Annotated in this window: 48 protein-coding genes, 1 tRNA gene and 1 pseudogene (1 of these 50 only partly in view); 25 read left to right on the top strand and 25 right to left on the bottom strand. The window is 46.2% G+C overall.

The window, feature by feature from the left end; translation table 11 throughout:
- The first annotated feature begins 124 nt into the window (after nucleotides 1-124).
- The gene (locus ACHZA2_RS09075) at nucleotides 125-4201 is read left to right on the top strand and encodes a PAS domain S-box protein (protein ID WP_319579444.1); all 4077 of its coding nucleotides are present in this window, start codon (nucleotides 125-127) and stop codon (nucleotides 4199-4201) included.
- Between the two features lie 10 nt (nucleotides 4202-4211).
- Here ACHZA2_RS09075 and ACHZA2_RS09070 read toward each other — a convergent pair whose 3' ends face one another.
- The 4 genes from ACHZA2_RS09070 to ACHZA2_RS09055 form a co-directional block, all read right to left on the bottom strand.
- The gene (locus tag ACHZA2_RS09070) at nucleotides 4212-6317 is read right to left on the bottom strand and encodes a sodium:proton antiporter (RefSeq protein WP_319579443.1); all 2106 of its coding nucleotides are present in this window, start codon (nucleotides 6315-6317) and stop codon (nucleotides 4212-4214) included.
- Between the two features lie 144 nt (nucleotides 6318-6461).
- Entirely contained in the window at nucleotides 6462-7130 is a 669-nt protein-coding gene (locus tag ACHZA2_RS09065; RefSeq protein WP_319579442.1) for an ABC transporter ATP-binding protein, read from the bottom strand.
- Nucleotides 7127-8326, bottom strand: coding sequence for an ABC transporter permease (locus tag ACHZA2_RS09060; protein WP_319579441.1), 1200 nt, complete (start codon nucleotides 8324-8326; stop codon nucleotides 7127-7129). The genes ACHZA2_RS09065 and ACHZA2_RS09060 overlap by 4 nt, the downstream gene beginning before the upstream one ends.
- Nucleotides 8323-9600 carry an LPXTG cell wall anchor domain-containing protein gene (locus ACHZA2_RS09055; protein ID WP_319579440.1) on the bottom strand — a complete coding sequence of 426 codons (1278 nt, stop codon included), beginning with the start codon at nucleotides 9598-9600 and terminating at the stop codon, nucleotides 8323-8325. The genes ACHZA2_RS09060 and ACHZA2_RS09055 overlap by 4 nt, the downstream gene beginning before the upstream one ends.
- Before the next feature lie 84 nt (nucleotides 9601-9684).
- Here ACHZA2_RS09055 and ACHZA2_RS09050 point away from each other — a divergent pair, with 84 nt between their 5' ends.
- Entirely contained in the window at nucleotides 9685-10284 is a 600-nt protein-coding gene (locus ACHZA2_RS09050; RefSeq protein ID WP_319579439.1) for a TetR/AcrR family transcriptional regulator, read from the top strand.
- Between the two features lie 101 nt (nucleotides 10285-10385).
- On the opposite strand, the gene ACHZA2_RS09045 is transcribed toward ACHZA2_RS09050, so the two are convergent.
- On the bottom strand, nucleotides 10386-11771 hold the full coding sequence (locus ACHZA2_RS09045) for an NAD(P)H-dependent oxidoreductase (RefSeq protein ID WP_319579438.1): 1386 nt from the start codon (nucleotides 11769-11771) through the stop codon (nucleotides 10386-10388).
- A gap of 1 nt (nucleotide 11772) precedes the next feature.
- Nucleotides 11773-12012: an AbrB/MazE/SpoVT family DNA-binding domain-containing protein gene (locus ACHZA2_RS09040; protein ID WP_319579437.1), complete on the bottom strand. Its 240-nt coding sequence runs from the start codon at nucleotides 12010-12012 to the stop codon at nucleotides 11773-11775.
- Nucleotides 12013-12140: 128 nt separating this feature from the next.
- Between ACHZA2_RS09040 and ACHZA2_RS09035 the strand changes: the two genes are divergently transcribed.
- Nucleotides 12141-13661, top strand: coding sequence for a hypothetical protein (locus ACHZA2_RS09035; protein WP_319579436.1), 1521 nt, complete (start codon nucleotides 12141-12143; stop codon nucleotides 13659-13661).
- 405 nt (nucleotides 13662-14066) lie between these two features.
- Nucleotides 14067-15245, top strand: a complete 1179-nt coding sequence (locus tag ACHZA2_RS09030) for a PAS domain-containing protein (protein WP_319579435.1) — start codon at nucleotides 14067-14069, stop codon at nucleotides 15243-15245.
- 68 nt (nucleotides 15246-15313) lie between these two features.
- Here ACHZA2_RS09030 and ACHZA2_RS09025 read toward each other — a convergent pair whose 3' ends face one another.
- Nucleotides 15314-16441, bottom strand: coding sequence for a hypothetical protein (locus ACHZA2_RS09025; RefSeq protein ID WP_319579434.1), 1128 nt, complete (start codon nucleotides 16439-16441; stop codon nucleotides 15314-15316).
- A gap of 139 nt (nucleotides 16442-16580) precedes the next feature.
- On the opposite strand from ACHZA2_RS09025, the gene ACHZA2_RS09020 reads away from it, so the two are divergent.
- The 3 genes from ACHZA2_RS09020 to ACHZA2_RS09010 all read left to right on the top strand — a co-directional run bounded on the left by ACHZA2_RS09020 (nucleotide 16581) and on the right by ACHZA2_RS09010 (nucleotide 21255).
- Entirely contained in the window at nucleotides 16581-20093 is a 3513-nt protein-coding gene (locus ACHZA2_RS09020; RefSeq protein ID WP_319579433.1) for a PAS domain-containing protein, read from the top strand.
- Nucleotides 20094-20097: 4 nt separating this feature from the next.
- Complete coding sequence (locus ACHZA2_RS09015) at nucleotides 20098-20613, top strand: chemotaxis protein CheW (RefSeq protein WP_319539113.1); 516 nt, start codon at nucleotides 20098-20100, stop codon at nucleotides 20611-20613.
- Between the two features lie 258 nt (nucleotides 20614-20871).
- Nucleotides 20872-21255, top strand: coding sequence for a tetratricopeptide repeat protein (locus tag ACHZA2_RS09010; protein WP_324292169.1), 384 nt, complete (start codon nucleotides 20872-20874; stop codon nucleotides 21253-21255).
- 140 nt (nucleotides 21256-21395) lie between these two features.
- On the opposite strand, the gene ACHZA2_RS09005 is transcribed toward ACHZA2_RS09010, so the two are convergent.
- From ACHZA2_RS09005 to ACHZA2_RS08995, 3 genes are all read right to left on the bottom strand, one after another.
- Nucleotides 21396-21653 (bottom strand): ATP-binding protein, encoded by a 258-nt coding sequence (locus tag ACHZA2_RS09005; RefSeq protein WP_319579432.1) that lies wholly within the window; start codon nucleotides 21651-21653, stop codon nucleotides 21396-21398.
- Between the two features lie 55 nt (nucleotides 21654-21708).
- Complete coding sequence (locus ACHZA2_RS09000) at nucleotides 21709-23508, bottom strand: C69 family dipeptidase (RefSeq protein ID WP_319579431.1); 1800 nt, start codon at nucleotides 23506-23508, stop codon at nucleotides 21709-21711.
- Nucleotides 23509-23754: 246 nt separating this feature from the next.
- Nucleotides 23755-24579, bottom strand: coding sequence for a helix-turn-helix domain-containing protein (locus tag ACHZA2_RS08995; RefSeq protein ID WP_319579430.1), 825 nt, complete (start codon nucleotides 24577-24579; stop codon nucleotides 23755-23757).
- Between the two features lie 89 nt (nucleotides 24580-24668).
- Here ACHZA2_RS08995 and ACHZA2_RS08990 point away from each other — a divergent pair, with 89 nt between their 5' ends.
- The 4 genes from ACHZA2_RS08990 (at nucleotide 24669) to ACHZA2_RS08975 (ending at nucleotide 28629) form a co-directional block, all read left to right on the top strand.
- Nucleotides 24669-25862, top strand: coding sequence for a hypothetical protein (locus ACHZA2_RS08990; protein ID WP_319579429.1), 1194 nt, complete (start codon nucleotides 24669-24671; stop codon nucleotides 25860-25862).
- Between the two features lie 14 nt (nucleotides 25863-25876).
- Nucleotides 25877-26566 carry an efflux RND transporter periplasmic adaptor subunit gene (locus tag ACHZA2_RS08985; RefSeq protein WP_319579428.1) on the top strand — a complete coding sequence of 230 codons (690 nt, stop codon included), beginning with the start codon at nucleotides 25877-25879 and terminating at the stop codon, nucleotides 26564-26566.
- An 8-nt stretch (nucleotides 26567-26574) separates the two neighbouring features.
- Nucleotides 26575-28059 carry an MFS transporter gene (locus ACHZA2_RS08980; protein WP_319579427.1) on the top strand — a complete coding sequence of 495 codons (1485 nt, stop codon included), beginning with the start codon at nucleotides 26575-26577 and terminating at the stop codon, nucleotides 28057-28059.
- A gap of 66 nt (nucleotides 28060-28125) precedes the next feature.
- Nucleotides 28126-28629, top strand: a complete 504-nt coding sequence (locus ACHZA2_RS08975) for a shikimate kinase (protein ID WP_319579426.1) — start codon at nucleotides 28126-28128, stop codon at nucleotides 28627-28629.
- 14 nt (nucleotides 28630-28643) lie between these two features.
- On the opposite strand, the gene ACHZA2_RS08970 is transcribed toward ACHZA2_RS08975, so the two are convergent.
- Nucleotides 28644-29492, bottom strand: coding sequence for an alpha/beta hydrolase (locus tag ACHZA2_RS08970; protein ID WP_319579425.1), 849 nt, complete (start codon nucleotides 29490-29492; stop codon nucleotides 28644-28646).
- A 147-nt stretch (nucleotides 29493-29639) separates the two neighbouring features.
- On the opposite strand from ACHZA2_RS08970, the gene ACHZA2_RS08965 reads away from it, so the two are divergent.
- Nucleotides 29640-30041, top strand: a complete 402-nt coding sequence (locus ACHZA2_RS08965) for a secondary thiamine-phosphate synthase enzyme YjbQ (RefSeq protein ID WP_319579424.1) — start codon at nucleotides 29640-29642, stop codon at nucleotides 30039-30041.
- 419 nt (nucleotides 30042-30460) lie between these two features.
- Nucleotides 30461-31942: a hypothetical protein gene (locus ACHZA2_RS08960; protein WP_319579423.1), complete on the top strand. Its 1482-nt coding sequence runs from the start codon at nucleotides 30461-30463 to the stop codon at nucleotides 31940-31942.
- A 322-nt stretch (nucleotides 31943-32264) separates the two neighbouring features.
- Here ACHZA2_RS08960 and ACHZA2_RS08955 read toward each other — a convergent pair whose 3' ends face one another.
- Nucleotides 32265-32501 carry a hypothetical protein gene (locus ACHZA2_RS08955; RefSeq protein WP_319579422.1) on the bottom strand — a complete coding sequence of 79 codons (237 nt, stop codon included), beginning with the start codon at nucleotides 32499-32501 and terminating at the stop codon, nucleotides 32265-32267.
- 327 nt (nucleotides 32502-32828) lie between these two features.
- On the opposite strand from ACHZA2_RS08955, the gene ACHZA2_RS08950 reads away from it, so the two are divergent.
- Nucleotides 32829-35177: a S8 family peptidase gene (locus tag ACHZA2_RS08950; protein WP_319579421.1), complete on the top strand. Its 2349-nt coding sequence runs from the start codon at nucleotides 32829-32831 to the stop codon at nucleotides 35175-35177.
- 459 nt (nucleotides 35178-35636) lie between these two features.
- Here the strand turns inward: ACHZA2_RS08950 and ACHZA2_RS08945 are convergent, their stop codons facing one another.
- Nucleotides 35637-36656, bottom strand: coding sequence for a hypothetical protein (locus ACHZA2_RS08945; RefSeq protein ID WP_319579420.1), 1020 nt, complete (start codon nucleotides 36654-36656; stop codon nucleotides 35637-35639).
- A gap of 426 nt (nucleotides 36657-37082) precedes the next feature.
- On the opposite strand from ACHZA2_RS08945, the pseudogene ACHZA2_RS08940 reads away from it, so the two are divergent.
- Together ACHZA2_RS08940 and ACHZA2_RS08935 are read left to right on the top strand one after the other, a co-directional pair.
- A pseudogene (locus ACHZA2_RS08940) lies at nucleotides 37083-37421 on the top strand (S8 family serine peptidase).
- A 373-nt stretch (nucleotides 37422-37794) separates the two neighbouring features.
- Entirely contained in the window at nucleotides 37795-38622 is an 828-nt protein-coding gene (locus ACHZA2_RS08935; RefSeq protein WP_319579419.1) for an acetoacetate decarboxylase, read from the top strand.
- Nucleotides 38623-38664: 42 nt separating this feature from the next.
- Here the strand turns inward: ACHZA2_RS08935 and ACHZA2_RS08930 are convergent, their stop codons facing one another.
- Entirely contained in the window at nucleotides 38665-40179 is a 1515-nt protein-coding gene (locus ACHZA2_RS08930) for a transglutaminase domain-containing protein (protein WP_319579418.1), read from the bottom strand.
- A gap of 170 nt (nucleotides 40180-40349) precedes the next feature.
- Entirely contained in the window at nucleotides 40350-41930 is a 1581-nt protein-coding gene (gene dacB, locus ACHZA2_RS08925; protein WP_319579417.1) for a D-alanyl-D-alanine carboxypeptidase/D-alanyl-D-alanine-endopeptidase, read from the bottom strand.
- Between the two features lie 345 nt (nucleotides 41931-42275).
- Here dacB and ACHZA2_RS08920 point away from each other — a divergent pair, with 345 nt between their 5' ends.
- The 4 genes from ACHZA2_RS08920 to ACHZA2_RS08905 all read left to right on the top strand — a co-directional run bounded on the left by ACHZA2_RS08920 (nucleotide 42276) and on the right by ACHZA2_RS08905 (nucleotide 46059).
- Nucleotides 42276-43421: a M23 family metallopeptidase gene (locus ACHZA2_RS08920; protein WP_319579416.1), complete on the top strand. Its 1146-nt coding sequence runs from the start codon at nucleotides 42276-42278 to the stop codon at nucleotides 43419-43421.
- A gap of 214 nt (nucleotides 43422-43635) precedes the next feature.
- Complete coding sequence (locus ACHZA2_RS08915; protein WP_394698535.1) at nucleotides 43636-45237, top strand: serine hydrolase; 1602 nt, start codon at nucleotides 43636-43638, stop codon at nucleotides 45235-45237.
- A gap of 178 nt (nucleotides 45238-45415) precedes the next feature.
- Nucleotides 45416-45721, top strand: a complete 306-nt coding sequence (locus ACHZA2_RS08910; protein ID WP_319579414.1) for a nucleotidyltransferase family protein — start codon at nucleotides 45416-45418, stop codon at nucleotides 45719-45721.
- A complete protein-coding gene (locus ACHZA2_RS08905; protein ID WP_319539131.1) occupies nucleotides 45718-46059 on the top strand; it encodes a DUF86 domain-containing protein in 342 nt (113 codons plus the stop codon). The genes ACHZA2_RS08910 and ACHZA2_RS08905 overlap by 4 nt, the downstream gene beginning before the upstream one ends.
- Nucleotides 46060-46415: 356 nt before the next feature.
- On the opposite strand, the gene ACHZA2_RS08900 is transcribed toward ACHZA2_RS08905, so the two are convergent.
- The 3 genes from ACHZA2_RS08900 to ACHZA2_RS08890 all read right to left on the bottom strand — a co-directional run bounded on the left by ACHZA2_RS08900 (nucleotide 46416) and on the right by ACHZA2_RS08890 (nucleotide 48894).
- Nucleotides 46416-47090 carry an alpha/beta hydrolase gene (locus tag ACHZA2_RS08900; protein WP_319579413.1) on the bottom strand — a complete coding sequence of 225 codons (675 nt, stop codon included), beginning with the start codon at nucleotides 47088-47090 and terminating at the stop codon, nucleotides 46416-46418.
- Between the two features lie 344 nt (nucleotides 47091-47434).
- A complete protein-coding gene (locus tag ACHZA2_RS08895) occupies nucleotides 47435-48115 on the bottom strand; it encodes a pyruvate kinase alpha/beta domain-containing protein (protein ID WP_319579412.1) in 681 nt (226 codons plus the stop codon).
- A 161-nt stretch (nucleotides 48116-48276) separates the two neighbouring features.
- A complete protein-coding gene (locus tag ACHZA2_RS08890; protein ID WP_319579411.1) occupies nucleotides 48277-48894 on the bottom strand; it encodes a LysE family transporter in 618 nt (205 codons plus the stop codon).
- Between the two features lie 155 nt (nucleotides 48895-49049).
- Here ACHZA2_RS08890 and ACHZA2_RS08885 point away from each other — a divergent pair, with 155 nt between their 5' ends.
- Nucleotides 49050-49244 carry a type II toxin-antitoxin system HicB family antitoxin gene (locus ACHZA2_RS08885; protein WP_319579410.1) on the top strand — a complete coding sequence of 65 codons (195 nt, stop codon included), beginning with the start codon at nucleotides 49050-49052 and terminating at the stop codon, nucleotides 49242-49244.
- Here ACHZA2_RS08885 and ACHZA2_RS08880 read toward each other — a convergent pair.
- Nucleotides 49168-49977: a GNAT family N-acetyltransferase gene (locus ACHZA2_RS08880; protein ID WP_319579409.1), complete on the bottom strand. Its 810-nt coding sequence runs from the start codon at nucleotides 49975-49977 to the stop codon at nucleotides 49168-49170. The genes ACHZA2_RS08885 and ACHZA2_RS08880 overlap by 77 nt on opposite strands.
- A gap of 166 nt (nucleotides 49978-50143) precedes the next feature.
- Between ACHZA2_RS08880 and ACHZA2_RS08875 the strand changes: the two genes are divergently transcribed.
- A complete protein-coding gene (locus ACHZA2_RS08875; protein ID WP_319579408.1) occupies nucleotides 50144-51739 on the top strand; it encodes a hypothetical protein in 1596 nt (531 codons plus the stop codon).
- A 153-nt stretch (nucleotides 51740-51892) separates the two neighbouring features.
- Here the strand turns inward: ACHZA2_RS08875 and ACHZA2_RS08870 are convergent, their stop codons facing one another.
- Nucleotides 51893-52147, bottom strand: a complete 255-nt coding sequence (locus ACHZA2_RS08870; RefSeq protein ID WP_394698534.1) for a hypothetical protein — start codon at nucleotides 52145-52147, stop codon at nucleotides 51893-51895.
- A 490-nt stretch (nucleotides 52148-52637) separates the two neighbouring features.
- On the opposite strand from ACHZA2_RS08870, the gene ACHZA2_RS08865 reads away from it, so the two are divergent.
- The gene (locus ACHZA2_RS08865; RefSeq protein WP_319579406.1) at nucleotides 52638-52907 is read left to right on the top strand and encodes a type II toxin-antitoxin system HicB family antitoxin; all 270 of its coding nucleotides are present in this window, start codon (nucleotides 52638-52640) and stop codon (nucleotides 52905-52907) included.
- Nucleotides 52904-53140 (top strand): type II toxin-antitoxin system HicA family toxin, encoded by a 237-nt coding sequence (locus tag ACHZA2_RS08860; RefSeq protein WP_319579405.1) that lies wholly within the window; start codon nucleotides 52904-52906, stop codon nucleotides 53138-53140. The genes ACHZA2_RS08865 and ACHZA2_RS08860 overlap by 4 nt, the downstream gene beginning before the upstream one ends.
- A gap of 167 nt (nucleotides 53141-53307) precedes the next feature.
- On the opposite strand, the gene ACHZA2_RS08855 is transcribed toward ACHZA2_RS08860, so the two are convergent.
- Both ACHZA2_RS08855 and ACHZA2_RS08850 read right to left on the bottom strand, forming a co-directional pair.
- Nucleotides 53308-54447: a Fic family protein gene (locus tag ACHZA2_RS08855; RefSeq protein ID WP_319579404.1), complete on the bottom strand. Its 1140-nt coding sequence runs from the start codon at nucleotides 54445-54447 to the stop codon at nucleotides 53308-53310.
- Between the two features lie 583 nt (nucleotides 54448-55030).
- Nucleotides 55031-55357 carry a hypothetical protein gene (locus ACHZA2_RS08850; RefSeq protein WP_319579403.1) on the bottom strand — a complete coding sequence of 109 codons (327 nt, stop codon included), beginning with the start codon at nucleotides 55355-55357 and terminating at the stop codon, nucleotides 55031-55033.
- A gap of 531 nt (nucleotides 55358-55888) precedes the next feature.
- Here ACHZA2_RS08850 and ACHZA2_RS08845 point away from each other — a divergent pair.
- Complete coding sequence (locus ACHZA2_RS08845) at nucleotides 55889-56023, top strand: hypothetical protein (RefSeq protein ID WP_319579402.1); 135 nt, start codon at nucleotides 55889-55891, stop codon at nucleotides 56021-56023.
- A gap of 31 nt (nucleotides 56024-56054) precedes the next feature.
- Here the strand turns inward: ACHZA2_RS08845 and ACHZA2_RS08840 are convergent.
- The 3 genes from ACHZA2_RS08840 to ACHZA2_RS08830 all read right to left on the bottom strand — a co-directional run.
- A tRNA-Leu gene (locus ACHZA2_RS08840) sits at nucleotides 56055-56137 on the bottom strand.
- Between the two features lie 93 nt (nucleotides 56138-56230).
- The gene (locus ACHZA2_RS08835) at nucleotides 56231-57076 is read right to left on the bottom strand and encodes a hypothetical protein (protein ID WP_319579401.1); all 846 of its coding nucleotides are present in this window, start codon (nucleotides 57074-57076) and stop codon (nucleotides 56231-56233) included.
- Nucleotides 57077-57122: 46 nt separating this feature from the next.
- Nucleotides 57123-57671, bottom strand: partial view of a cysteine desulfurase gene (locus ACHZA2_RS08830; RefSeq protein ID WP_319579400.1) — the end only. 681 nt of this gene lie beyond the right edge of the window; 549 of the gene's 1230 nt are visible here — the last part of the coding sequence; its start codon lies beyond the right edge, outside the window; it ends in the stop codon at nucleotides 57123-57125.

The raw sequence follows: 57671 nt of genomic DNA, 5'->3' as shown, positions 1-57671 counted from the left end.
ACAACCCCTGATTCTTTGTACCGGTCAGCATTAATGAAGCCATATCGTACATATTCTCATGATTTATTCAAAATCGAGGATAGAATACACTTAATTAGATCAGATCCTCAATATCAGCATAGAGATGCAGGGATATCTGAAGCGTATTGAGGCTGCCATCCAGTCAGGCCCGATGAAAATTTCAATCGTATACCTGACCATCGGCCTGCTCTGGATATTTTTTTCAGACAGACTTGCCTTCATCATTGCCGGGCCTGATCATGATCGCTTTCTCTTTCTCTCCACGTTTAAAGGCATTGGATATGTATTCGTTACAGCTTTTCTGCTTTATGTTTTGATACGGCATTTTTTTCTCCGGTTTTCTGAAGAACAACGTAAAGCCAAAGAAACTCTCAGGATCAGTGAATCGCTGTTCAGGGGAATATTCAATACCATGCCATCAGGGGCAATAATCTATTCAGCCCAAAATGACGGCTCACGGGGGAGTGACTATATCGTCACTGATATCAATCCGACAGCCCTCTCAATGGAAGGGATATCAAGAGAAATAATAATTGGACATCCCATTACATCCATAAGGCCGGAGATCGATGATTTTGGATTAATCCCCATATTTCAAAAGGTCTGGACAACTGGTGAGACAATATATTATCCTACAACGGTTTACCCGGGCAGCACCACGGTACACTGGTTTGAAAATTATGTCTTCAGACTGCCTGATCACCAAATCATCGCAATATACAATGATGTAACAGAAAAAATGCGTACAGCTGAAGCCCTTTCAGCAAGTGAAGAACGGCTCCGTCTCTCACTGGAGGCCGCAAACGATGGTATCTGGGACTGGAATGTAAAAACAGGGATTGTTAGTTGTAATTCTCAATGGTATACCCAGCTTGGATATGTCCCCGGAGAGATGCCCGCTACCTACGATACCTGGAGAAACCTGATTCACCCCGAGGATCAGCAAGAGGCCGAGCAAACCATCCTGAAACAAATCAGTCAGGAAGACGGAACTTTTTCCGTCGAACTCAGAATGAAGACCAGACAGGGCGGATGGGTATGGATTCTGACAAGAGGCAAAGCAGTTGCATGGGACGAGGATAAGAACCCAATCCGGGTAGTCGGAACCCATACAGATATCTCAAAGATAAAAAATGCTGAATTGAACCTGATAGCAAGCGAAGGGAGACTGCATACACTCATTCAGACCATCCCTGACCTTGTGTGGCTCAAGGATATCAATGGAGTGTATCTTGCCTGTAATCCGATGTTTGAACGGTTTATTGGGAAGAAAGCTGCAGAAATCACCGGAAAGAGTGATTACGACTTTTTTGAGAGAGAAATCGCTGACTTCTTCAGGAGTAATGACCAAAAGGCTGTCGATGCAGAAGGACCATCAGTCAATGAAGAATGGATAACCTTTGCGGATGATGGTCATCGTGCATTTCTTGAGACGATAAAAACCCCAATGTATGATTCTGATAGGAGGCTTGTCGGCGTCCTTGGAATCGGTCGTGACATTACAGAACGAAACACTATACATTCTCAGAATCTCATTCAAAAAAGGAGGCTGGAACAGGCTGAAGCCATTGGTCATCTGGGTAGTTGGGAGTTTGATATCAGGACCGGAACAATCTGGGGATCTGATGAAGGATTCCGAATATATGGTTTAGAACCTCCCGAGGGAAACCTTCTGCCAATAAACGAAATTGAAGCATGCATTCCTGAACGTGACAGGGTCCATCAGGCTCTCATTGACCTGATCACAGATGATATTCCGTATAACCTTGAGTTCGATATAAATCCCGCTGACGGTTCACCCCAGAGGACTATCATTTCCATTGCTGAACTGACAAAAGATGAATCCGGGAACCTTGTCCGGGTAACAGGGGTAATCCAGGATATAACACTAAGGAAATTGATCGAGAAGGAACGTGAGATCCTTCTGGATAACCTTGCACAAACCAATGAGGAGTTGAATGCTGCTTATGAACAACTGAAAGGATCAGAAGAGGAACTGAAATATCAGTTTAATACTTTAGCATTAACTGAAGAGCATCTCAGAGAGACTACCCAGTATCTGGAAAATCTGATAGCATTTGCCAATGTTCCCATCATTGTATGGGACCCGGATTTTTTGATAACCAGGATAAACCATTCTTGTGAGGACCTTATAGGCAGAAAGGCCGAAGCTCTCATAGGAAAACCAATCGAGATTCTGTTCCCCCCTGATAAGGTAGAACATTCAATGCGACTCCTCAAAACTACCACGGCAGGAGTGCGGTGGGATATTGTTGAGATGGATGTTCAACACCTTGATGGATCAATCAGGTCTGTAATCTGGAATTCATCAACGATATATGATGCCACCGGATCCCATCCCGCAGCAACCATTGTGCAGGGGCAGGATATCACTCTAAAAAAGAGACTTGAATATGAAAATAAACTATCATTTGCAGAGATCCAAAAAAACCTGGCCCAGCTTGCAATTCTTAACGACCAGATCAGAAACCCGTTGTCGATTATCCTATCTTGTATAGAGGGTTTAGAAGAACACGATTATATTAAGGTTCTTTATGACCAGATAATCAGGATCGATGATATAGTTACACATCTTGATCAGCGGTGGATAGAATCTGAAAAGATCCTGACAATTCTACAGAAAAAATACAATATCATCGCATCTCCATCTGCCATCCAGGCAATTCAGACGTATGCCAGAGAGCCTGACGATAAAAACCGAAAAATCAGAGATCTGTTACCGGAATCAGCAGGACTCCTGATAAAGGAGATGGAGGCTGAACTCTATACTATTCTCGATAGTATTGATGCATTTATCTTTGTGGCTGATTACGAAACGTATGACCTTTTATACACGAACAAACTCGGACGGAACCTTTTTGGAACCAGTAGCGGGAAAAAATGTTATGAGGTTATTGAGAAGGATCAAACCGGTCCCTGCCCGTTCTGTAGAAACCATCTTCTCATGGATGAATCCGGTCCGACCGGTATCCAAAGGGAGGAAAAAAGAAACACTCATAATGGCAGGTGGTATGATTCCCGCAACCAGGTAATCCGGGGGGGCGACGGAAGACTTGTGCATCTTCAGATTGCAACAGATATCACCGAAAGAAAACAGACTGAAAATGAACTGAGGGAGAATGAATACACCTTCCGGTTCCTTTTTGAGAAGTCATCAGATCCCATTCTGCTGATGCAGGAAGACCGGTTTATTGAATGTAATCAGGCTTCGCTGGACCTTTTGCAACTAGAGGATAAGGAGCAGCTCATTGGTTCAAACCCGGTTGATTTCTCTCCGGAGGTCCAGCCCGATGGACGGTTGTCATCGGAGACAGTTGCCGAATATATCAGAAGTGCCCATGAAAATGGCAGCTGCCGGTTTGAGTGGATGTGCCTGAGATCAGATGGTTCACCTGTTCTTCTGGAAGTATCTCTTCTTTCGATTTTTTTTAAAGGCGAACGGATGCTACATAATACCTGGCGGGATATTACCCGAAGGAAAGAAGCAGAGGAGGCTATCCTCCGAGCTAAAAGCGAGTTAAAACGAAAACTTGATGCAATTCTTTCACCCGGGGGAGATATCGGAACCCTGAATCTGGCGGATATTATAAATATACCTGAAATACAGCACCTGATGGATGATTTTTATTCCCTGACAAAAATCGGGGTAGGCATTATTGATATCCAGGGAGTTGTCCTGGTAGCAACCGGCTGGCAGCACATATGTACAGATTTTCACCGGGCCAATCCACAAACCTGTAAAAACTGCCTTGAAAGTGATATACTCCTATCGGAAGGTGTGCCTGCCGGTACCTTCAGAAAGTACAGATGTGAGAACAATATGTGGGATATCGCCACCCCGATTATGGTCGGCGGAGTCCACCTGGGAAATCTCTTCTTAGGGCAGTTTCTCTTTGATGATGAAGCAATAGATTATGATATATTCAAAGCCCAGGCCCGGCTTTATGGATTTGATGAAAAAGACTACATATCTGCTCTTGAACAGGTTCCACGATGGAGTAAAGAGACTGTCGATACTGCCATGGATTTTTACATCAGGTTAATGAATCTCATCTCTGAAGTCAGCTGGAACAATATCAGGCTTGCACGGATGATTGCAGAACGGGATTTGCGGCTCATTTCGGGAAAAGAAGGATATGCTGGAGATAGAACTGAATAAACCAGGGGAATTACCTGCATGACCTGACCAGTTGAATCCTGGCATTATTCTTCTCATCAATCAACCGGTCGATATATCTGGTAAGAATCTTTTCATCACCGGCTCCGTCTTGAAGATGTTTGTGAAGTTCAGCGATCATCCCGGCCCCGGCTGTCCTCTCAGCAATGAATGCACTAATATCCTTGAGACAGGGGGACGCTCTGACCAGATCAGACTGCAGATATGCTCTGGCATCGTTCTCGATTCTTTTGTATACCGAAAGCGTATCTGCGATATCATCAGTTTTCAGACAGACGACTCCTGCCAGTTCACGCAGATAGCGGGTTGTTGCTGATGCTGCAACAGCCAGTGCAATAGCAATGAAGATCCGGTTCATCTCGCTCCTTCTGGTAAGAAACCGTGAAATCCTGCTCTCCGGAGCGATGCGGTTCATCAACCATGTCACCCATTTCCTGAACCTGGCACCCGGTCCTGCCTCACTCTTTCCCGGGTGATAATCTCCTGACTGGATCAGATCCTCCCTGGAAGCTGCATGAAACTGGAGTGCTGCATACACAGCAGGCAGAATTAACCCTTCATCATAGAGTTGTCTGTACTGTTTCTGCTCAAACCGGAGGGCTTCCAGCCAGAAGAGTTTGAGGATCTCCCTGCGGTCAGGATGTTTCCTGATCTCACTCCAGAAATCGCGGATCTTCTCGGCCTTGGAGGCTGACATTGCCCTGTACTCTTTCACAAACATCCTGGCGGTCTCATGATCGATGATATTGCTCATGGGCGAGTTCTGCAGGTTCAGTTCTCCGGACCTGCAGGTAACAAGATCGGTATAGATCTGGTGAAACTGTTTTACCAGCCTGGTCTGACCAAGACCAAGGCGATGGATGAGGGGACCGATAGTCAGGCCCTGGAAGAGGATGGTAAACAGGACAACTGCCACAGAGAACTCCACAATCACATCACGATACGGGAACGAGTACGGAAGGGAGAGTGAGAGGGCGATTGCTACCGCTCCACGCAGACCTCCCCAGAAACTGACAACCTGGTACGAGAGCGGAACTTTACGGGGAGTGAAGAGATTGTAAAGGCCGAATATGCCAAATACCGGAATAATCCGTGCAACCGTAACCACTGCAACAAGGAGAATAACCCCGAGGATAGCTCCGCTCATGAACACGGAGAGATCCTGAAGTGACGCTATGGCGATTCCGACAAGGAGAAAGATCATACTGTTTGCCAGGAACCCGATATACTCCCAGAACCGGTTGAGTTCATCCCTGCGGTCAGGGCCGATCCAGTCAGATGCAGCTCGTGCTGCAAGACATCCACAGACCACTACGGCAATAACCCCGGAAAACCCGCAGATGTGATCACTGATCAGGTACGAGAGATACGCTGCAACCAGGGTTGTAGTCTGGTGAATATGGGAGTGAAGCGGAGTTCGTTTCAGGACAAACCGTAGCAGGAGTCCTGTGACGAGTCCTACAAGAATTCCTCCGACAAATGAGGTCAACACAGAGCTTGCAAACTGCACCGAGGTATGTGATACCGAGATATTCTGATCAAGCAGCGAGGCCCCGATGAGAGCAAGAACCATCTGGAACATGACGATTGCAGCAGCATCGTTGAGAAGGCTCTCACCTTCAACCAGAATCTGGAGCCGTTTCGGCACCCCTATCTCCTTGAATATGGAGATGACCGCTGCTGGATCGGTTGCCGAGATCAGGGCACCGAAGAGGAGGGCGTATAGGAGGGGAAGCGGAAAAATGGCAGAGAGGAGTGCACCAATAATGACACCCGATATGATTACACCAAGGATGGCAAGACCCAGTACAGGAAAGAGATTTCTGCTGAGCAGACGGGTGTTCATGGCTATCGCTGACTCAAAGATCAGGAGAGGGAGGAAGAGGTAGAGGATAATATCTGTACTTGGAACCATCCCCTCAAACGACTTCAGGGTGGAGATATGAGGGACGATAAACGATGAAAAGACGTAGCCGGTTATGACAAGGCCTATTGTATAGGGCATCTTCAGATGCCGCAGGGTAATTGCGGTGATTATTGCGATGAGCAGGAGCGTTATGACGATCGTTTCATCGGCTATGAGCAGGTTTTGATCCATGGCCTGTGTACCCTTCCGATATATGGGCAGCAGAGGTTTATGAGATCTGGGATTGGGTATACATGTCCAGACGATACGAGACGAACACTGAGATCATTGTGATAGAGGAACTGAAACAACAATATAAAATTGTGATATTAAATATTATTGATCAACTCTTCCGTCCCTGAACTGGATGATTCTGTCGAAAAATTCGGTGTGCCATGGTTCATGCGATACCATAACAACGGTCTGGTTCTTCTCCTCGTTGAGATGCCTGAATAATTTTAGAATCGTCTGGGATGACTCGGTATCCAGGTTTGCACATGGTTCATCGGCAAACACAATCGCAGGACTGTTCATCAGTGAACGTGCTATAGCAACCCTCTGCTGCTGCCCCCCTGATAATTCCTTCCGGAGGTGATCGGCCCTGCCTCCGAGCCCGACGTCATCAACAAGCCCATCGGCTATCTCCATGACCTCGTGATAGTCACGCCCGAGACCAAGCCCCGGAATAGCCACATTTTCAACAACCGTTAAATCTTCGATGAGGGCATAATCCTGGAAAACATACCCCATCTGCTCCAGGCGGAACCGGGCTTTCTCTTCTGTAGTCATGGACGATGTCTCCTGTCCATTGATACATATCGTTCCTGAACTCGGGGTGTCAAGAAGGCCGACTTGGTGGAGAAACGTTGATTTTCCGCTCCCACTCGGCCCCATGATCCCGACGAACTCACCTTTTTCAATGCCGGTTGATACGCCCCGGAGTGCATGGACCTGGACATTACCCATGTGGTATGTCTTTGTCAGGTCTCCTGTTTCAACGATCATCCGTTTACCAACTCCAGAATGTCGCGGTTTGCCGTCCGATACGCGGGAATCAGGCCAGCGACAACTGAAACAATTCCAAGAGCCAGGAACGACGGCAGAATGATCGTGAGATCCATAACCGGATACACGAAACCAGCCGGGAACTGCAGCGGTGAAGCCCTGAGATACTCCCTGATACAGGTAAAGATACAAAATCCAAGCAGGGCACCTGAACAAAAGATGAATAATACCTGGATCAGGTAATCCCTGATGATATCACGCTCCGGAATTCCTACCGCCTTGAGAATTCCAATCTGTCTCCGCTGGTTGATCGTGTTGATATAGATAATGATAAAGATGACAATACTCGCGATAACAAGCGAGAAGACAACCATGATCATGCTCAGAAGGTTGAAACTCTTGATTGCATCACCGATCATTCCTTCCCCTTTCTGAGCGCTGGTTTTCACGCTATCCCTGATTCCATACTCAAGCAACCGGTTCTTTCCTTCATCAGGATCGGTTCCGGGCGTGAGGGAGACGAGGATTGTGGATGATCGATCGCTTTGACCAAGGATTTCGGTCATCTCCTTTCTGGTGATAAATGCCTGGGAATCAGTATTGAAGAACCCGGTCTCAAATACACCACTGATTGTCATCTTTTTTATTACACCGTTTGCAAATGACACATCCAGACTATCACCGGTATGAACACCGCCAAGTGACTCCATCTTGTCTTTGCTCTCGTCTTCGTGTCCTGCAAGAATGCTTCCGATCAGAACTGTATCAGTATCCCCGTCTGAAAGATACCGCCCTTCTGTCATCTTTCCCGCAAGGTTGATCACCTCCCGGTCATCTGAGGGAATGATGGCAACTACCCCGCGAGAGAGAGTCCGGGTATCAGATTTGAGAGAGGTACTGACCGATGCACGTGAACTGACAGCAGCAACCCCCGGGATCTTCTTTATCATTCTGACCTTTCCATGGGTATCGGAGATGAATGTGTTATCATCATCGGGATCTATGACCAGGTTTCCGTACTGGTAATCGGTGACCTGTTTTGTGTATGCACCGGTAATCCCCCCGACAAGCGATGGAAGAAAAACCATAAGTACAAACGACATGGCTACGACCAGAATGGTCAACACGAGAGTTCCCTTGTTTCCCCGTCTGATGGCCCGGGACGCCAGGTAGAAGGGTATGGACACCTTCTTCATTCAGTGTTCCTCTTCCGTTTCCACAGGAAAACGCCGCCGCCGAGAAGAATGATGATCCCCAGGACAGGAAGAACCGGGATGTCAGATTTTTTTGATACCGTGATCTCTATCGTATCTTTGAGGACATCAGTACTATTCCTGGTGTAGATAGAGATGGGAACCGGGATATCGCCGGCTGGTGCATGCTGAAGGTAAAAAACGGCAGGTGCATCATTGTCAGGTTCGATCTTCCCGACAAATGCCTCTTTTGTTCCATTGAGTTTTGTATCAATCCTGGCCCTGACTCCATCTGCATCACCGGTTCCCGTATTCTCAATTCTGACGATAAGGGTAAACTGGTTCCCCTCCGTGACTCTCCCGGGATCGGTGGAAACCGATGATATTGATAACTCGTGTTCTCCGGTAACCCTGACAGGGATCTCCTCGTTCTGTTCGATGATCCTGCCTGACGCAGTGTTAAACCTGATATGACATTGAACCGGGTGAATCCCCTCGGTTACCTCTCTGCTTGTCAGGATGGAAAAGTCCACAGGGACCTCGTCTCCCGGGCCGAGCCTTCCGATGTGGATGGAACCAGGACTTGTAAAGGAGACCTCCCTGCTTTCTGAACTTACATTAAGAATTACTTCACTAGCTGCAGTCTCTCCTGTGTTTTTAAGGACCAGTGTGCCAGTCATCTCATCTCCCGGGATGACATGATCAGGAATATTCTTGAGAACGATAATAGCCGGGTTCTTTTGTACGAGCCGGTCATCATTGATATTTACCGGTATCGGATATTTCAGGCTCCGGCCTCCCTGCGTAGCGATATGGAGTTCCGGGAAGTATATTCCGGTTTTTTGAGGCGCTTTCACGAGAAAGGTGAGCGGGATAGACTGGCCGGGCCCGACTTCACCAACCCTGCGATAGTCGCCTGATATAACCTCAAGACCGTTACCAAAGAGCTCTACGTCGTCGATGTAGGCATTGATCTCTTTCGTCTCCGTAACTGACTCCGCAGGATCAGTACCGGATTTTGTTGTCATGGAAGCAGCTTTCGCGGTGTTGGTGACGGTAGCCGTGATGAGTGCAGATCCCCCGGGCATGATAACTTCAGGCTGAACCTGGTATCCGGTGATCACGATGGTGGGTTCACTGGCCGAGCAAAATCCACAGAATAAAGAGAGGAAAAGCAGACAGATGATTACTGATGCTGGTCTGGTTCTGATGAACCCTCCTCTGGTTTTATACAGGTATCTCCCGGAGTCCGGGATCTGTTCTGACATAAGTGTCATTATAACTGACACGTGTGTCAGCATTGTAGATATACATTCCTGACACCAGTGTCATTATTACAATCTGAACATAAATTATTGGGTATGCCGCGGGTTTTGCCTGACTATAAGGAAGAGTCACGAAAACAGATCCTCCTTGTTGCAACACGTCTCATACTTGAAAAGGGATACAAAAATGTGAATATGGGAGATATCGCTGCCGAGGCTGGGATTTCACGCCCGACATTGTATCTTTACTTCAAAGATAAAAAAGACCTGCTAATGGCAACATTACAGAATATGATCGAGGATGTGGGTGACGCTCTCGAGATATCCCTGGCTTCAAGCGATACATCACCAGATGGTGGATTTTTTGATCGGGTTCACGAATTGTATGGTGATAAGTTTGCCATTTTCTTTGAGATCATCAATGCCACCGGCATTGACCCTGATCTGTTCAATGAAATAGGCAGACTTCATGAGAAATTGCTGGAGCGGATGACCACCCATATTGAAACCCGGATTCCGGCATGTAAAGAGAGAATGGATCCTTATATTGTTTCAAATGCTCTCCTTGCTCTATTTATCGGACTTCAGATCAGGAGAAAAATAGGGCTTCCGCAGGATCAGGTGAGGGAATCATGGAACACAGTCCTCCACGCCCTGATCGGTGATATCAGTCAGAAACAAACAGACCGTATTTGAACAGGGACATTCCATTCGATCAATCCGGATCTCATAATGTCCTGAACTACTGAGTTCAGAGATCTCTTCACATGGGTGAAGAGATCTGACAATTTCCGGGTTTATGACCGTTGAACCTGTTTCAGAACCAGACTCTCGGAAAAGATCCTGTCAAACGGCTTGGCCATCTGATCCTTCATCGCAGGTTTGATCTTCTTCTGCACAAATGGCAGTCCCATCAGCAGGGAGAAAAAGAACCGTGAGAACCGTTTTCTATACTGGTACTGGGGAAAGTCATAGAGCCCGTGCGACTTGTAATACCGATGATCTGCTCTGAAGATAGGTCTCAGATCTCCCCATACCGCATCCCTGAGCACGATATGACCGGCAACTGCAGGAAACATGGGCGGTTTTTTGTACCCGTCACGTGAAGCCTGAACAGCCCGCTCTGCTGTCGACCTGATGACTGCGTCGATAAGGGAGGAATTTTCAGGCTCATCAGTGATGATATCCACGAGGTTTCCTCCACCCAGTAGACTGGTAAGGTTCTCTCTGAGCCCGGGCACATTGGCAAGCGGTCCTTCGACCACGATCACAAGCTGCTGGTTTTGAAACCGTGGGACATGACCGAGGAAGAAACTCCGGTCAAAGAACTGTTTCCAGGCAGCCGAAAGGTAGCGATCCCTGACAGACCCTGCATAGATGATGATGTCTGCCTGTTCGATCTGCTCTTTCCAGAACGAGCAGAACCCGTCAGAATAGATACATGTGTTGTCGAATGCGCACTGACAACATCCGAGGCATCCCCCTTTCATCCCGATATTATCAAGGTGTACGGTTTTTGCTTCCGGGAGTCCAGTAGCCATCTGCCTGACCATTGCCTCTAAATTAGAGCCTGAAGCAGCATCATGGAGAATAAGCGTCTTTTTTCCATGAGTCTCAACCGGACTGATGGTTCCGGGTGTGTATACAGGCGAGCCGGTTGGAATCCTCGGATATGCCCGGATAGCAGATCTTTTTTCACTACAGGCCGAGAGGATATCTTTGCCAAACAGCACAAGCTGACGCTGGTTCTTCTCCTCGAAGAGATCGTTCATGGCTGCCGAGAAGGATCCGGCATACGTCATCCCGAGATCCTCGCTGATCCCCTGGAGGTACTCATGGACCTTCTGATCAAAGAAGTGAACAGAGGTGCTGATAGATGCAGCATACTTTCCTGCAAAAAGATCCACTGCATTGCGTTCAAACAGGAGTTCAACGAACCGCTTGTACTGGGCAGGTACATGCTGGAAGTACACCGGTGTGGCCCAGAGGATCAGATCAGCATCCCTTATGGATGAACAGATACTCTCCCACTCTTCCGGTTTCTTCTCGATTCCTGAGATCTTTCTACTGATTTGGCAGGAGATAAAGGTATGATCAGGGTTTGCCAGCTCGAGAAACCGGACATACTGCATGGTGATGCTCTTCTCTCCTTTCGGACTTCCGTTCAGAACACAGATCTTCATATTACTCCTCCTCTGGTTTTTCTTCAAACATCTTCAGCATCTTTGTGGCAAGTGCATGGAATTTATCGGCTTTTACAAGAGCAATGCCACGCTTCTCATCTCCGAGAACCATCAGGGAGTCCCCCGGATTAATCCCGAATATCTCTCTTGCATCCTTGGGAATGACAATCTGACCACGTTCCCCGACTTTTACCGTTCCAAAGATATGTTTCCCATCCCCGCAACTCTCATCTTCAACCATAGGAATTATTCATCCCAAACATACTTTTCATACCTGTGTGAATTGTGTGAATATAATGATATGCAAAGAAGAGGAATATCGTGCTCCTGACAGGTCAGGTTTAATAAAAATAATCCGAACTATCTCTCATGAAATGTCGATCCCCTTCCCGAATGTATGCCCTTGTACTCATCATCTGTATTCTGCCGGTGATCATAGTCGCAGATAATCAGGATTCCGGTGTAGTTTCACTGGTCATCACCCAGCCGAGCGACAATGAGACAAATTTTGCAGAAAAACGTGACTTCTATGTGTATGGTATCTTTCCTAACCGCCTTGATTGCCCGGGCGATATCAGGATAGAACTCTTTGCGGGTGACAATGCTGGCGGGCAGAGGGTCCGGCTTCTTGAAAGTCATGTTGATCCCCTGACCGGCACAACTCCCCTGAGCTGTATCGAGACAAATTATTCAGAAGGCCAGAACAGGGGAAACGTGATGGTTGCTGATCTGGTAAAAGAACCGGGGGGCCTTTATGATCCTTCCAACAAGGTTGTGGTCACCAACGATTATTACCAGGGTTTGATCCTTGGCGGCGTTACCAAGGACTTTGATACAACCTACCGGGACAATACCGGAGATCCCCTGAAGGATCTCACCGCTGGAACCTATACCATACGGGTAACAGGGCTCTCTGGGAATCTTTCAGGTCAGGTCGTTGAAAAGATCGTCACATTCGGTCTGACAGACTCCCTGTTCGGAACTGACCGACCGCCTGTCAACCTTCAGAATAGGATAACATACGCAGGGATTCATCATCTCAGGATAGACCGCGACTGGTTTCCCGGATATTTCATCTATCCCGGTTACAACAATACTGGATATACAGTTCCGAAGCGATGGAACCCTAACAACGCCATCGAATCAGTCAATGACCAGAATGGGACGATTATTGATTCCCCGGCAGTAGCAAATAACTCGCTGATTCTCTATAATATCAACGAGAAGAGCACGACATACGGAGTAGAACTCTCATCCATTCTCAAATACGGCCTTGAAGACAACAGGAACACAACATTTCTCTATTACGATACCGGTGAGCCATACCTCACGTATACTGACCAAAAGACCGGGATACAGGAGAATATAACCGGAAATCTCACTCCATTTCCGAAAGATTGCAGGATGATCTTTACCAGGACTGAAATATATCAGAACGATAATCATGAGCAGGAGAACACATTCGATCCCTGGAACAACACGACCGCTATGCAGGTTGATTACAATCTCTCTGATGGTATTACCATTCTTCCAGGTGATGAGTGTATCCTGTACGGGGTGACAAAGCCAATCCGATCTTCAGTAAACGAAACAAAAATTCCACACAGATACACAATCAACAACCGGATAGCAGTTATCACATACTCAGTCCTCGATGAAGATGGGAACGATATATACAACTCATCCCGGAGTGTGAACCTTTCGCGGTTGTTTACCCAGGGATCTTCAGACAGGTTCAACTCTATTTTTGAGTTCGGCCATGAGTTCAGATCACCTGATAAACCCGGGAGATACACGATCAGTTCGCAGGGGATCGATCTGACGGGAAAAGTAGTGGAGGGAACTGAGAGTATAATGCCGGTAACTGTTCAAAGTCCTGAGACAAACTAAATAGTGTCTATTGAACACCCCACCTATTATATAGTGCTAAAGGTTCTGGATAATCCAAACCTTTTGCATTCTACAATTATTACATAATCAGGTTGTTGGTACGTATACAGGAACAAGGGATCCCCTTAAAATGATCAAAATTGGGATACAACAGATGAGATCAAAAAAGTTGTTGATTTTCCTGGTTACTTGTATTATTTACATCACCGGGATATCAATTATCTCACTTGCGCACAATCAACACATACTCCATCCAGATCTCTGTTCAATTCATTCCTCAATATTAAACATCAACAAAAAAGGTAACAAATGACATCAAACATCCTTGTTCCATCAACATTCAATGCGGAGTTATTATTTATTATTAGCGTTCTGGGTCTCTTTATCATATGTATCACTCTTATTGTGACCAGGAATTATAGACTTTCTAAAGCATTAAAAGAGAAAATCGCCACAATATCGAGAGAACTCGAAATTAATCAGCAGGATCAGGTTGAACTGACGACAAAAAATATCGAGATTGAGGTAGCATATGAAGAACTGACTGCTATCGAGAATGAGATACGAAGTAATTACTCATTACTTGAGAAAAAACAGGCCGAACTCGAGATCGCCCAAAAACAATACCGCGATGTTGTAGAAGATCAAACTGAACTTATCTGCAGGTATAAGCATAATGGTGAACTTCTATTTGCAAACATGGCATTTTGCAGATATTTCAAAATTGACTCGAATCATTACAAGGGAATTAAAGTAAAAGAGATGATCTCTCAATCAGAACGGAATACCCGTTCTGCCCACTATGCATCAATAACAAAGGAACACCCGGTTAAAACAATAATACACAAGTCTTTATTTCCAGGAGAGGAGTTTAGATGGCAGGAGTGGGCTGATCGTGCAATATTCAATGAGCAAGACGAGATTATTGAATACCAGTCAGTGGGGAGAGATATTACCGAACGGGTAATAATGAAAGAGAACCTCATCCAGACGAGATATTCTCTTGATCACATGACTGATCTCATGATCTGGTGCAGGAATGATGGCACGATCATTGACACCAATTCAGCGGTATCTAATCTTCTGGGCTTTTCTCAGACCGAACTCTTCTCCATGAATATAATGGAGATTATTTATGCAGATTGTAGTCTGGATATGAAGAGATTTGCTGAACAGGTTCACACAAAGAACGGGGGAGGGCCGTTTGAGAAGGAATTACGGGCTAAAGATAAGACCCGGATAATCGTGGAGGTGTTTATGAGTGCCTTCAAATACCATGGTCATAATCTGTATCTCCTCTGTGCTCGTGACATCAGAACAAAAAAAATTGATGAAGCGTTAATAAAACAGTCATTTTCACAGATTGAAAAAAATATAGAGTATTTTTCAATACTAAACGACCAGATCCGCAATCCGTTAACTATTCTTCTTACATTGGCGTCTGATCTGGATAGTGACCAATTTGTGGAGTTTGAAAAACATATTCACAAAATTGATGAGATTGTGGATAAATTAGACAGGGGTCTTGTGGAGTCTGAGAAGGTGAGATCCTTTTTAAGAAAACATTACTGGGAAGAAGATTGATCGGTACTCCTCTCTCACGTTGAAAATCTGATCACTATGGAAACTGGCATATGATTGGAAAGGAGAGACTAATGAAAAAAGTTAAACTTTTCTTTGAGCATATAGTTTTCATGAATTAATTCTTCTAGAATTGTAAACATGATATCCTGTTTTTGAACCAGTTCTGCTTGTAATAATTTAAAATCTGTTATATCCTGGAACACAGTAAAAACTTTGGACATATCAGACACATCATTTTGAATTATTTGAGATTGGATCAAAAAATACAAGCTTTTTCCCCTGGGATTATTCACATAGATCTCATATCGATGAGAGGGTTTTTCATTATAAATCGAGAGAATGGCCATTCTTAAAGCATCATAACTCTCTATAGATAAATAGGGAATAAGGTCATCTTTAATCGAGATCGGGGAATCAAATGCCTGTTTAAAGTATTTCCGGCTCAATGTATTTGTTTTCAATATTTGGATACAACAGATACATTCTTTCAATTGATCGGGATTTTGTATAAAAAACTGGTTGAGGTCTGAAACACCGTTTATCGTTAAATTATCTATATATTCCTTTACTTTTGACCAGTCCTCCTCATTGATAGCTATTGGTGCAAATTCAAATAATAACCGAAATCGCTCCTCACTTGTAAGAAGATCTTTCTTTAACTTTTCTTTTTCAGTGCTATCTACAGCAATAATAACAGTTGATGTGAACCCGGGTCTAAAGGGAATACTCATAATTGAAACTTCATAAAATCGTTCAGTTTCTTTGAAATTGTATGATAATCGAATTTTTGAGATCTTTAGTGGGTCAAATTTTTTGAGACCTTCTATTACAGGGGGTGATGAGAATAATTCCAACTTTAAATCATCAACCCGTTCACCAATTACTGGCTTATCCAGAAGGTTACATAATTCCTGTGCTGATTTATTGATATACTGGACTCTCCACTTATCATTGATGACCAGAATAAGATCTGAACAGATATCAACAAGATTATATGTTGACAATGTATTATTCAAATAATACCGCTTTGAATTCCCTAGTTCTAATTTTCTTACCTGTCCGAGTATCTCCATACAATCCAGTCTTCTACTTACAGTATGGCGATCTAATCCGCAGTATTGCGCAATCTCCTTGATCATGAGTGCCCTTTTTTGACCATAGAGTGAATGGATAATTAGATCCTCAACAGGGTCCATGTATATTTCCACAAATAATGATATTTATTGATAATGGTAGGGGTAACCGCAATCAGTCGATATTTATAGAAAAAATGAGAGAGGTCAGTTAACTTTCATTCGACCTGTTCAGCCCAGAGAGAGTGAATGTGGTGAAACTATGAGTCTATCAGCCCTTCCTGCAACATCTAAAGATCTAGAGTCTCTCCAGACATTATTCGATTCTATACCTTTCGCGGTATTTGTTATTGGATCAAACGGAATATTTAGTAATTGCAATAAAACAGCACTCAGCATATTTGGTACGTCCACCCATGATGATATTATTGGAAAGCATCCTAGTGTATTGTCTCCTCTTAAACAACGAAATGGAAAAGATTCTGAGATAGAATCTAATAAGCAAATTCAAAATGCATACCGATCAGGATCAGCCAGTTTTTATTACGATCACCAAACTCTCGATGGCAGGGTATTTCCAGCTAAAGTAGTTTTGAGTAAGATTCTTTATGGGGGAGAAGAATGTCTCCTGGCTACTATTACAGATGTAAGTGGTCAGGTACGAGTAGAAGAAAACCGGGCTCTGATCCATGAGAATCCATATGCCTTGATCAAATTAAATCCTGACCTCACCATTGAAGATGTTAATCCTGCGTTTTTACACATAACCGGGTATAAAAAAGAGGAATGGATCGGACGATCTGCCGGTGATTTTAATGTTCTTAAGAGAAATGGTCCAAGCCCTCTGGACGCAATTAAGTCGAGAACAACATTAAAAGGGAATTATATTGCAGATTTTCCTAATGGCATAACCTCGATGGAGTATTCATATATTCCTATTTTTGATGCCGATGGAATAATAATGTACATTTATGCTGTCTTTGCGGACAGGACCGAACTGGACTCAAAAATTAATGAGTCTACGACACTTGTGAAGGAAAATCCTGCAGCAATATTATCCCTTGATTTAAATGGGAAAATTGAGTCATATAATCAGGCATTTTTAGATCTCTCCCATATGAACCAGGACAGAATCCTCTCGATGAACGTAAACGAGTTCAAAGTTCTTGAGAGGGATGGCCTGTCAATCTCTGATATCATTTCTTCAAAAAAGACTTCAAAAGGGAGAATGATTATCGACTTTGACTGGAGCGTGAGGATACTTGACTTTACATACATCCCGGTGTTTGATGCAAGAGATGAAGTAACCGGACTTTTAGGGATGTTCATTGATGTCACAGATCAAGTCAGCCGTCTGGAAGAGATGGAATCATTTCTTGGCGAGAATCCCCATGCCATCATGACCCTCAACCCGGATATGGCAGTAATGGATGTAAACCCGGCGTTTTGTAACATATCGGGGTTCTCACATGAACAGGCAGTTCGGATGCAGCATAAAGAGTTCAAATCCACAGATCGTGTTGGTGCAACTGCTGCAGATGCAATACAGAGCAAAAAGGCCATGGGAGGAAAGATAACCTGTCTCTTTCCGGCAGGGATCCGACATCTGGAATATACCTATATCCCGATATTTGACAAAGCCGGAAGGGTAACAAAGGTCTATGATATTTTTGCAGACGTGACATCACTGGTCGAGAAGATCACAGAGTCGGATGGACTCATCAAAGAAAATCCAGCATCAATCCTCTCTCTCGATCCGATGGGCAAAATACTTTCAGTAAACCAGGCTTTTCTTGATATTGCTCATATGGATGAAGAAAAGATCCTTTCAATGTATATGCGGGAGTTTAACATCATAGAAAGGGAAGGCCTGTCATTATCTGATATCGTGTCTTCAAAAAAACCTTCAAAAGGCAGACTTGTTGTTGACTTTGGATGGGCTGTAAAAACACTCGATTTTACATACATTCCAGTTCTTGATGCAAATAATGCTGTGAAAAGCCTCGTCGCCATGTACATTGATGTATCAGACCAGGTTGCATATATCAACGAAATTGAGGCATTTATCCGTGAAAATCCTCATGCCATCATGATGATGGACACTGATATGCGGATCACTGAAGCAAATCCTGCCTGTTCAAAAATGCTGGGATACAGCCATGACGAGATCACACGGATGAAACTCACAGATCTAAAGATTCTTGAGCGGGAAGGTCAGACAATTCGTGATGCATTACAAACAAAACAACCGGCCAAAGGAAGAGTTATATCAGATACACCAGCAGGCATCAGGCATCTTGATTATGTGTACATACCGATTCAGGATCAGAAAGGCACGGTGATTCGGTTTGTCGAAATATTCTCTGATATGACCGCAATACGTTCGCTCGTACAGTACCTGAATCAGTCGGTCGAGGGCGTCCAGGGCAATATCAGTTCACTGGCCAGGGGAGATACACACTTTGACGTAAAGATCCTTGATGCTGATGAGCATTCAGCATCTGCAAGAGAAGCGTTTGTTAAAATCGGTCAGGCAATTGATACAGCCCGGAAAGCAATTAATCAGCTTGTTGAGGACTCAAATGCTATCGCCAATGCCGCTATTGCCGGAGATCTCAAATTCAGATCTGATCCTTTATCTCACGAAGGCGATTATCGTACAATCATCGAAGGCATGAATAAGACTCTGGATTCCATCAACATGCCTATTGTTGAGTCCATGAAGGTTGCCAGTAATTATGCCAATTACAACTTTACAGCAAGATTTGATCAGACAATAGACGTTAAAGGCGACTGGATACAGTTTAGAAAAGAACTGAATAATATCGGGATTCAGGTTTCAGAAGCAATATCCCTTATTACCAAAAGTGTAAATGACCTCGCTTCCAGTGCAGAAGAGGCGAATGCAAGTATTGAGGAGGTTCTGGCCGGGGCACATCAGATCGCGGCAAATACCGGAAAAGTTAGTCAGAATGCTGATCAGGGTGGAGACGGTATTATTCAGGTACTGAAAACAATGGAGGATCTCAACGAGACAGTAGCAGCTGTTTCACAAAAAACAGAGTCCGTATCAGGAGCCTCTGATGAGACAAACTCACTTGCAAAGGGAGGGATCGATCTTGCAAAACTGTCTGAAAAAGCTATGGGAGATATTACAACTTCAACAAATGAAGTTGATTCTATTGTTAACGGAATAAATTCGCAGATGGATGAGATCGGAAAAATTGTCAGGTTGATCTCTGATATTGCGAATCAGACCAACTTACTGGCTCTTAACGCCGCAATTGAAGCAGCACGTGCCGGTGAAGCAGGAAGAGGATTTGCTGTTGTGGCTGCAGAGGTCAAATCTCTTGCCCAGGATTCACGAAAATCAGCTGAAAATATTGCTGATATGATCGCTGCACTTCAGACAAAGGCAAATCAGGCTACCGTGGCGATGGGAAAATCTACCAGTGCTGTTAAGGAGGGTAGTTCAGCTCTCGAACAGACGCTTTCTGCATTTAATAAGATAGCAGACACCATTGAAGAGATTAACCAGAGTATTGTTGAGGTTGCTTCAGCATCAGAAGAGCAGGCTGCATCAGTCGAAGAGGTCACTGCCAGTATCCAGGAGGTAGCAAACCTGGTCCAGAATACATCACGTGAGGCAGGAGATGCGGCAGCCGCTACAGAAGAGGCCAGTGCATCAATTGACGAGATCGGCAGAATCATGAATGGAGTTGTTCGCATTGTGGAGAACATTTCAGGCGAAATGACAAAGTTCAAGGTTGCCTGATATCATGGGAGAGGCAGAATCTGTATCTCCAGGACATGCTCTTCCAACGTCGTCTGGATCTAATGATGAGATCCAGATCGTCGAATTTATTCTTGGAGATGACCAGTTCGCAATCAATCTTTTCGATGTAAAAGAGATTGTGGAATACACACGGATCACTCCGCTTCCAGGTAGTGCCAGATATATTAAGGGGATAATTGACTTAAGGGGAGAGATCACCACCATTATCGACCTTAAGGAAAAGATGGGGATTTCTACCCTGAAGAAAAATCTGGAGCAGTCACGTATTATCGTAATCGACAGTTCGGTTACAAAAGGGAAGACGGGAATTCTTGTGGATGATGTAACAACTGTTATGTCAATACCGACATCACAGATAGATCAGAAGACCTGTGATAAGGATGATACTTCATATATTCTTGGAATTATCAGGCAAAAGCAGGGCGACAAGGAGTCTGATAAAACAGATCTGATCATATGGCTCGACATTCCCAGAATGCTCAGGGATATAGGTCAATAATTCAGGTTTTTCATTTTTTTCAAGTGATAAGGTTAATTTCATCTATCAATGGCATTGTTGATTACATATCGCTATGTCGTCCACTAATCTGCGAACCTCATCTCATCAGGTGGTGGCAAAGCGGCGATTTCAGTTCGTCATGATGTAGATCTGACAATCTCTGCCTTTAGTCGGTATTCTCGGGAAACGGTTTACAATGTCCAGTGTTTGAGAAGTTAAAAAAATCATTTTTTATCTTCCCTGACATACACTAATCAGATGAAATCTCGTGGAGATGCCGAGGCCTGGTACAATAAAGGGTATGCTCTTTTTGAACGGGGAGAGATCTCTGAAGCCATCAAAGCACTAAATGTGGCTTTGGGGATTAATCCGGGAGATACCAAGTCATGGATCCTCGTGGGAAATGCCAGCATGGAGATGGAAGACTATGAAACAGCGTTGAAGGCATATGACGAGGTTTTAAAAAAAGTGCAGACCGATGCTGACATCTGGGTGAGTAAAGGAAATGCACTCTTTAACCTTGGTAGAACTGAAGAGGCCCTTTCGGCATTTCAGCATGCATTGAACATCGAACCGGACCATTACTACGCAGAATATTGCATGAATATTGCTCACGAGTTGGTAACCAGTCCATCACCGTGACACTCTAACCGTTCATGAATCAAATACCAGAACCAGAAGCGAGAATACCTGGTAGCTTGAGGCATCATAACGAACGACAGGGCCTGATCCAGACAGTATTCTGGATATCTCTTCACATGTCCAACCGGAGGAGTTGTTCATCAGGTTTTACGACATCCTCCTTTTGGCACAATAATCTCAAATCCTGCCCCCGAGCCAGGTACCCCGGCATCACGAATTGACATCTCTGTCAGTGACAGGATCTCACGTATGAGGAACAGTCCTAATCCTGTATTCTTCCCAAACCCACGCTCTAAGATGAGCTTTTTCTCTTCATCAGGGATTTCGACGCCGTTGTCTACCCATGCAACAATCAGGTTCTGATCAGACTCAACGGCTGAGACATGGATGTCGGTCACCTGATGACCACGCCTGAATCTCTTGTAGTCATCAGATCTGCAGGGAAAAAAGGATTCAGGTCTGATGATCCCTGATGTAGGTTATCGGATTGCCCGTAATATTTGCCACTTCACCTACATACCTGACACCGGGTGTCTCGTTCAGGCCTTCCATATCATACACACGGGGTCCGTACTGATACCTGGCGTACTCATTCCACCAGGCGGGGTATCCGATGTTTGAGATCGTGTGGTTCTGTACATCGTTGTAATTTCCATTCCTGTATGTAACGATCATCCTTCCCATGAGCGCTTTCCAGTCATGTAACGCGTTCATAGCAGTTTCATTGGTATATGCTGTCAGGTACTCACGGCTTGAACGCTCATTCACCTTGTAACGTTCCAGTGCTTCTGCCTCAATATCAGACTGTTTTGCAATAGCCGCACCCTCAATACGTTCCTGTTCTGCCTTGATCTCAGGACTCATGTAACTGTACATGAGCCGTGCATAATTCTGCATCAGTTCATATGGCCAGAATGCGGTGTTCAGATCAAACTCCCAGTGAGAGCCATGGACATATGGCAGGGGAAGGTGGTAAATTCCGGCATAAAACGGGACATAACAGGTCTCGGATGGCGAAGAGAGACCCAGCCAGCAGACTCCCCCGATCGGATCAGGAAGAGTGGATCTCCCCTGACAGATGTATGAGTACCCACATGGATCTGTTGATATCGGGCGGGACCAGGAACCCGGTTTTAACTCACCCTCATAGGGGGCATCGTGAAGATCAAACTGGCCCCATACCCGGTATGGGTCTCCAAACGGACCGCCTGCTGGTGGTACAGTCAGGTCAAATACCGTTCCTTCGTAATGATCGCGGTATATGGAGAGGGCAGTGGTGATGTTTACCAGTTTGTCAGGTTTGATCGAGAAAGGGTATACCTTTGAAAATGGTCCCTCAACATACGGAGAAAGGCCAAGTGATGGGGCGAGTCGGTCAAAAATCCGCCATACCCTGGCCTGTGAGTAGTAGGGGTGAGAGTATTCGCCGATGCCAAAGGTCTTTGTCCAGTCAAGTGTTCCGTCAGTGCGGTTCCACCATCCCATCTTTTCTGCATCTTTGTCAAGGTTCTCTGAGTAGATCTGGCTGGGATTATCTGCTGAAAGTTCACGGATCCTGAACTCATTTGCTGCTACAAAGATCTCTCCCTGCTGGATCTGTTCTGCAGCCCAGTATCCCCCGGTCCCATCAGGAGTTCCTCCGCACATCTCGATAACCCAGGCATCTGAAGGATCTGCAAAGATAAGTGTCTCACCGGTTCCGTAGTACCCGTATGTTTCGATGAGGTTGCCGATGAGAAGCACCGCATCCTTTGCTTTTGTGCACCGTTCAAGTGCAATGTTTGAGAGTTCTGAACTGTAAAAGATACGCTTTCCTTTCTCTGCTCCCGGGTGTATCTTTGCGTAATCCGTGCATTCCCCGGTCATCAGCTGATGCTCGTTTATCATCCCGTAACTTCCGGTGATATAGGCATAGGTATGGTTCACTTCAGGGATCTCTCCGAGAACAATGGTCTGTGTGTCAGATGACGGAGCTTCCCCGAGGAACTCTCCTCCGCTGTTTGGATCATAGACGACCGGACGAGTTGCTTTTTCTGGGTGATCCTTTGCAGGAACATGCCTGAACGAGACCATGTCCTCACGTATCCGGTTGTATATCAGACCCGAACCAAATCCATCATTTGAATGCCCGACAAAGACAGACCCGTCTTCAGAGGCATTCCCAGTTACTACAAAAGTTGTACATCCGTATGCTGACGGGATGCATATCAGCAGGATCAGCAGAAACAGGATATAGCTCTTCCACCCGGTCATACTCCTGATTCATGTTTCGTGTATATATATTCGATGAAGGCAGATCCTATGATAGGTAGAAAAAGCGCCGGATTATTCTCAGTAACGTAGATATTGAGGAGATTTTATATTTCACTGATCATTCTAATTCAATCTGATGAAAGAATGATGCGTTCTCTCACATCTGGCCCGTATACGGAATAGGGAGGGGTTTACTGAATAGGTCTCTATACATCAGGTCCAGTCGTTTTGTTTATAAGATGAGACTCAATCATCTTTGATTTCAGGTAACACCCTGTCATCACCCATGCTCTTCAACGCTCCGGACAGCATCATCTCAAAGGTCATATTCTGAAGATAGAGACTGATTGGAAGCGTATTGATGAAGGCCATCCTTTCATCATTAATGGTATAGATACTCATGACTTCAGCATCAGTTGAAATGATAAGGCATTCCAGGAAAAATACCTGGTTCTTCCGAACCAGAGGATTTGCAAAAGCTTTTTCGAAGATATTCTCACGAAAAAATTCGTTCATTTGATCTATCTGGTAATATGAAACTCCTGTTATCCGGCTTCCGGAATACACGATATCAGGTTTAAAGAGAAGGCTTACTTCACCCTTCTTTGCAGCCTCGCGAATCTGAGCATCGTACCGTTCGGGCACCTGTTTTTCAAGCACCAGAATGGAGAGAGGTCCGGTCATTCGTTCAATAAGAAGGTTGAGATGACGTGTGATGCTCCAATCTCCCTTTACATGCCAGAGAGGGACAAATTCTTCATCTTTTTTAGTTGAAAGGGTCTCAAGGACTGCAATGCTCTCCTCTGCAGCATGGTTGAGATCTTTCTGAAGTTTTGCGATCACCACATCTGGTGGAACAAACCGGTAAAACAGGGGGCTGCCCTCACGAACTTCGACAAATCCTTTTGCTGTCAGTTCACTGAGGATGTCATACACCCGGGGACGTGGCACCCCGCTGATCTCATGAATTGTCCTGGCATTTGCTTCCCTGATTCCTACGAGTGCAACATATATTTTAGCTTCATACTCCTTGAGACCAAGTTTTACCAGGTTTTCAATGAGATCTGACATGTGTTACTATAATAGTTACAACACTATTTTATAACTTGCTTCCGACACTATGCACCGCGTCTGAAATCAGTTCAATTCAAAGGTGAACAATGAGCCAGTCATACCTAATTATCCTCATACTGATCTGCATCGGGACATTCGGGATTGTCCAGGGATCAGCACTTGAAACACCGGTTGATCACGAGGCAGCCCAGATCTCTGTTCAGAATGCAACATTGGATCCTGAGGTACTCATGAAGGGTGATACCGGCAATATCATCGTTCAGATAAAAAATACCGGGAATCAGAGCGTTGCAATCCGAAGGGCTGAACTGTCCTGCGATGCTCTGACAGTTCTGAACGATCAGACCTATGATTCCGTGGGAACTATTGGTCCAGGGAACAGTATGAAATTTGCCTTTACAATTAAGGCAGATCATGAAGAAGGGACATATTATCTGAAATTTTACCTTGACTTCATGGGATCGGGATCAGTTCGATATTATATTCCGGTTACTGTGGAAAATTCTGAACTTCAGGTTTCAGTGATTGACTCTCCGGATACATACACAAAGGATCGAAAAGATCAGATACACCTCACCGTAGGAAATCCTCGCAAAAACTCAGTTGACGGCGTGATAGTAACACCGAACGGTGATGAGATCAGACCCACACAATCATCAGTATTTATCGGAAGGCTCGAGCCCAATGCTCAGAAAAACGTAACCCTGGAGGTAACTCCCGAGGCCGAGACAAACCTCACTGTTGAGACATCTTACAAGAATGGAGATAACAAGCATACCGTTCGTCTTCAGATTCCGGTTGAAACAGGAGTCAGAAATGTCCGGGCAGAACCGATTGTCAGTGACCTTGAGGTGATCAGGTCAGGAGAATTCTACACCCTCAAAGGTGATATTACCAACAACGGTCTTGAATTTGCACATAGTATCGTTCTTTCAGCAGGAACTCCTGCATCATCCATCGATCCCAACCCTGACTATGTTGTTGGAAACCTGGAGCCTGATGAGTCTGCAAGCTTTAAAATGTCCCTCACCTGCCCGGAAGAGACATTCCCACTCACAATCAGGTACAAGGATATTGAAGGGGATCTCTGTTCAGATACAACCACGATTAACCTTTCACATCCCGAAGAGAATCCTTCCCGTAAACAGAAGATCGGGGGATTTGACATGAACCAGATTCTGATCGGAGTTGGTATCGGAATTATCCTAATTGGTATAATATTCATCCTTTCCCGGAGAACAAGGATTAGTCAGTCAATTTCTGACATGAGAAGGAGATGAAAGGAGGAGAGCAGATGACTTCAGATGACGAAGTTGTAGGCCAGTCAATATCACCATCAGGTGAAGAAAAGCCTCGTCAGAATCCCCTGATAAAGATAAGGCACCATCCTTTCTTCTGGAAAGGAGTGATCATCCTTTTGGCACTTTCCGCAGTTGTTGGGGTTATTGTCTGGAGCGAAATTCAGAGTACCGTCTATATCGAGGATAGTGCGATAACAGCACCGATAATCACGATCAGTCCCGCAAATCAAGGGATCCTCGAAAGAGTGTATGTCAAAGAAGGGGACAATATCAGGAGAAACCAGGAACTGGCCAGGGTCAACAATGTTGCAATCCATTCGAAAACTGCAGGAATCATCACCAAAATAGAAGATACACCCGGAATGCTGGTGAGTTCACAGACCCCGGTCATCTCAATGATTGACAAGGAGAAACTCAAGGTTATCGGCAGGATCAAAGAGGATAAAGGCCTGAAGGATATTCACCCGGAACAGGATGCACGTTTTACCGTCGATGCCTTCCCTTCAGAAGTATTCCATGGTGTCGTTGAGAAAGTTGCCCCGATTTCACGGGAGGGAGACATCGTCTTCAGTATCTCAGATAAGCGGCAGGAACAGGAGTTTGAGATTACGGTAGAGTACGACGTGGATACATATCCGGATCTCAAGCCCGGGATGTCAGCGAAGATCTGGGTTATCAGGTAACCGTTTTCATGAGCGGAAATGATCGCCTCAAATGGATGATCCTTCTTACCGTGATCATCGGAACATTCCTTGGAAGACTTGACCAGACGGTCGTCTCACTTGCTGTTCCCAAGATCATGGATGATTTTTCAATCACCACTTCAGATGCCGGATGGATATCAACTGCATATATCCTGGCAAACGCAGTGTTTGTCCCGATATGGGGTAAACTTGGAGACACCAGGGGGAGAAAACTGGTTTATCTCTGGGGGTTCATCATCTTTATCGTCGGATCAATCCTCGCAGGATTTGCCTGGGATATTGGATCTATGATCTTTTTCAGGATTATTCAGGCTGTTGCAAGTTCTGCAGACTACCCGACAGCCATGGCTATCCTCACCATTACCTTTACTGATCGAAAAGAGAGAGGCAGGGCCCTTGGTATCTGGTCATCGGCCTTTGCAGCTTCTGCTGTCTTCGGTCCATTGATTGGAGGTCCGTTGATCGACAACTTTGGGTGGAGATCAGTGTTTTTGATCAACCTGCCGATAGGGATCATCGGAATTATCATGGCCCTGAATTATATCCCTGAATCAGTATCAGACAGGCGAAGTGAAACCTTTGACTGGTACGGGGCCATCAGCCTTGGTACAGCACTCGCTCTTCTCGTGCTCGGGCTTGACCGGGGATATGACTGGGGCTGGACATCACTTCCTATCATCACCAGTTTCCTGGGGTCAGTGATATTCTTTTACGTATTCTACCTGATTGATTCACGGCACCCGGAGCCCGTCATAGACTTCAGGTATCTCAGAATTCCATCATTTTTCCATTCCCTTGGCAACAACTTTATGGTTTTTATGTGTATGATGGGAGTAATATTCCTGATTCCTATCTTTGATCAGACATTTCTTGGGTATACTGCTACAGAGACCGGGCTCCAGTTCATCCCGTTTGCGTGTTTTATGATAATGGGAGCATTATTCGGCTCCTCGTTCATCGGAAAGGTAAAGGCCAGGTACGTGATTGCTTCAAGCACATTTCTTGCAGCAGTAGGAGTATACCTCTTTGTCGGGCTTGATCCCCGGTCAAGTACATGGGATGTGATCATTCCTTTCAGCGTGATGGCACTGGGAATGGGATTAGGAATGGCACAGCGAACTGTCACAATCACGTCACTTGTCCCTCCTGAGGAAATCGGAAGTGCGTCAGCAGTTCTTGCACTTGTAAGAAACATTGCCGGGGCATTTGGAATTGCCCTATTTACGACCATTCTGAATAATTCAATTGAGGATAATGTGATTGCCCTCTCTACATACTCGAGTATATACCTGCATACGTCACCGGTGATGAAGACAGTAACAGGCCTGATAATCCTTGATGCTCAGATCCTCTCGTATCACACAATCTTCGTTGTTGCTGCGGTAATTTTGGTTGGAGCATCTGCTCTGGCGTTGCTTATTGAATCTAAAGATGACAGGAAGGAGGAACAGAAAGAAATTGTCGAGATGTAACCTCCCGGCCTTTATTTCGAAGAGATAACTCAGTGAATCTGATCTTAAACAGGAGTGTGAAATACAATGAAAAATATTGTCCTTATCGGTCTGCCGGGTGCCGGGAAGAGCACAATCGGAGTTATCCTTGCAAAAACACTAGGGATGAACTTCGTTGATACAGATATCATAATCCAGGAGAAAACCGGTCGGTTTCTCCAGGCCATAATCGACGAGGATGGCCCTGCGAGATTTCTGGAGATCGAAGAGCAGAACATACTCGGACTGAAGGTTACAAACACAGTCATTGCCACCGGTGGCAGTGTTGTGTACAGTGATGCTGCCATGAATCACCTGGGATCAGGCTCGTTTGTTGCATACCTTAAGATTTCCTTTGAAGAGATGAGGAAGCGGTTAAAAAACATCAAAACCAGGGGAGTTGTCATGATTCCGGGTCAGAGTCTTCATGATATGGTGGACCAGAGAACCCCTTTGTACGAGAAGTATGCCGATGTGACCATTGACTGCACTGATGAAGATTTCGAGAGTGTCGTTGAAAAAGTAGTTGAGAAGATTCAAAAAGAGGGTTAGGTTACGAAATTTTCTCAAACCGGCGATTGGTTCATCCCGAGGAATGCCAGTGCAGATTCTCCATACTGGACCGGTGCGTAGTGATATCCGGTATGAGGGAGGCCCTTGAACCGGACGAGCCAGGATCCATTTATCAGACCTGCCATCTGAACAGAAACCGAATCAGGAGTTAAGACATCTGCTGTTCCGACGACCAGCATAACATCCTTGTGAATTCCGGACAGGCTGCTATAGGATCCGTTCCAGATAAGATTCGCCCCGGCCTCCTCCTGAACGCCAAGCGGTAAGGAAGAATTCCCCGCAACTGCTTCGATGGTTCCAAACAGATTCCTGGTCTCGGGTAACCTGATACTGTATGTGTTAGAGTCGAGAATGAGCTTATTAACTCGTTCAGGGTGATCAATAACCAGTTGTTGTGAGGTAGAGGAACCCATTGATGCCCCATACACATGCATACTCTCATGCCCGAGGGCCGAGATCAGTGCAGCAGCATCGTCAGCATACATGGGAATCGTATGAATCACATTTGAATCACTGCTGTATCCCATGCCCCTGTGGTCATACGTATACACATGGTATCTTGAGGCAAGAATACCGATAAATGTCTCATTCCAGTTGTCCATTGTGGCACCAAACCCGGGGATCATCAGGATTGGTTCACCTGATCCAAATTCGCGATAGCCGAGTGTAACGCCGTTTACATCAGCATATTGGACCGGTGTGTCAGCAAATGAAACAACTGAAGAGTTTAAATCTGACATTGCACCAACCAGATCTGTACCTGAATTTTCAACAGCCCCGGCCGTTACTGGTAGAAGGATGGTACATGCAAGAACCACGAGTATTGCACATATTCTGTTCATGGGAATACCTTGAAGTTGCATAATGTAGTTATCCGGGATTGGATCATATTTAAAACTCCTTATTAGTACAGGTTCCTGACAGTTCTCATAGGAATTGATGATGACTGATGACACCCGTACCAATACAGAAACCTGATCGGTGCTCGTATGAAGTGGACAAAAATTGAGGTTACAACCGGTTCGAGGACAGAGTTTATAGAAATTACAAACAGGGTTTCAGATGAACTGAAGAGAACTGGTATACTGAATGGAACCTGTAATGTATACATGCCACACACCACGGCTGGCCTGACCATCAACGAGAATGCTGATCCTGATGTGACACGGGATATGCTTGCCGGCCTGACTCGACTTGTGCCAATGAAAGGAGATTACCGGCATGCTGAAGGGAATTCAGATGCACATATCAAGGCCTCACTGATGGGATTTTCTCTTATGGTGCCCGTCATCGAGGGGAGTCTGGCACTCGGTACATGGCAGGGAATATATTTCTGTGAGTTTGATGGTCCAAGGAACAGGCATGTGCTGGTGGGAATATCAGGGGAATAGGTCGTTGTAGTTTTGGTAATGGTGCAACTTTATGAAGGTGTGTCTTACACAATGAAGTTAAATTCAATAAGACGATTTAGAATGACCTCTGATTTACTTCGTCCATTCAGAACCGTTGTATCGTGCACACAAAGAAGATACACCCGGCCTTCAGAGTCCGGGTCATATGGCACGGGAGGGAAATATTCTCACTTCCTTTTCAGTTCAGATACCGGCGTTGTCTCTTAACCAGAAATCAGGCTAGAACTCACATCACACAAACATCGGTGCCTTCCGATGATCCCTGCCGATCATATATGCAGACATCATCAGTACCGAACCCAGGTCAGCCAGAATTACTGTCTTTCAAGGAATACCCCTCTCATGAGGGTTCATATAAATCCGCAAACAGAGATATCCCATTACACGGATTGGCAGTCATGATTTTAGCTCAACAATCAACCCGGGATCTCCTCCTTCTCATCATATGTCTATGCACTTTAGTTCCCGGCCTTTGTTATGGGACAATACCGGATCCGCAGTGTCCTGATATATCCTCGTATTTTGATTCTATCAGGTCTGACCGGGATGAACTCACTACCTTCTTCAATGATATGCCCAAAGGAGGAGATATCCATATCCATCTCTCCGGAGCAATTCCGCCGGAAAAACTCATAGCAATTGCAGCCCGTCATGACCTTCTTGTCGATCCTGCGACCGGGCAACTGGTTGATCAGGCAACAGACCAGCCTTATAACTACACTCCATCCGGGCCCCTTGTCCCGGTTGCATCTGCGTACACAAATGTAACTCTGTTTACGCACCTGGTCTCCAAGTGGTCGATGGCTGGTTTTTCGTATGAGAATGAGACAGGACACGATTGGTTTTTCAGCACATTTGATCTCATCGATCCCGTCACGTACTACGACGGAGAACTGATTGCCGATATCAGGGACCAGGCTGCCTCCGAAAATATCCGGTATCTCGAACTGATGACGTCCCAGACCAACTCCGATAACGTCAGGCAGATAGTAAGCCAGGTTCCCTGGAATGATAATCTCTCGCTCCTCCGGGAAAATCTTTTACACGCCGGTCTTGGCGATATCTGTAAACAGAAGGTTCTGACCCTGGCAACCTATGATCAGGTATCCAGGGAACATGCAACAGCAGAAGGCAGGAATGTCACTGTCCGGTACACCTACGAAGCCCTCAGGTTTTACCCACTAAAGGAGGTGTTCTGTGACCTGCTCCAGGCATTTGAGGTAGCAAACCAGTCACCGCTCATAGAAGGAGTTACACTCGTAGGTGATGAAGCAGATAAGTATTCGCTCCAGGATTACGATAAACACATGAATATGGTGGCATTTCTTCATAGTGTCTACCCGGACGTCGGTATCACGCTTCATACCGGTGAACTTACCCCTGAACTTGTGTCCCCTGTCGGTATGCAGGATCATATCTCACAGGCCATATCCACCGGGAACGCCTCACGAATCGGACACGGGGTCAGTATCAGGTATGAGAAAGATGGGGACGAAGTGCTGGAAAAAATGGCTGCCTCACATATTCCGGTTGAGATCCTTTTGACCAGTAACCTGCAGATACTGGGAATAGATACCAAAGATCATCCGGTCTCGTACTACCTTGATCATGATGTTCCGGTGATCCTCGCAACAGATGATCCCGGTGTCGAACGAACAAATCTCACCCAGGAGTTCGTCAATCTCACGATGAACAAACCCCACATTTCGTATGAACAGATTCGGGAGATAAACCTCAATAGCATCAGGTATAGTTTTCTTCCGGAGGCTGAGAAGGACCGGATGCTGGCTGAACTCAATGAGAGCCTGTATCAGTATGAACGTACAGTTCAAGCCGAAGTCGCTGGATCACCGGTATGTGAAGCAGCTTTGGCTGCTTAGAAAGGGGGAGGGATATCCGGGCTGTGGTATCGGGACCCTGCCCGCGGAGTCCACCGTGTAAATTGCGGTTTATTTTTAATTCAACCCCCAATTTTGTGAAATTTTCAGGCTCACATTTGCCAGATAATATTCAAGGCATTAAAAGAGTTAAAATCAGGATTAGAGCCCCCAAATGATTACAATAAACAGACGATACGGTCATGTAATATCCACCCCGGTCCAAATAGTGGTTGAGTAAGAGATCCGGGCGTTACGGGCCCATGTAAAAACGAAATCCTGGCCCCTTTTGGTAGTCCCCTGTCTGATAACAGAGGGCTGAATCTCACCAGTTGAGAGATTCGCCTTGATAGTGTAGAATGAATCTATGTAACGGAAAAATGAGGGTTTTATTTCCGGGTGTATTCCAGGTAACCCCCATTCTATTCCTCTCTTTCCTAACCCTTCCGTATAATATCCAGTTCATACTCATCTCCTCATGTTTAAAATCCCACGGTGCCCCGCTGTGGGCCCAGGCAGAGCCGATGAAATCGACTTTTTCGCAAATTATTTCCCCAGTCATGCTCTTCACTCCAAAATCGGAATGCAGTTTACTCCGTTTTCTACTTTTTTCCGAATTGATCAGATCCAAATTCTTTCAAAAAGAATGCGCCGTGAACACAAGCCATGAGATCAGATGGATAATCGACACGGATTGATGCCAATCCTAGGCCGGATGATTAAACCGTGATTCTAAAATAAGTTCCGAAATATGCCATTTTATTCAGATAGCAGGCACTCTTTTCAAAACATTCAGAGGTTTCCGGGATAACAATCTTTGAAAGGAGAGAGAAAGTTCATGCCCATGAACAGCAGATATCAGCATTATTACCAATTCAAGGGGGGTATTATGATCTTTTTCCCATTAAAATCAATATCGGCATTCCTTATCAGTATCCTGATTCTTCTCTGTCTTTGCAACTCTTCAATTGCAGAACAGAACGGGAACGTGGATAACGAGCGCTCAGTAGTTCAATCGAATATCGTTAATCAAAACCAGAATTCCCTGCATGTTTCTGCCGAACACGCGACAGACAGGCTTATTGTCCGGTATAATCCAGATAAGGTAAAGACGAAGTCAGAATTGATGTCTGTTCAGTCAATGGCAAATGCAGAAGCGGGGTCTAACGTTATTCTGGATACTGGCAAAAATGGAATTCCCGGGATGCAGGTAGTACAGGTTACCAGTACAACACTGGAGAGTGCCATGGAATCATACCAGGCAAATCCTGATGTCCTGTATGTTGAACCAGATTACAAGATATCCTTAAGTCCGGGTGAAGAAACCAGAACTGCTCCGGTGATGGCCAGTATGCAGGCTGCCAGTACTACATATCCGAACGATCCCCAGTATCCAAGTCTCTGGGGGTTACATAATACCGGGCAGGCACCATTTTACGGAACGAATAATGCAGATATTCAGGGTCCGTTGGCTTGGGGAGCAACAACCGGTTCACCGGGAGTTGTTGTTGCAGTTGTGGATACCGGGGTAGATTATTCTCATCCGGATCTGGCATCAAACATCTGGACAAATCCCGGAGAGATACCAGGAAACGGTATCGATGATGATGGAAACGGGTACATCGATGATACAAAAGGGTGGAATTTTATTGATAAGAACAATAATCCCATGGACGACAACGGGCATGGAACCCATTGTGCCGGGACCATTGCCGCGGTAGGGAACAATGGTATCGGGATCGCCGGTGTAACCTGGAAATGTAAGATCATGCCCCTGAAATTCCTCAATTCCCAGGGGAACGGGTATATTTCTGATGCTATCTCTGCAATTTTGTATGCAAATCAGAAGGGAGTTCCAATAATCTCTCTCTCATGGGGTGGGCTCGAATCCCAGTCACTCAGGGATGCAATTGACGCATCTTCAGCCGTGGTTGTCTGTGCAGCAGGAAATACCGGTGCAAACGCAGATAGTAATCCGATATACCCTGCAGCATACACCAGTAGTAACGTCATATCAGTTGCTGCAACTGACTATCATGATAAACTCGCATCCTTCTCGAATTATGGCATACAATCAGTAGATCTGGCCGCTCCCGGTGTTAGTATTTACAGTACTGCCCCATCAGGAGGATACAAATTCATGAACGGGACATCCATGGCAACTCCTTATGTTTCAGGAGTTGCAGCTCTCATAAAGTCCCAGAATCCTTCCATGACTGCAGCCCAGATAAAGAGCAGGATACTCAGCAATTGCGACATTCTCTCTTCATTATCAGGAAAAGTCGCAACTGGCGGAAGATTGAATGCTGCCAAAGCACTCGGAATCAGTAATCCTACTCCAACTTCAACTCCTACACCATATCCTACCCCAACTATAACCAGAACACCAACTCAAACCCAGACTCCGTATCCTACACCAACCGTGACCAGAACGCCTACTCAGACTCCAACTCCATACCCAACCCCAACTATAACCAGAACACCAACTCAAACCCAGACTCCGTATCCTACACCAACCGTGACCAGAACGCCTACTCAGACTCCAACTCCATACCCAACCCCAACTATAACCAGAACACCAACTCAAACCCAGACTCCGTATCCTACACCAACCGTGACCAGAACGCCTACTCAGACTCCAACTCCATATCCGACCCCAACTATAACCAGTGCACCAACGTATACCCAGACTCCATATCCTACAAATCAACCCTCGAATAATTGTGGAATCTACAAAACAGATACCAAGACAGGATTTCTCAGACAGGGACAGGCGATGGTATTAGGGTATTATATTCCGGCAGAGGGTCGATCCCGTATCGAATGGAAGATGAGTTCCTTTGGTTCGCCCAATACAGGAAAGGGACCTAATAAAAATGATAAATATGATAAAAAGTCAGGATACAGTTTTGTAAGCAAAGACTCCACAGTCTTTGATCTCTATATCTGCAAAGATTGTAATCCGAAGTATTCGTATTGCATGGCAAATAAATACGCATATGGTCCGAATTCCTATGTTTCCATAACTCCTCCGGCGTCAGGTTCGACATATTATGCCCTGGTTTATGCCAGAAGCGGGAGTGGTACCTTCAACATGCAGGCAAACAGTTACAGATGTCCAGGAAATTCGCCAGGAATTATTGCATCTATGCAGTCTTTTCCGGATTCCAATAGAGCCGGAGATTCAGGAACCGGGACTGATGTTCCGATTCCAAAAGCAGAAATTGTACCATATTGAGAGGAGAGAACATTCAGGCCCCATCCTTTGAAGAACATCGGTATCAAGGTTCAAAATTAGGACTCACAGATTTCGGAGCCTGATTAATCCCCAGTCAAGAAGTGACGAGCGTTTACATAAGGCCCAGCCCATCAGGAATGATACAAAGGTTAACAAAAAATATCCCAATATTGACCCGGAAACTATCATCGCCTGGTCCTTTTCCCAACGGTTCGCAAGACATCATGAGTACCGGACCTCGTTGCCTTTCCCATTCATTGAATCATTCGTAGCCGCCTCTCCGAGATCAAATAAAAAACCAGACCCCAGATCGGACAGGCTAACCCTGTTCAACTGCTGTTTTCTACGCGGGTGATCGTTAGTTCGAAGGCAGTTCGCTTTGGATGTTTAGGATAATTTTACGAAGTGTTATCTGAATTCATCAGTGGGGATGGCAAAAAAGGTGAATAGATATGCCCCTCATATCACGGAATTCGTTGCAACTCCATTTATTAAATGAGCATCAGGAGAGGTTAAATTCGTCACCGGTGACGCCTGAGACGCCGGGGTAACTTCGGAAACCGGTTTTTTAAAGATTTTTCCAGAACCTGTACTGATCTGATACTCATTCCCATCTGAGGAAACAACAATATTCCCATCGACATTGGTCAGCAATGGATCAATCTTCAACTTTTTGAGAGTATCCTGAGTTGTTTTATTAATTCCTGAAGTTCCTGGATTGATAACCAGAACCTCCGGAGCGATCTCAGATAATGATGCAAGAGAGCCTTGAACATCCTTATTGGGAACAGCCCAGAAAGTAGCTGGTGTAAGACCAAGATTCTGATTTCCGGTAAAGAGGAATGTCACACTACCGGTTTTCACTAAAACAGACAAGGCATTATCAGAAGCATTTGTTGTTGAAGACGAAGCGTTCAGGAATTGAATAGATGCATCTCCAAAGGGAAGACTGACACCCGAAGCAGCCTGTTCAAAGCCTATTGCCTTTTCGTCTATCATCGTTTTGATCTTGTCATACGTAGGGGATGAAAAAGAATTGCTTGGACCGCTGAATATCGAAACAGGGAATGTTTCCATAAGATTTGTCATTCCACCGATAGCGCTTTCATCAAGATTGGTGGCAATGGCATAATCAAGCGTTTTGACACCAGTGGTATTCAGATAATTAATAACTGTAGAAGAGTCCTGGGTATCACCGGCATCGATGATCATAAAATGGCCCAAGGATTCAAGCAATGTTGCATCACCATGACTCGTATTCAGATAGTATACCTTCAGATCGTCTGATCCAGGTCCTGCTTTACTTTCAGAAGGTAACGAATTCATGACATTTGCCAGACCATCAGTCGATGGATTTATTATATTCCCACCTTTATCGACGGAAGGTAAGGTATTAAGGATACTGCTATTCTTCAGATTTACCGAAGACGGGTTTATAACATTTCCCGATTCGTCTACAGAAGGTAAGGTATTCATCACATTTTCTCCAATCCCTGATGACGAACTCATGACATTTGCAGATCCGGCTGCTCCTGGATCAAGGACTCCGTACCCATCAGCAGTAACCAGAGTTACCACAAGAGCACACAGGATGATGAAGAAAAATGGGATGTAGAATTTATTAACTGATTTCATGTATTTCCTCCTCTAAATTTGATACGATTTGATTGTAGATTTCATACAATCCTGAAATAATTTCATCGGATATATTTTCCAATAGTACCAAGAAACTGATTTCTCACATATCAGAGACGACCTTTCGTTAGGGAGGAGAGTATATACGTCTTATCAGTCGTTTCAAAAACTGAATCATATCAAGTAAATATCCCAGAGAAAAAGATATTATTCAAATTGGACAATCGTTCCTTCTAACCTAAAACAAACCTTTGACATCTTTTATGAGTCATTCTATCCCTATCTTTTCTATTCCTTCCGCATAGGATCCAGGGCAACCTCACTTGTTCTCCGGTATACCCTGCAGCATACACCAGTAGTAACGTCATATCAGTTGTGGCAACTGACTATCACGACAAACTCGCATCCTTCTCGAATTATGGTATACAATCGGTGGATCTGGCTGCTCCTTGAGATATTATTTACAGCACTGCCCCATCAGGAGGATACAAATGTATGAATAAGACATCCATGGCAACCCCCTGTGTTTCAGGAGTTGCAGTTCTCATGAAGTCCCAGAATCCTTCTATGACTTCAGCCCAGATAAAAAGCCGGATCCTCAGCAATTGAGACATTCTCTCTTCATTATCAGGAAAAGCCCCAACAAGCGGAAGATTGAATGCAGCCAAAGCACGCGGAATCAGTAATCCAACTCCAACTCCGACACCTACTATAAACAGAACACTAACTATAACCCAGACTCCATATCCTACACCTACCGTGACCAGAACGCCTACCCAGAATCAGACACCAAATCCAACAGATCAACCCTCGAATCATTGTTGAATATCCAAAAAAGATACCAAGACAAGTTTTCTCAGACAGGGACGGGAAAAGGTATCCGGGTATAATATTCCGGGAGGGTCAATCCCGTATCGAATGGAAGATGAGTTCCTTAGGTTCGCCCAATACTTTCATTTATCACATGAGCACATAGAGGGGTATGGATCCAGTCATACAGGTATTCCTCGCCGGGTCGCTGATTCTGATACTGCTACTGATCACAACCACCACCGTTGCTTCTGTGGAGCAAAAGTCAGATAATAAAACTCTGGGCATGCCAATCAATAGCCCTGCATATCCTGCTCCCCCGAACCGGTTCAATAATAGGGAATACTTCATTATCACGTATGAGACAGATCCTGCTGCCCTGGAAAAAGTAGTCCCCTATCCTCTGAAGGTCACAGAGCCGATAGTCAAGTATGAATTCATCAGAATGCCGGACTCATCCGGACTTGGCGACTATACCGAGTCAGGACAGGTCATCCCTGTGGAGTTCAACGGTACCCGCGGTCTCTTTGTCCTCTCTATGTTTCTGGATAATGAACCTGCCATTCTTGCAGGCAGGGAGATATGGGGATTTCCCAAAAAGTATGGCCTTCCTTCACTGAAAGTTGATCCCGTTAGCAGAGACACCCTTGTTGGAAGGCTCTATTACGGAGAACTCGAAGTTGCCAGGGGGACGATGGGATACAAATGGCAGGCTCTGCCTACGGATGATATCAAAAAATATCTCGAAGACACTCCAAATTACCTGATAAAGGTCATCCCTGATGTGGATGGCAGCCCGAAGATCCATCAACTCGTCAGGTATCATCTGGGTAATGTCACGGTTCACGGTGCCTGGACCGGTCCGACAGAACTTGAACTCTTCAGGCATGCTCTGGCACCGGTTGCTGATCTGCCGGTGAAAAAAGTTGTATCAGGAGTCCATTTCATCAGTGATCTGACGCTTCTTCCCGGTACTGTAGAGTATGATTATCAAACATGAAGTTAAAGTGGCAAACGTATGCTGCAAGAAAAAAGAAGGGTTTTATTCTTTTGTGACGGTGACTTTCGAAAACATAAACGATAATGTCATCGGATTATCTGTGCAGGTATCACAGGCGATCTTCGGCAGCTGCACCCACCCGGAGGGCGGGATTACGGCATCCCCTGCATCGGGTATTACCGGGAGATCCAGATTCTTCTGGATGATAAAGCGGTAGGGGTCGAGGCTGCCGAAGTAGTATGCTTTGTAACGGTGCAGGTCGTCGGGTGTTGCGTTGTACGACGCATCCCCACCCTCAGCAGCCGTGACATCCACTGGGATCCAGCCGTATCCCTCAAGATAATACTCAGCCCAGATATGGGTACCGGCAGAACCTTCGATCATCTGGTAGCCGCCGGTTGCCCGTGCCGGTATACCCAGTGACCGGCAGAGGGCGGCAAAGTACAGGCTCTGGGAGGCGCAGTCACCAATACCGGTCTCGAGGACGTACTGAGACTCAGGAATTCCGGTGACATCGAGCCAGAAGTGCGGAGCATGGCTGTAGGGATGGGTCGTGATCGTATCCCAGTAAAGTTTCTGCGCCTGGAAATAGGGGTTTGTCTCATTTCCTACGATAGAAAGCGCCGTTGCTTTAATCTCCGGAGTTAACGCAACATTTTTCGAGGATGCCGTGTATTGCAGGTACTCGGGAGAACTCGTGTTGTACGGCAGTACCTTTGCCGGATCTATCGAAAAGCGCTGTTCGTGCTGGACGAAACTGTACCGGGCGGTGATGTTCAGGAAGGGATCTGTGATCTCTTCGAGCGGGATCTCCAGGTACACAAGGCCGATATCCCCGCCCACACCGGTTGAGGACTGTACATACTGGCTGGGTTCCATGGACAGGATTGTCACATTGGTCTGGGATCCGGACTCAATTGGTACAGGCATCCAGACCTTTAGCGTTCCGTTTGCCGGGAGATTCTCGCGGGGGATATTCAGCACAGTGGATCCTGTATAGGTGACCGGTGCCCCGTATGTCCCGTTACCATTATTCCACGATGCGGTGATCAGGGGTATCAGTTCATCATACAGGGGAGTATGGTGTGCACGTGTATTTTCTTCCTGGAGAATGGATGGATTATGGTTCCTGACATTATGGATGGTTTCGGAGAAATACCACACCTCCCCCTCACTCTTCAGAGTTGCGGTCATTGGGGCATCAAGCCACGCGTCCCGCTGGGCGGCCGATGCATTGGGGAATGCCTGGGCCATCTCAGTCTCTATCTCGCTACGGTTATACGGAAAATTTGTTCCGGCGTTCGTTGACAAAAAGGACATATCCCGGGCACGGATATATGCAGCCCGGTCACCTGCCGTGGAATATTTCTCCTGCGCAAGGGTAAACATATCAGCGGCACTGTGGAAGTTGCTAGCGTTGAATTCTTTTTCACCCTGTGCAAAGAGAGTATCTCCCTGTGATGAGGGCTCTGTCTGGGTGTCGGAAGTATCTCCTGCCGCAATGATTACGACGGTGAGCATACATGCCATTAATGATATCAGGAATATCCGTTTCATTTTTCACCTGTAATAATTCAATATGGGAAAGACGGGATGTACCGCAGATAATATTTTAATCCACTTTAACCTGCATTCGCCAGTTTGGCTCCTGTACCATAACAAAATGGGTCAAAAGATTCAGATCGCCTTCATATGTACCCGGTGAAATCCCGAAGGAGGTGAGGGTGTTAGTAATTCTCATAGATCATCCCGGCAATGGTACCGAGATCAGTACCCACGGAATCCGCGGTGACATTTTCCGAGGTCCGGACGTTGTTGACGTATTCGACAAAGACAAGCCTTTTCCCGCTTCTGGTGTCTACATAACCGGCAAGGCCTTTTGATAATAAGGCATTATCTCCGTTTAACGGGTCTGGGTAATTGTAGGTACCGGTCTTTGCGTACACCCGGCCGCAGGCCGGATTTTCGGCTGCGCAATGGTGGACCGCCGAGCCGTCAACCCCGAGGATCGGCAGGGCTTTGATAAACCGGTCGGCATACGGCTGTTCACTCATTATGTCCAGCAGTTGTGCCGCAGTATGAGGTGAGACATGGTCTACGCGGTCCCCGCCTGCACCATCACCTAGCATCACCCCGGTGGTGTCGAGGCCAAAAGATCGTAACACCTCCCCTTCCTTTGTCATGCCGTCAGAAAAACTCGTTTTATTCTCGGAAAGGGCGAGCAACATGATGTAGTAGTTGGCATGCATGTTCTGTGAGACTTTCAGCGTCAACTTCACGTCCTCGACAAGTGGCGGGGAGGTGAGTTCCGCCACTTTTTTCCCACTGCCATAGTTTCCTGCTCCCGGCAGTTTCTGTACCGGGTTATCACCGGTTGCCTGCGCAACGACATCGACACCCTGGCGCTTTAATGCCTCGATGAAGAGCGTGCGGGTAAATACGGCAGGATTTGTAATCGCTGCCGTTGTATTGACTGTTCCGGCATCTGCAGCAATCGTCCCGACGACCACGATTGTTCCTGCGGGCTCTTCCCCGGCATCAAGCGTGGTCTTTGTCCCAGCCGGCCCGGTGGTCACCCGGTTATCAAGCAGGTATAGGGAGGTCTGCGGGCGCATCACCACGGAAGGTGCGGAACCAGGCTCACCTGGCGTAACGCTCAGGTCAACCATGTTGTCGTTAATGACGATCGGAGAGAGGAGTGCCATATACTCTCCTTTGATGTTCTCGAACAGGCGATCGTCTATGATCACATCTGATACCTTCGTGATGCCAGCGGCTTTCACCTGCTTTGAGAGGTCATCCAGGCCGGCAAGAGGATCAGTTGTTGTGAGACTACCGCCTGATTCGGAATGGTCGGTATCCCTGAACTCGATGGTCCCGTCAGGGAGCGTACGCCCCCCCATGGTCATGTCACCCTTGGCCACGAGCACGAGGTTCCCGTCAAGATTCCCATCCGTTTCAATGACTCCCTCTGCATAGACCGGGGTCTTGATCTGATAATCCGGGCCGAGGGCTGCGAGGACCGCTGAAGACGAAAATATCTTCGTCGTGGACGCCGGTACAAACATCTCATCGGCATTTTTCTCGTACAGGGTCTGGCCGGTCACTGGGTCGACGATTATTAATCCCCAGCTTGCATGGGAAAACCGGGGCTCCGAGGTTATTGCGGTGATTTTTTTCTCAAACACTGATGAATCAGGCGTGGTCTGACTGGCAGTACCAAAGGACCCTATGGATACCAGGATTAAGACAACCAGAATGCTGATGATTACGCCGGGCATATACCAGCGAGAGGGGTCCTGAGTCATGTAATTAAAACCTGGTATTGTCGCTTATCAGGTATTAATTTTGTGAAATGAATTTGTCGCCCAATATGCAGACCGGATCACCCATTTGTCGCAGATATTTTGATGCCGATAAACAGAAAATCAGATATTTTTTGCCAGTATGAGGGGTACTGCTTGTTTCCCCTGATCTTTATCCTGGAGGATGAGCAGGAAGAGCAGAACCATCTGCCCGGTAATCATGAGGGATGCTGAATCTCATTATCAAATGGCGTTAAGCAGCTCTATTAATAGATCGCTTATTTTTTAAATATATAAGATAATTACACACTGTTTCTATCATGTCATACAAGCACACGTTTCTCCTGATTGCAGTTATCTTCACCCTCCTCCTTGTTGCAGGATGCATCCAGGCCTCACCGATCACCACAGGTCAACAACCGGCTGCGCAACCCGTCAGTCACGATGATCATACCGTTCGGACCCATCCCGGTCGCGAGTACAAACGGTGTCAACATCGCCTATGAACTCGAGTTTTCCGGCATGGAGAACATGTCTTTTACGCCCGAAAAAGTCGAAGTCATTGACGCGGCCACTGGAAAAGTACTCTACTCGCCGAATGCTTCGGTACTATCCCGGACCGCGTTCCCAGCAGCCGTTCCATTGCCGACGATTGACGAATTGCAGAACGGTACGGCAAAACTTCAGAAGCCCAGAATTAGTATCTGGTTCGTGGTGAATCCCGATGCTGTGCCGGACCAGCTCACACACAAGATCACCTTCAACCGGACCACTGATGGCCTTGATCTCCTTGTCGTCTCGGGCGGTAATGGAACCGTCCGAAAGGATCTCTCTCCGGTCGTTATCGGTTCCCCGGTTAAAGGTCCCGGCTGGGTAATTATGGAGACAACCTCGCCTGTTGTCCATCATGTCACCTCTCAAATCACTATGGCCAATGTTACCCGGGTCCCCCAGCGGTATGCACAGGACTTCATCCTCCTGGACACAGCAACCGGCCTGCCATTCTCCGGCAACGAAACGATTGCCCGGGATTATTACGGCTTTGGCAAGGAACTCTACGCAGTCGGTAATGGGACCATTGTGTATGTCCACGATGGTGCAAAGGATACTGAGATCACCACGCAAAAACCCCCGGTGACCGTTGATACCGCACTCGGAAACGGCGTGGTCATCGACCTCGGGAACAAAAAATACGCTTGCTACGGCCACATGATAAACGGGTCGGTCCGGGTAAAAGTAGGCGATACCGTCACGGAGGGTCAGGTCATCGGTCTCATGGGTAACACCGGGAATTCCGACGCTCCGCACCTCCACTTCCAGGTCATCACAGACAACCCGTCGATCCTGGGCGGTGAAGGTTACCCGATAGTCTACCGTTCGTTTACCGTGACCGGCCGGTTCGATGAGGAAATTTTGTCAGGGATTTTTTTTAACACATCCCTTCCACAGGAAAACAAGCTCATGGAAAACGATGTTGTCGTAACCTTCCCCTGATTCCTTTTTTCCATTTGTCTCACCATCACGGGATGCAAATCTCAAATTTCGCCCGGTATGGGTACTCAGATATCGGAATGACGCAATGGCTGCTCCCGTCCCTCATAGTGATCCCATAGCAGCGCAAATGATGCTCCGTTTGCCCGCAAACCTCCGGAGAGCCATGGAACACTCAATTTCGATAGATTTATGGTAGTTTACGAAAAACTAGCGTATGTTTTTTTTACTACACTATACTCCTGCCATCATCATTGTGACTCTCTTTGTTCTCTCCGCCGGTTGCGTTACCTCCGTTCAACCATCTCCAGCCGAGATCTCGTTCACCGGCATGACCGTGGATCTCCAGAACACTGCAGAACGTGAAGCATTCCTTTCAGATGTTGACAAAATGGCAGAAAAAGACCTGAAAGACTGGAACGTCCCGGGTATAGCCGTTGCCATTGTTCAGGATGGGAAGGTTGTCTTTACCAAGGGGTATGGGGTAAAAAAGGCCGGGAGTCCGGATCCGGTAAGGGCCAACACCGTCTTCCAGATTGGTTCCACATCGAAGGCTTTCACCGCCGCACTCGCCGCAATGGAAGTGGACAGCGGCAGGATGAAGTGGAGCGATCCGGTGATCATGTACGTCCCGAATTTTCAGATGAAGGATCCGTGGGTAACAAAGGAGTTCACGATCACTGACTCACTTGCCCAGAGGAGCGGCCTTCCCGATCACTGGGGAACGGAGCTCGGGGGGCTCGGGTACAGCCGGGATGAAATGATCCACGCTCTCCGTTATGTCGAACCGATCTCCAGCTTCCGAAGTACGTATCTCTACCAGAACATCCCCTTCGTAGTTGTGGCTGCAGCCGTCGAGAAGACCAGTGGGAAGAGTTGGGAAGACAACATAAAAGAACGGATCTTCGTGCCGCTTGGGATGACCAGTGCATCGACCGGCTATGATGCATTCATAGCATCGCCCGACCGCGTTTCCCTGCACTGGCTTGACTTAAAGGAAGACGGCCCCTATGGGCCTGTTGTTGCGGACTCCTCGCCGTACATGATATTTACCACGCTCATGGGGCCTGTTGGTGGCATCAATGCGAATGTTAAGGATATGGCGAACTGGGCGATCTTCCAACTGGGGGATGGGATGTACAACGATACCCGGCTCATCAATAGAGAGAGCCTGGACTACATGCATACGCCGCGAACACCACTCATTGACACGATGAACAATACGAAGGACTATTACTGCCAGGGCTGGTTCTATAAGGAAATAAATGGCTCTCCGTCGTTCATCTGGCACAATGGCGAAACATACGGCAATCACGCAATGATCCTTTTAGTACCATCAGAAAAGCTCGGCATCGTTGTTCTCTCCAATACCGTCGGTGCCTCGCTTCCCGATATGCTTGCCTCGAAATTGTATGATCGGTATTTCGGCCGGGAGGATTCCCCCGAGATAACAGGAGCTGCGGCCAGTTACCGGCAATCCGTCAATTTCACCGCCAGTGACTTCGCCTTACCCGAGCCCCTAAACGCGAGCACGCCGTTTCCCCTTTCCGCGTACACCGGCACGTTCAGGAACGATGTCTATGGCAATGCAACGGTTGCTCTGAACGACGGGAACCTGACAGTTACCTTCGGCAAAATACTAACGACATACTCCCTCACGCATTTTGACGGGAACGACTTTTTCGCATCGTGCCCGGAGTACCATAAGGCGTACTACGATGGTGTGACCTTCGAGACCGGGCCTGAAAGCTCCATTCAAAAGATAATACTGCCTATCATGGTGAGGCCGGGAATTTCCCCAACGTTTGTCCGGGTGTGACGGTGAAGACTCCCCTTTTTTTGATTTTTTCACTGCCGGCTGGGTGACCCATGGACCGGGAAACCGGCTGAACCGGAGTAACAGAACGATGATGGGAAAGATAGATGAAGAGGGCATTTCATATATTCAGGATAGATAACAGCAGTCCAGGACGGCTCTAAAGTACACAACCGGGGATATGATGACATCAGCAGTACAAACGGAGGACATTTCTTCAACTCTTCAACTCTCGCTGAATGTCGTGAAGGAACGGTACCACGTGGATAAACTTGCCCTCTTCGGCTCCCGTGCCCGGGGTGAGGCCCGCGAGGACAGCGATATTGATATTCTGGTGGACTTTGCTCCCGGTGCCGACCTTCTTGATCTCTCTGGTCTGAAACTCTACTTTGAGGATATTTTTGGCAGGCCGGTCGATGTTGTACCAAGACGGGCGATTCGTGAAGAACTCAGGGAAGCAATCCTAGCAGATGCGATTGACATATGAGAAACTGGGTCCTCTATCTCCATGATATCAACGAGGCCATTTCAACGATACATGAATTCATCGCAGGGATGACCCTCGAAGAGTTTTCACTGGATAAGAAGACCATGAGTGCAGTCAGGGATCAGATCATGATCATCGGGGAAGCAGTAAACCACCTTCCTGATGAGATTCTATCAGAGTATCCCCAGGTTCCGTGGAGGGATATTGTCGGGATGCGAAACGTCCTGGTTCACTCGTATTTCCGGACCGATCCGGAATTGCTCTTCCTGGTTGCCACCGAGCGGCTTGCATCACTATCCATGGTCATCACCGGGATGATCAAAGAGTATCGCCTATGAAAATGGAGTTTCATAACCTGCTTGTTGATTTCTCCCGGCTTTTTGGCGTGACGACTGATGGATTCTCTTTTTGTCAGTCGCTTCATTGACCTAATCTTTGGGTTCTAATACGAGGCATCCCAGGTACCATAACCTGGCACCGGCCGGCTGGGTACCTGATCATTGTCACATGGTCGATATCTCCCAGGCCAGGAATTATCCGAAACAGCGAGGAACAGAGCACCCAGGGAGGTTAGGGTTTTTCATCGCGAAAGAACGATATCACCTGGATAAATATGTAATCGTTATTTCCACCCTCAGGTAAGGACACAGGGATTGTCCACGACTCAGTACCCGGGCCCACTTTTTTCCACGAATCAGGCGTCAATTCCGGACGCTATCTTGAGTAAGAGGCGATATAACTCTTCAGGCTGGTCAGCCATGGGAACGTGTGATGATGATAACTCAACAAACGTCCAGCCATCTGGACTGGCCTCAATCTTTTTTCTTGCGATACCGGTTACAGCCGAATATTCACTTTTTGTACAGAAAATGTAGGTCTTTGGAATTGGCCGGATAATCTGTGGATCAAAATCCAGGGGCTCCACGTATGGAGGTGCCGGGTCAGGGATGAGTACCTGTTCTCCTGATGATATCATCCCCTGTTTCAGCAGTGAATACAGAGAGTCTCCGGGGTCCGGAACTGCTGCGTCCAGATACACAAGATGATCGATATTATTCGCCATCGCTGCAGCCACCCCGGTGATCACCATTCCACCATAACTATGCCCGACAAGCATGACATGATGCAGGTTGTTTTCCCCAATAACGGTGATTATTTCTCCGATGTGTCCCCTCAGGCTACCGGTCAGTTCATCGGTAAGTGTGGGTGCAAATACCCGGTAATTCTCTGCTGAGAGTGCAGCGATAGTTCCTTCCCAGTACCGGGCACCCATTTTGCCATCTTCGGTATGGACGGGGTCTCCGGTTGTGAGAAGGTTCCATGTCCGGGTAGACATGTTTCCCCCATGCACCAGGACAATATCTGTCATAATGTATCCAGAACAATAATGATTCAGGCAGTCTACTATCCTGATTTCTCGCCCTTTAATATAATACTATCAGATCTGTGAAACAAACATCCAAGATAATATGAGAGAAAATTTAATTCAGTTCACAGATGTCCATCAGGGTTGTAGAGGCTGTCCCGTTTGTACATCTTTTTGAAAACCTCTATTCAGAATAATTGCCTTAAACACCCCAGGTTTTTCTCTATCATACTCCGGACCGTGAGCATGGGACCCAGATGAGTTCATCCAACAAGGATGCCTAATCAAAATGATGAATAATGAACCTGTTTGGATATTCACGGTTGATATACACACAAATATCTCTATTACCGGAGATATTCAATCGAGATATCTGGTGTTTCTGCGATTCCCGGTTTTGCGAGCAGTTCTATCAGTCTGGCGCCACGTTCCGGATGAAAGAGGTTCGCAGAGGCCGCACTTCTGATGATCCAACAGGTATCCAGTCCCCGTTCGGTGCCGGCACAGGCAATCACCCTGACTCCTTCCGGTATCATCCCGGCATCGGTAGCCATCAGAACGCACTCCAGGCAGACCAGGGTTCCGGGTGAGATCAACTCCAGAGTTTTGGCAATAATATCCAGGGATGTTACCTGCTGTAAATGAAGTCGTATTGAAAAACTTGGACCAAAGAAGGGAATAGTTCCTTTCACTACCGGGATCTGTAATGCATCAAGTTTTTTCTGATTATCAGCAGTTATCTCCATGGGGACCCGTTTCTTTCCCTCGCGAATCCATTCATCACGGATTGATCTGAGCCCGGGATTTGTTGCAAACAGATCATGGCTCATTTGATCCACCTCCCAGTACATACCCGGGGGACAGGTCACACAGATGATAGGTCTTCCCGGTGATGTTTCCGCTATCTGTAAGGCACTTGATCCGGTAATCGAAGCAACCACGATGTAATCACACCGGGATGCTTCCTTTTTGACAACATCCACAATGGCAGATGTATTCTCAGGGCCCGGTGAATCAAAGACGATCATATCATTAAAGGAATGGGGGTTTTCCTGAAATGGTTTCTCCAATGTAATTCGACTATCATCCGGAGATGTCAAAAAAGTTATTTCAGGTATGTCAGATGAGTTTCGTAACCTATGCATAAAAGGAAAGGATCACGAAGTTATCTATGATCACACCGGGTGTCTCATTCTTTTATGTTTATAACTAATCTATGAATACCATACCCGATTAATAACATTCCAACAACGCAATTGAGGATTTGTATAATAAATAATGGAACGAAACTGCCAAGATATGAAAAAATAATCACAGATAATCCCATGAATATAAAGGTCGCAAAGCCAGTGCCGAATCCGAAAGAAAATAACTCCTTTTTTGTGTAGTTGTATTCAACTACTTTTGCAGTAAACAGACTTGTGAAAAAAATAATTGTCATCGGACTGGAAATTGTTATCAGAAGTACTGACACAAAACTTGTCAGGATATCTGCTCCCGATGATATTTTTGAAACTGCAACAGTGCTGAATAATATTCCTTTCAAAATGAGACTTCCGAATAGTATCAAAACAACAGAGCTTACATACCCAAAAACTCTTTTAAATTTAGTTTCTTTGAGTAATGTACCTACTCCAAGAATAGAGATTGTTATATAAAAATAATCAACAACTGTGACAGCCAGTACACCTGCAAATCCATCAAGAATTGTTTTTTGTAGGGTCAAATTAATGATAAAGAAAAATACAGGCCCTATCGCTAACTGTAATGTTAATCCTGTATAAAATCCCCTTTTGAACTCTTTCATTATAAACCCATGAATCAATACGAATGACTTCTTTTTTAGTACTGATAGAAAAATATTATAATCACAAATCGACTACAGCATCCAGGTAATTTCTTTTCTCTTTCACATTTCCATATAGCGAAACCTATGAAGTCTCAACTCCTCATTATTATCGTATGAATCTGAAAGTCGTCATCGAAGAAGACACCGAAGATGACGGTTTTATTATCAGTTGCCCCGCTCTTCCGGGCTGTCATTCCGAGGGTGAGACTGTAGAGGAAGCCCTCGCCAATATCAGGGATGCCTCGTCGTTCGGGAGGTCAGGTTATCATGGTGACCGACATCAAAAGAGAGAAGCCGATGATTACTGATGAATCCGTTCTTTTCTATTGTCCGCTGCGAACCTATATTCTCGACTCCACAGCCACATACCGGAATCCAGCAGTTATTAACACAGGTCTCCTTCAACCATGATAAGATCCGGGCTGCATACCCACGCAATCTGAATTCGGGGCTTACCCAGACACCGATATCATAATACGCCCATAGCGGGTGAATCCGGGTAATAAAGCCACAACCAAGGATCATTTCCCCGTTCAGGCAGAGAACGATCTCACTCTTTTCGATTGCAGTAGAGATCATATCTTTTGGTTCAAAAACCTCATCCTCCTGCATCTGAAGAAACGGCAGATCCTGAAGGGTTGCCAGCCGAAACGAGAGATCTGGATCCCCGGGTATTGTTACTTGAGTGAAATCACGATAGATGAGACCAACCTCGTGATACGAGTTCATCCGGGAGCAGCATTTCATCAATACCTGATCAAACGATTGAACCAGTATTCTTTCAACATTGCAGGTTTTGACAATCTCTGGAAAATGGAAATTAATATCGGACCCGAAGGTTTCCTTTACGAAAAATTCAAGCATCACTCCCCCCTTCGTGATCGCATAGCCGATAATGGTCCCACAATGAGAGAGAATCACTGCATCAGCATGGGGGATCTGTAGTTCCAGATATAAATCCTGAAATTCAGGAAGAGAACTGAGATGCGTTATCCTCATAGTCTCAATTTCCTGGAGAGTTGCTCCATTGACTGATATCATGCAGTATCATCGTTTTTGAGAGGGTGGGATATAAATACCGGTCATATGTTCCGGATCTTTTCGGGAGGTTGTCCTATGAGGTGCTTCACATTGGACAACCTCTTTCAATCGATCCCGACATAAGGGATTGCATAAGTAGTATGCATGAAATATCTGCATTGAACATATGCACTCCTTTTTTGGTGACAAGGATAATATCAGGGTTTTCTCAGATGGCTTTGATCTCCTCAGAGACCAGTCAGGATCAAAAATAATCTCAGATATCTGTACAGATGTACGGGGCCTGATTGAAGAGGATGATGATTATTACCCTGCATTCTTCTCACTTGAAGCCCTGCTGACTTCTCTCCATGATGATCAGGCTGCAATCGCCCTGATCTCACGTGACTCCCGTATCATGGATCATCCGATCTTCAGGTTCCGGTATGCAGATCACTGCCACCGGGTTGGAGATACCATCTCCGCAGAGGAAATTCTCCGTTCATACACATCTGGGACGTCAGAATCCCTCAGGGATAAAATATATGGATTTCTGGCTGCCGGAAGGATCGGAAATGAAGGGGAGGCGGCCTTGCGGTGGGCTGCCCTGCTCAGGGAAGAGAAACTTGAGGATAGCCATGTCGATGTTGCTTTTGTCCAGGATCCTGATGATTATTCTTTGCTTGCGTATCATCCGTTTCGGGAACGGATTGAAGGGGTTCGTCTCCTTATCCGGGATAATATCATACCCGGAAGGGAGAAGGAAGCATACTCACTTATCAGGTCTCTCCACCTCTATAACGGCGATTTCCTGGAAGGATACCTTACTCCCTATATGTGCGATGAGGGGGGAGAGGCTGTACTTCCGGGTCTCTGGATAGCGGTTCTCATGTCAGGAACTGCTGCAAAAATCGTAGAGGAATTTCTGGCCACAAATCTCTTTACTACTGATATCCTTCGCCAGGGGGCTGAAGAGATCCTCGAGGACCTCCGTGATAGTACAAGGGAATACCTGGTCAGGCAGTTGCTTATCCAGGGAATGGTGGCAGGGATTCCAGACTCCGACCTCCTTTCCGAGATCAGGAGTATTGTTCTTCACCGTGATGACCTGATCCTGGGACCCCTTGAATGGATCACGCTGACTGAATTCGAGGAGCAGGCCTCATCTCTTATCCGGGTAATCCTCAAGGATAACCCGGACCTGCATATATCTGAGGGGATAGTCCCGGGAAAACTCCCGGATTTCCATAAGTTCAGGCCCGGTTGGCAGTCTGACAGCGATGAGGATGACGAAGGCTGGGAAGAAGACCATGAACTTGAATCCCTGCTTTCAGAAAGCCGGTATGATGAGGCGTTCGAGTTGGTATCAGGATATGTCCGTAACCATGTATTATTCGAGGATGTCGAAATTATCTTTGACCTGGCCCTGAAATCCGGCCGGTTTGATGATCTTGTCTCCCTGCGTCATTTCATGGAGGAGGGAGAAAATCATGACGGGGTGTATCTCATCAGGGCATATGAGCGGCTGATGAATAAGGATGTAAAGGGATGCCTTGCTCTGATTGACCGGGCGGTGTCAGTCGGGTACCCTGAAGAGAATGCAATGATTCTCAGTGCAGCATACATGAATAAAGCGGGATTACCGAAACGGGCCGTAGGTATCTGTGAGAAACTTCTCAAAAAGCAGGCACTACCATTGGATGAGATAATCCCGGTCCTCGCTGCTGCATACCGCCTCCAGGGCCGTGAGCAGGAAGCAGCGGAACTGGAAAATACCCTGTGATTACGAGCTTAAAATTAGTCAGGTACTCTTTTTTTTATCAGGCCTTTCGGCCCGACAAGACCAGTATCTTTCAGGAGGTGGTGATCTGAATAAGACGAACCAGGAGACCGGACCGGAGCATCCTGACTCCAGATGATGCAGGAGAAACGGTTGCTAATTAATGCGGCGATTCCTTCTGCCCAGGTTTCCAGCGTTGTCCGGGGAATCAACATCGTAGTTGGTGAGCGAGATACTGTCACGTTTGAATGATACCATGAAAATCTCGCAGTTGCTGGCATGACACTGGAGGGTCTTGCCTGACAGGTATCCTCTGAGCTGTCCAATGATACCGAGACTCCTGATCCCATTGCCCGGTGATGGTTGCATTCCCGGTGATTCTCTGGTGATTGCGGTGCTTTCGGCTGCCATGGTCGGCCTATCCGGAATCTGTCCCACGGTCTTTGCCTCGGCATTCTCGTAGATGAGGGAGGCTGGATAGGATTCTTTCGATCGAGGGCACCCTGGTGACTGACTCCGCCTGATTCGTCAGAAGATGCATACCCAGGGGTTATCGTCCAGGATATCCTGGATCAGTGTGCTCTCCGGATATAATCAGCAATCGAGACCCCTCAAGGTTCCGGACTGCTGATTTTACGGTGTTCTTTGTGGTACTACCATTGGTTCATACCCAATTGTTCTCAACCGCTGCCCTGCGGCATGTGGAGGATTGCAGGGAGTATATACGATTTATCGGGGTCTTTGAATGGCCGGAGAATCTGATTTGGTTTCCCGTTTCACGTGATCGAAGCCATATTTGATCTGCAATGTGGTATCAGGAAGATTGTTTCCGGATGAACTGAAGTTCGTCCTGGTTCCATATCCGGACATTGAGAGAGAGGTATTCAGGTGAGAAGAGCATATGAGGGTATATCAAAAGGAGATCTGCCAGATGAAGAGGTACCAGTTTACAACCCTGATTTGGGAAGAAGACGGAGTGTATGTTTCAAAATGCATGGAGATTGAACTTTCATCCTGTGGTGATACTCCGAAAGAAGCACTTGAAAATCTGCGTGAAGCGATCGATCTCTGGCTGAAGAATGCAGAAGTTCTCGGGCTTTTATCTGATGCTCTTCCCTCTATAACCTCGCCAGAAAAATTCACATCTGTTATCGCGATTGAGGCTGCGTGAGATTACCGCAGGTCTCCTCACATACTCTTATTAAAAAATTCAAACGGATTGGCTACCAGGATGCTCCATTCCAGGGTAAGGGGAGTCATGTAGCCCCCTATAAGGACGCCGACGGAACCAAACTCCCGGTGTTTATTCCTAAACGGGATCCGATTCCAATTGGAACCCTGATCTCAATTATGAAGCAAGCCCGGATGGAGCGGGATGAATTTTATCTTTTTCTCACCAGTTGATCCGAATTTTGCCTGCGGGGGATGATGACGCCGGCTCTCCCTCCTGATACCCAGGTGCAGATTCTGCAAAATTCCCTGGTTGAAGTGAAGGAACGATACCACGTGGATAACCATGAATCACGGATATGGAGGAGGTACCTTATTTTTGTAATTTCTTCAAAGAATTGTCAAATTAGGGTTTGAGAAAGTAATTCGATAAGTGGAGTATTGTTTTCTCTATCTGCCTCTGAAAGGGATTTATAATATTTATTTGAGTCAGAGAAGAAATCATCAGAAATTTTTCTCTCCAATAATTCTAGAACCTGCTGTTGCATCAATATTCTAGCTATTCGACCATTTCCATCTAAGAAAGGATGTATCGTTAAAAAAGCATGATGGAATTCAACAATGTATTCAATTTTTGAGATTTGAGGGCATTTTAGGATTAGTCGATAGTTTGCACACCACTCACTTAATAGAACAGTAATTGCATGCAATATTTTTTCCGGTGGGAGTGGAATAAAACGAGCGTTATCAGGTGTAGAAGTAGGATCACCGATCCACACAGGAACGGTTCTAAGAATTCCAATAAATTTAGAGGGGATGCGTAAATCCTCTCCAATTATTCGATGAATCCAGCATAAGTGCCCAATATTTATCGATGAAGTCACTAATGAAATATCAATATTATTACTACCTTTTTTGAACAAATATGATGGATTAGAGGTTAAATCGGATATTGATGACATAGTCCGAGACATTATTATGTCCATTTTTGAAGAAATCTCATCCATCGCTTTTTTTTGAGTGATGAATAAATCGTAGATATCATCTTTAAAAAGAGAAAAAAATGCATATTGTTCTTCTTCAGTCAGTGAAATCCGGAGGTATTCTAACCTAATACCATAACCTTTAGGAGAATCTAGAATCGCTCGAATTCTTTCGCAATGAAATATATCTGGTTCACCTGGTTCAGTAATTTTTATTAATTCATCTCTTTCAGAAGGAGTTATTTTTTGATTAGTAAAAAAAACGAAACCTTGAGCCTGGTTTTTACTAACTCCTAAAAAATCGCTTGAAAATTTATTTTTTATGTCTGAGAATAATTGCGGTGTGGGTGGAAAAAAACAAGCGACAATCCAAAATTTACCATCTTTTTTACAAATTATATCCTTTTTCCCATCAGGACCACCCAATGGACATTGAGGATCAATTCCTTCATACCCTTCAATGTGAAGTATTTCTGCACACAACCTTTCAGCTTCCGTTTGACCGAAGCGCCATTCTTTTAATGCACTCTCTGTGGGTTGGCGTGAAAAAGCATTCATAGGGCAATTCCTGAATTTTTCTGAATTTGTTAGTATTAATATGTCATTAGTACGGCTAATTGGATTTCGTGAATTTTTTTACATATAAATCCCATCCTATTTAGAAATACTCATTTTTCTATTCTTTCCACAAATATCCCTCATAAACCAGAACATCGAACCTCCCCGTCCCATCGATCAAGATCACAAACAGACCGTCTTTGACGATCATTCTTCCGCAATAATTCTTATAGAATCCTGGGAATCTCCCTGACGATGAAAGGAGAGGGATTGTACCCCATACCCTGGGAGCTCTTTTCGTCTTTTTATAATTACCTCCCTGTTCCACCGATAGTTCTCCACCGGGCTATTCCAGTGACGCATCACCCTGTTTGCTATCTTCGCCCAGATTCAATTCCTTCAGCCATAGAACTATTGACCACACTTCCTACGCAATAGGAAGAATTATTAATTCAAGGACAGGTACGATTGACACCTGCCCCGAACTTCCTGACTGCACCAAGCCAGGGGCCTGGACCGTCTAGACATACAGATCTCCTTTCAGTTCCCCATCAGACTGAACCGGTGAACCCGACCCAACGGGCTATCCCGAGGTATCCCCGGAAGTGGCAGGCAAAAACCAGCCCCGGGAATCATCCGGAACGTCGAAGAAGTCCTCTGTCGTGCCCGCTGGATACATGATGAGCAGAGCAGCCGTGGAGGTTTGGGTTTCTCTCCCGGAACGTGGTAGATCTCCTTCCATACACGATGCAGGACTGAAGAACTCCACCAGTCCTATATCGCTCGCAGCTTCGCTGCTCGCTCCCCAGCCAGATGAAGAATCTATCTCATATCCTGCCCAGGGTCCACGGTAAACCGGGAAATATCTGGATAGAAATAATCTTGACCTGCTCCGAGAACCGATGCTCATTCAGATTCCCAATCCTGGTGGTTCACCCATTGAACCCAGTTCTCATGACCAGTATCAAACCCTTTCTCGTTCTCTGTATTATCACTGGTCCTGATGTGAGCGGAACGATCACCTCCCTACGGAGGTTATCTTTCTTCTGCGGGAATAGAGCGGAAGATGTCGTCTGACGTATTTCGTTCTAAATGTAAAACAGGGCACCAGATACCTTCAGAACCGGGGCCCGGATCTATCCTGGCGGAACTTCAGAATTCACATGTATGATCACATACAAGAAGGTGATCACAAATCCCTACTCCATACATTCACATATTCCGTAATAAGTACTAAAATAATTATTATTACTAAGATATACTTCTTTAGAGACCGGTATAGCACTCATTTTCATGGTGGAATGTTCCGCATTTCTTCCGAAACATTCCGATATTTCGCAGATGATTACACAACCTGGATGAAGAATCCACCAGGTGAGATACCTGAATGAATTACCCGGGCATTACAGACTTGGACAACTGGTCATCCCCCGTCAGGAGGATGAGGACTGTATTATGGTCAGGTCCTTTGCTCATCCGGGCTCTCACCTGGAACGAGGAGGAGGAGAACTACAAAAGGGTCGTTGTCACAAAGATCGATAACAAAATGCACTCATACACTGAAGCAGGATACTGACAAATGAACAGAATCGGACTCACTGTTTAAATGCGGGGAAAGGGAGTCGAACCCCTGAACTCCTATGAGAAACGCTCTTGAGGCGTTCGCCGTTGACCACTTGGCTATCCCCGCACAAGAATAGGAATAGTGTGAATGAGTATCCACACTACGCTGACCTTAAACTGTTGTTCTGTGAAATATTTGTAGGTTACCTGTATGGGAGCCCTACTGGTGGCACCCGCACCCGACACCCGGATCTTCAATAGACACGCTCATTTTCCCACCGGTTCGCTTCAGATTCGATGCAGAGTCAACCGCCCCATGATCACCCCGTGGATCGATGATCAAGAAGAACGGATATCCCTGCTGGGGAATGTACCCGGGAATAGTGAACGATAAACTCTCGTCTTTCACCTCTCCTGCTTTCAGAGGAGCAATGGAGGCATGCAACGGGATCAGTTCATTGCCTCCGAGAAACGCATGCACCTCGACCTGCTCCCCGGAAGTATCATCAGCACCTGTATTTTTGATGGTTACTCCCGGCTGGATCGGAGAACCCGGTTCAACCCTGATCGCTGTGTCGATACCGGATATTGCATCGATCTTGTACTGAGGACCTGATCCTGTACCAGCACCTGCAAGTCTTCCTGCCATGTCGTGACCGGCCTGACCGGGAGTGGAGATAGTCACGGGTGACTTTGATGAAACTCCCTGATCACATGATGACGGTAACGATGTCCCTGCCCCGTACAGAGCAGTGATCTCATACGTACCCGGTGTTATATCAACCGGAACTGCTGACTCCATATGAACCGTTCCTTCTTTGGTCTCACCTGTAAGATGTTTCCAGCTGAGAAGCCTGGCATCTTTGCAGTCACCGGCCGGTTTATTGAACCACAGCGTAAGATACCCGTCTGTACCGGTTCCAGGAGAGAGGAGAATATCTATAGTAATATACCCCCCCTGCTCGGAGACTCCTGATAAGGTGAGATTCACCGGCACGGCCAGTGTGGGTGTGACAAATAGAATACAGAAAAGTGCCAGGATGCCTGACACCAGGATATATTTCATGAGGTACTGTTCAGCCGGGAGTGTGATAATCTTCCCGGTTGACCCATCAGGGACACCTGCTCTTCTCCCAGGGATCAGGTTCAGGGACAAACTCAGGTTCCGAATCTGGATCCCAGGAGTCAAGCAGTTCCCGAAGGGCGTCTGCAAGGGTAATAACCTCTTCTCTGGTTGTATAACAGGCGACCGAGGCCCTTACCGTGCCCTGGTCACAGAAGGAGCGGACATATGGTTCTGCACAATGCATACCACTCCGGACACAGATATCTGCCATATCATCCAGCCGGGTCGCAAGCAGGTCAGGATGTATCCCATCGACTCCGAACGATATCACAGTTGTTCCCCTGGGACTGTACACGTCCACCTGGCCGAGGTCTTCCAGTGCATCGAAGAGAGCGATCCCGAGTGCCTCTTCATGGTCAGCAATCTCATCAACACCGAGGGCATCAACGAGCCGTATTGCCGGCCCCATCCCGATGATCCCGGGGATATTAGGGGTGCCCGGCTCAAACCGTGCCGGTGCTGGACGGAGTTTCACCTCATCAAGAGAGACTGCCGTAACAGTCCCTCCTCCGAACCGGCTTTCAGACAACGTGGC

The sequence above is a fragment of the uncultured Methanospirillum sp. genome (assembly GCF_963668415.2).
Taxonomy (GTDB): Archaea; Halobacteriota; Methanomicrobia; order Methanomicrobiales; family Methanospirillaceae; genus Methanospirillum.
The sequence above is the reverse complement of the archived record's forward strand: the minus strand, read 5'-3'. Positions and strand labels throughout refer to the sequence as shown.

Bases quoted from the DNA above. Each gene is read 5' to 3' on its own strand.
- ACHZA2_RS08885 (WP_319579410.1), top strand. From the start codon at position 49,050: ATGAATCTGAAAGTCGTCATCGAAGAAGACACCGAAGATGACGGTTTT.
- ACHZA2_RS09065 (WP_319579442.1), bottom strand. From the start codon at position 7,130: ATGATCGTTGAAACAGGAGACCTGACAAAGACATACCACATGGGTAAT.
- ACHZA2_RS08935 (WP_319579419.1), top strand. From the start codon at position 37,795: ATGGATCCAGTCATACAGGTATTCCTCGCCGGGTCGCTGATTCTGATA.
- ACHZA2_RS08985 (WP_319579428.1), top strand. From the start codon at position 25,877: ATGACTTCAGATGACGAAGTTGTAGGCCAGTCAATATCACCATCAGGT.
- ACHZA2_RS08880 (WP_319579409.1), bottom strand. From the start codon at position 49,977: ATGATATCAGTCAATGGAGCAACTCTCCAGGAAATTGAGACTATGAGG.
- ACHZA2_RS08835 (WP_319579401.1), bottom strand. From the start codon at position 57,076: ATGAAATATATCCTGGTGTCAGGCATCCTGGCACTTTTCTGTATTCTA.
- ACHZA2_RS08875 (WP_319579408.1), top strand. From the start codon at position 50,144: ATGCACTCCTTTTTTGGTGACAAGGATAATATCAGGGTTTTCTCAGAT.
- ACHZA2_RS08960 (WP_319579423.1), top strand. From the start codon at position 30,461: ATGATTTTAGCTCAACAATCAACCCGGGATCTCCTCCTTCTCATCATA.
- ACHZA2_RS09075 (WP_319579444.1), top strand. From the start codon at position 125: ATGCAGGGATATCTGAAGCGTATTGAGGCTGCCATCCAGTCAGGCCCG.
- ACHZA2_RS08895 (WP_319579412.1), bottom strand. From the start codon at position 48,115: ATGATCGTCTTTGATTCACCGGGCCCTGAGAATACATCTGCCATTGTG.
- ACHZA2_RS09000 (WP_319579431.1), bottom strand. From the start codon at position 23,508: ATGACCGGGTGGAAGAGCTATATCCTGTTTCTGCTGATCCTGCTGATA.
- ACHZA2_RS08995 (WP_319579430.1), bottom strand. From the start codon at position 24,579: ATGTCAGATCTCATTGAAAACCTGGTAAAACTTGGTCTCAAGGAGTAT.
- ACHZA2_RS08905 (WP_319539131.1), top strand. From the start codon at position 45,718: ATGAGAAACTGGGTCCTCTATCTCCATGATATCAACGAGGCCATTTCA.
- ACHZA2_RS08955 (WP_319579422.1), bottom strand. From the start codon at position 32,501: ATGACTGGGGAAATAATTTGCGAAAAAGTCGATTTCATCGGCTCTGCC.
- ACHZA2_RS09020 (WP_319579433.1), top strand. From the start codon at position 16,581: ATGAGTCTATCAGCCCTTCCTGCAACATCTAAAGATCTAGAGTCTCTC.
- ACHZA2_RS08855 (WP_319579404.1), bottom strand. From the start codon at position 54,447: ATGAATGCTTTTTCACGCCAACCCACAGAGAGTGCATTAAAAGAATGG.
- ACHZA2_RS08970 (WP_319579425.1), bottom strand. From the start codon at position 29,492: ATGAACAGAATATGTGCAATACTCGTGGTTCTTGCATGTACCATCCTT.
- ACHZA2_RS08900 (WP_319579413.1), bottom strand. From the start codon at position 47,090: ATGACAGATATTGTCCTGGTGCATGGGGGAAACATGTCTACCCGGACA.
- ACHZA2_RS08980 (WP_319579427.1), top strand. From the start codon at position 26,575: ATGAGCGGAAATGATCGCCTCAAATGGATGATCCTTCTTACCGTGATC.
- ACHZA2_RS08930 (WP_319579418.1), bottom strand. From the start codon at position 40,179: ATGAAACGGATATTCCTGATATCATTAATGGCATGTATGCTCACCGTC.
- ACHZA2_RS08865 (WP_319579406.1), top strand. From the start codon at position 52,638: ATGAGGGTATATCAAAAGGAGATCTGCCAGATGAAGAGGTACCAGTTT.
- ACHZA2_RS09015 (WP_319539113.1), top strand. From the start codon at position 20,098: ATGGGAGAGGCAGAATCTGTATCTCCAGGACATGCTCTTCCAACGTCG.
- ACHZA2_RS08990 (WP_319579429.1), top strand. From the start codon at position 24,669: ATGAGCCAGTCATACCTAATTATCCTCATACTGATCTGCATCGGGACA.
- ACHZA2_RS08890 (WP_319579411.1), bottom strand. From the start codon at position 48,894: ATGAAAGAGTTCAAAAGGGGATTTTATACAGGATTAACATTACAGTTA.
- ACHZA2_RS09055 (WP_319579440.1), bottom strand. From the start codon at position 9,600: ATGACACTTATGTCAGAACAGATCCCGGACTCCGGGAGATACCTGTAT.
- ACHZA2_RS09010 (WP_324292169.1), top strand. From the start codon at position 20,872: ATGAAATCTCGTGGAGATGCCGAGGCCTGGTACAATAAAGGGTATGCT.
- ACHZA2_RS09040 (WP_319579437.1), bottom strand. From the start codon at position 12,012: ATGGTTGAAGATGAGAGTTGCGGGGATGGGAAACATATCTTTGGAACG.
- dacB (WP_319579417.1), bottom strand. From the start codon at position 41,930: ATGACTCAGGACCCCTCTCGCTGGTATATGCCCGGCGTAATCATCAGC.
- ACHZA2_RS08845 (WP_319579402.1), top strand. From the start codon at position 55,889: ATGAGGACTGTATTATGGTCAGGTCCTTTGCTCATCCGGGCTCTCACC.
- ACHZA2_RS08850 (WP_319579403.1), bottom strand. From the start codon at position 55,357: ATGAGCATCGGTTCTCGGAGCAGGTCAAGATTATTTCTATCCAGATAT.
- ACHZA2_RS09025 (WP_319579434.1), bottom strand. From the start codon at position 16,441: ATGGACCCTGTTGAGGATCTAATTATCCATTCACTCTATGGTCAAAAA.
- ACHZA2_RS08965 (WP_319579424.1), top strand. From the start codon at position 29,640: ATGAAGTGGACAAAAATTGAGGTTACAACCGGTTCGAGGACAGAGTTT.
- ACHZA2_RS08950 (WP_319579421.1), top strand. From the start codon at position 32,829: ATGATCTTTTTCCCATTAAAATCAATATCGGCATTCCTTATCAGTATC.
- ACHZA2_RS09050 (WP_319579439.1), top strand. From the start codon at position 9,685: ATGCCGCGGGTTTTGCCTGACTATAAGGAAGAGTCACGAAAACAGATC.
- ACHZA2_RS09035 (WP_319579436.1), top strand. From the start codon at position 12,141: ATGAAATGTCGATCCCCTTCCCGAATGTATGCCCTTGTACTCATCATC.
- ACHZA2_RS08870 (WP_394698534.1), bottom strand. From the start codon at position 52,147: ATGGCAGCCGAAAGCACCGCAATCACCAGAGAATCACCGGGAATGCAA.
- ACHZA2_RS09070 (WP_319579443.1), bottom strand. From the start codon at position 6,317: ATGGATCAAAACCTGCTCATAGCCGATGAAACGATCGTCATAACGCTC.
- ACHZA2_RS08915 (WP_394698535.1), top strand. From the start codon at position 43,636: ATGTTTTTTTTACTACACTATACTCCTGCCATCATCATTGTGACTCTC.
- ACHZA2_RS09060 (WP_319579441.1), bottom strand. From the start codon at position 8,326: ATGAAGAAGGTGTCCATACCCTTCTACCTGGCGTCCCGGGCCATCAGA.
- ACHZA2_RS09045 (WP_319579438.1), bottom strand. From the start codon at position 11,771: ATGAAGATCTGTGTTCTGAACGGAAGTCCGAAAGGAGAGAAGAGCATC.
- ACHZA2_RS08975 (WP_319579426.1), top strand. From the start codon at position 28,126: ATGAAAAATATTGTCCTTATCGGTCTGCCGGGTGCCGGGAAGAGCACA.
- ACHZA2_RS08910 (WP_319579414.1), top strand. From the start codon at position 45,416: ATGATGACATCAGCAGTACAAACGGAGGACATTTCTTCAACTCTTCAA.